Annotated in this window: 50 protein-coding genes and 1 pseudogene (1 of these 51 running past the window's edge); 26 read left to right on the forward strand and 25 right to left on the reverse strand. The window is 74.7% G+C overall.

What is annotated here, in order from left to right:
• Positions 1-145: 145 nt before the first annotated feature.
• Positions 146-1,180 carry a LacI family DNA-binding transcriptional regulator gene (locus ACIQCH_RS09045; RefSeq protein WP_402579540.1) on the reverse strand — a complete coding sequence of 345 codons (1,035 nt, stop codon included), beginning with the start codon at positions 1,178-1,180 and terminating at the stop codon, positions 146-148.
• Between the two features lie 233 nt (positions 1,181-1,413).
• On the opposite strand from ACIQCH_RS09045, the gene ACIQCH_RS09050 reads away from it, so the two are divergent.
• Both ACIQCH_RS09050 and ACIQCH_RS09055 read left to right on the forward strand, forming a co-directional pair.
• Positions 1,414-2,661, forward strand: coding sequence for an MFS transporter (locus ACIQCH_RS09050; RefSeq protein WP_402579542.1), 1,248 nt, complete (start codon positions 1,414-1,416; stop codon positions 2,659-2,661).
• A gap of 64 nt (positions 2,662-2,725) precedes the next feature.
• Positions 2,726-3,421, forward strand: coding sequence for an alpha/beta fold hydrolase (locus tag ACIQCH_RS09055; RefSeq protein ID WP_402579544.1), 696 nt, complete (start codon positions 2,726-2,728; stop codon positions 3,419-3,421).
• Positions 3,422-3,479: 58 nt separating this feature from the next.
• Here ACIQCH_RS09055 and ACIQCH_RS09060 read toward each other — a convergent pair whose 3' ends face one another.
• Complete coding sequence (locus ACIQCH_RS09060) at positions 3,480-4,181, reverse strand: hypothetical protein (RefSeq protein ID WP_402579546.1); 702 nt, start codon at positions 4,179-4,181, stop codon at positions 3,480-3,482.
• Between the two features lie 206 nt (positions 4,182-4,387).
• Between ACIQCH_RS09060 and ACIQCH_RS09065 the strand changes: the two genes are divergently transcribed.
• The 5 genes from ACIQCH_RS09065 (at position 4,388) to egtD (ending at position 9,534) form a co-directional block, all read left to right on the forward strand.
• Entirely contained in the window at positions 4,388-4,801 is a 414-nt protein-coding gene (locus ACIQCH_RS09065) for a type II toxin-antitoxin system PemK/MazF family toxin (RefSeq protein WP_402579548.1), read from the forward strand.
• Between the two features lie 393 nt (positions 4,802-5,194).
• Complete coding sequence (gene egtA / locus ACIQCH_RS09070; protein WP_402579550.1) at positions 5,195-6,511, forward strand: ergothioneine biosynthesis glutamate--cysteine ligase EgtA; 1,317 nt, start codon at positions 5,195-5,197, stop codon at positions 6,509-6,511.
• A gap of 1 nt (position 6,512) precedes the next feature.
• Positions 6,513-7,817: an ergothioneine biosynthesis protein EgtB gene (gene egtB, locus ACIQCH_RS09075; protein ID WP_402579552.1), complete on the forward strand. Its 1,305-nt coding sequence runs from the start codon at positions 6,513-6,515 to the stop codon at positions 7,815-7,817.
• A complete protein-coding gene (gene egtC / locus ACIQCH_RS09080; RefSeq protein WP_402579554.1) occupies positions 7,817-8,575 on the forward strand; it encodes an ergothioneine biosynthesis protein EgtC in 759 nt (252 codons plus the stop codon). The genes egtB and egtC overlap by 1 nt, the downstream gene beginning before the upstream one ends.
• The gene (gene egtD / locus ACIQCH_RS09085) at positions 8,572-9,534 is read left to right on the forward strand and encodes an L-histidine N(alpha)-methyltransferase (protein WP_402579556.1); all 963 of its coding nucleotides are present in this window, start codon (positions 8,572-8,574) and stop codon (positions 9,532-9,534) included. Before egtC ends, egtD begins: the two co-directional genes overlap by 4 nt.
• On the opposite strand, the gene ACIQCH_RS09090 is transcribed toward egtD, so the two are convergent.
• The 3 genes from ACIQCH_RS09090 to ACIQCH_RS09100 all read right to left on the reverse strand — a co-directional run bounded on the left by ACIQCH_RS09090 (position 9,429) and on the right by ACIQCH_RS09100 (position 12,652).
• Complete coding sequence (locus ACIQCH_RS09090; protein ID WP_402579558.1) at positions 9,429-10,400, reverse strand: lysophospholipid acyltransferase family protein; 972 nt, start codon at positions 10,398-10,400, stop codon at positions 9,429-9,431. The genes egtD and ACIQCH_RS09090 overlap by 106 nt on opposite strands.
• Positions 10,397-11,242 carry a GNAT family N-acetyltransferase gene (locus ACIQCH_RS09095; protein WP_402579560.1) on the reverse strand — a complete coding sequence of 282 codons (846 nt, stop codon included), beginning with the start codon at positions 11,240-11,242 and terminating at the stop codon, positions 10,397-10,399. The genes ACIQCH_RS09090 and ACIQCH_RS09095 overlap by 4 nt, the downstream gene beginning before the upstream one ends.
• Before the next feature lie 150 nt (positions 11,243-11,392).
• Complete coding sequence (locus ACIQCH_RS09100; protein WP_402579562.1) at positions 11,393-12,652, reverse strand: extracellular solute-binding protein; 1,260 nt, start codon at positions 12,650-12,652, stop codon at positions 11,393-11,395.
• Positions 12,653-12,947: 295 nt separating this feature from the next.
• On the opposite strand from ACIQCH_RS09100, the gene ACIQCH_RS09105 reads away from it, so the two are divergent.
• Positions 12,948-13,163, forward strand: a complete 216-nt coding sequence (locus tag ACIQCH_RS09105; RefSeq protein ID WP_030194405.1) for a dodecin — start codon at positions 12,948-12,950, stop codon at positions 13,161-13,163.
• 73 nt (positions 13,164-13,236) lie between these two features.
• Here ACIQCH_RS09105 and ACIQCH_RS09110 read toward each other — a convergent pair whose 3' ends face one another.
• Positions 13,237-13,740 carry a hypothetical protein gene (locus ACIQCH_RS09110; RefSeq protein WP_402579564.1) on the reverse strand — a complete coding sequence of 168 codons (504 nt, stop codon included), beginning with the start codon at positions 13,738-13,740 and terminating at the stop codon, positions 13,237-13,239.
• A 68-nt stretch (positions 13,741-13,808) separates the two neighbouring features.
• Between ACIQCH_RS09110 and ACIQCH_RS09115 the strand changes: the two genes are divergently transcribed.
• Entirely contained in the window at positions 13,809-14,879 is a 1,071-nt protein-coding gene (locus tag ACIQCH_RS09115) for an LLM class flavin-dependent oxidoreductase (protein WP_402579566.1), read from the forward strand.
• Here ACIQCH_RS09115 and ACIQCH_RS09120 read toward each other — a convergent pair.
• A complete protein-coding gene (locus ACIQCH_RS09120) occupies positions 14,827-15,735 on the reverse strand; it encodes a MerR family transcriptional regulator (protein WP_402579568.1) in 909 nt (302 codons plus the stop codon). The genes ACIQCH_RS09115 and ACIQCH_RS09120 overlap by 53 nt on opposite strands.
• A 108-nt stretch (positions 15,736-15,843) precedes the next feature.
• Here ACIQCH_RS09120 and ACIQCH_RS09125 point away from each other — a divergent pair, with 108 nt between their 5' ends.
• Positions 15,844-18,294 carry an ABC transporter gene (locus tag ACIQCH_RS09125; protein ID WP_402579570.1) on the forward strand — a complete coding sequence of 817 codons (2,451 nt, stop codon included), beginning with the start codon at positions 15,844-15,846 and terminating at the stop codon, positions 18,292-18,294.
• Positions 18,295-18,410: 116 nt separating this feature from the next.
• Positions 18,411-19,070, forward strand: coding sequence for a hypothetical protein (locus ACIQCH_RS09130; RefSeq protein ID WP_402579572.1), 660 nt, complete (start codon positions 18,411-18,413; stop codon positions 19,068-19,070).
• A 43-nt stretch (positions 19,071-19,113) separates the two neighbouring features.
• On the opposite strand, the gene ACIQCH_RS09135 is transcribed toward ACIQCH_RS09130, so the two are convergent.
• The 4 genes and pseudogenes from ACIQCH_RS09135 to ACIQCH_RS09150 all read right to left on the reverse strand — a co-directional run bounded on the left by ACIQCH_RS09135 (position 19,114) and on the right by ACIQCH_RS09150 (position 23,594).
• Complete coding sequence (locus ACIQCH_RS09135; protein WP_402579574.1) at positions 19,114-19,860, reverse strand: succinate dehydrogenase/fumarate reductase iron-sulfur subunit; 747 nt, start codon at positions 19,858-19,860, stop codon at positions 19,114-19,116.
• Positions 19,857-21,851 carry a fumarate reductase/succinate dehydrogenase flavoprotein subunit gene (locus tag ACIQCH_RS09140; RefSeq protein WP_402579576.1) on the reverse strand — a complete coding sequence of 665 codons (1,995 nt, stop codon included), beginning with the start codon at positions 21,849-21,851 and terminating at the stop codon, positions 19,857-19,859. The genes ACIQCH_RS09135 and ACIQCH_RS09140 overlap by 4 nt, the downstream gene beginning before the upstream one ends.
• Positions 21,852-21,853: 2 nt before the next feature.
• A complete protein-coding gene (locus ACIQCH_RS09145; protein ID WP_402579578.1) occupies positions 21,854-22,477 on the reverse strand; it encodes a succinate dehydrogenase cytochrome b subunit in 624 nt (207 codons plus the stop codon).
• Positions 22,429-23,594: pseudogene (locus tag ACIQCH_RS09150) on the reverse strand (hypothetical protein). The gene ACIQCH_RS09145 and the pseudogene ACIQCH_RS09150 overlap by 49 nt, the downstream one beginning before the upstream one ends.
• A gap of 2 nt (positions 23,595-23,596) precedes the next feature.
• Between ACIQCH_RS09150 and ACIQCH_RS09155 the strand changes: the two are divergent.
• The 5 genes from ACIQCH_RS09155 (at position 23,597) to ACIQCH_RS09175 (ending at position 27,802) form a co-directional block, all read left to right on the forward strand.
• Positions 23,597-24,460 (forward strand): hypothetical protein, encoded by an 864-nt coding sequence (locus tag ACIQCH_RS09155; protein ID WP_402579580.1) that lies wholly within the window; start codon positions 23,597-23,599, stop codon positions 24,458-24,460.
• Positions 24,444-25,673 carry a hypothetical protein gene (locus ACIQCH_RS09160; protein ID WP_402579582.1) on the forward strand — a complete coding sequence of 410 codons (1,230 nt, stop codon included), beginning with the start codon at positions 24,444-24,446 and terminating at the stop codon, positions 25,671-25,673. Before ACIQCH_RS09155 ends, ACIQCH_RS09160 begins: the two co-directional genes overlap by 17 nt.
• Before the next feature lie 111 nt (positions 25,674-25,784).
• Complete coding sequence (locus ACIQCH_RS09165) at positions 25,785-26,237, forward strand: spore-associated protein A (RefSeq protein WP_402579584.1); 453 nt, start codon at positions 25,785-25,787, stop codon at positions 26,235-26,237.
• Positions 26,238-26,342: 105 nt separating this feature from the next.
• Positions 26,343-26,786, forward strand: a complete 444-nt coding sequence (locus ACIQCH_RS09170; protein WP_402579586.1) for a spore-associated protein A — start codon at positions 26,343-26,345, stop codon at positions 26,784-26,786.
• A 119-nt stretch (positions 26,787-26,905) separates the two neighbouring features.
• The gene (locus ACIQCH_RS09175; protein WP_402579588.1) at positions 26,906-27,802 is read left to right on the forward strand and encodes a LysR family transcriptional regulator; all 897 of its coding nucleotides are present in this window, start codon (positions 26,906-26,908) and stop codon (positions 27,800-27,802) included.
• A 27-nt stretch (positions 27,803-27,829) separates the two neighbouring features.
• On the opposite strand, the gene ACIQCH_RS09180 is transcribed toward ACIQCH_RS09175, so the two are convergent.
• Positions 27,830-28,480: a TetR family transcriptional regulator gene (locus tag ACIQCH_RS09180; protein WP_402579590.1), complete on the reverse strand. Its 651-nt coding sequence runs from the start codon at positions 28,478-28,480 to the stop codon at positions 27,830-27,832.
• 170 nt (positions 28,481-28,650) lie between these two features.
• Here ACIQCH_RS09180 and ACIQCH_RS09185 point away from each other — a divergent pair, with 170 nt between their 5' ends.
• Positions 28,651-30,231: an FAD-dependent oxidoreductase gene (locus ACIQCH_RS09185; protein ID WP_402579592.1), complete on the forward strand. Its 1,581-nt coding sequence runs from the start codon at positions 28,651-28,653 to the stop codon at positions 30,229-30,231.
• Between the two features lie 28 nt (positions 30,232-30,259).
• Here the strand turns inward: ACIQCH_RS09185 and ACIQCH_RS09190 are convergent, their stop codons facing one another.
• Together ACIQCH_RS09190 and ACIQCH_RS09195 are read right to left on the reverse strand one after the other, a co-directional pair.
• Complete coding sequence (locus ACIQCH_RS09190) at positions 30,260-32,440, reverse strand: putative bifunctional diguanylate cyclase/phosphodiesterase (RefSeq protein WP_402579594.1); 2,181 nt, start codon at positions 32,438-32,440, stop codon at positions 30,260-30,262.
• Positions 32,437-33,249: an SAM-dependent methyltransferase gene (locus ACIQCH_RS09195; RefSeq protein WP_402579596.1), complete on the reverse strand. Its 813-nt coding sequence runs from the start codon at positions 33,247-33,249 to the stop codon at positions 32,437-32,439. Before ACIQCH_RS09195 ends, ACIQCH_RS09190 begins: the two co-directional genes overlap by 4 nt.
• Before the next feature lie 520 nt (positions 33,250-33,769).
• Between ACIQCH_RS09195 and ACIQCH_RS09200 the strand changes: the two genes are divergently transcribed.
• The 3 genes from ACIQCH_RS09200 (at position 33,770) to ACIQCH_RS09210 (ending at position 36,183) form a co-directional block, all read left to right on the forward strand.
• A complete protein-coding gene (locus ACIQCH_RS09200) occupies positions 33,770-34,492 on the forward strand; it encodes a hypothetical protein (protein WP_402579598.1) in 723 nt (240 codons plus the stop codon).
• A gap of 121 nt (positions 34,493-34,613) precedes the next feature.
• On the forward strand, positions 34,614-35,378 hold the full coding sequence (locus ACIQCH_RS09205; protein WP_402579600.1) for a hypothetical protein: 765 nt from the start codon (positions 34,614-34,616) through the stop codon (positions 35,376-35,378).
• Between the two features lie 259 nt (positions 35,379-35,637).
• On the forward strand, positions 35,638-36,183 hold the full coding sequence (locus tag ACIQCH_RS09210; RefSeq protein ID WP_402579602.1) for a hypothetical protein: 546 nt from the start codon (positions 35,638-35,640) through the stop codon (positions 36,181-36,183).
• 145 nt (positions 36,184-36,328) lie between these two features.
• Here ACIQCH_RS09210 and ACIQCH_RS09215 read toward each other — a convergent pair whose 3' ends face one another.
• A complete protein-coding gene (locus ACIQCH_RS09215; protein WP_402579604.1) occupies positions 36,329-36,829 on the reverse strand; it encodes a hypothetical protein in 501 nt (166 codons plus the stop codon).
• A 346-nt stretch (positions 36,830-37,175) separates the two neighbouring features.
• On the opposite strand from ACIQCH_RS09215, the gene ACIQCH_RS09220 reads away from it, so the two are divergent.
• A complete protein-coding gene (locus ACIQCH_RS09220) occupies positions 37,176-37,838 on the forward strand; it encodes a class F sortase (RefSeq protein ID WP_402579606.1) in 663 nt (220 codons plus the stop codon).
• 111 nt (positions 37,839-37,949) lie between these two features.
• Here ACIQCH_RS09220 and ACIQCH_RS09225 read toward each other — a convergent pair whose 3' ends face one another.
• The 3 genes from ACIQCH_RS09225 to ACIQCH_RS09235 form a co-directional block, all read right to left on the reverse strand.
• Positions 37,950-38,846: a polysaccharide deacetylase family protein gene (locus ACIQCH_RS09225; protein WP_402579608.1), complete on the reverse strand. Its 897-nt coding sequence runs from the start codon at positions 38,844-38,846 to the stop codon at positions 37,950-37,952.
• An 83-nt stretch (positions 38,847-38,929) separates the two neighbouring features.
• A complete protein-coding gene (lysX, locus tag ACIQCH_RS09230) occupies positions 38,930-42,229 on the reverse strand; it encodes a bifunctional lysylphosphatidylglycerol synthetase/lysine--tRNA ligase LysX (protein ID WP_402579610.1) in 3,300 nt (1,099 codons plus the stop codon).
• Positions 42,230-42,283: 54 nt separating this feature from the next.
• The gene (locus ACIQCH_RS09235; RefSeq protein ID WP_402579612.1) at positions 42,284-43,483 is read right to left on the reverse strand and encodes a CapA family protein; all 1,200 of its coding nucleotides are present in this window, start codon (positions 43,481-43,483) and stop codon (positions 42,284-42,286) included.
• A 292-nt stretch (positions 43,484-43,775) separates the two neighbouring features.
• Between ACIQCH_RS09235 and ACIQCH_RS09240 the strand changes: the two genes are divergently transcribed.
• Positions 43,776-44,309 (forward strand): sigma-70 family RNA polymerase sigma factor, encoded by a 534-nt coding sequence (locus tag ACIQCH_RS09240; protein WP_402579614.1) that lies wholly within the window; start codon positions 43,776-43,778, stop codon positions 44,307-44,309.
• A 181-nt stretch (positions 44,310-44,490) separates the two neighbouring features.
• On the forward strand, positions 44,491-45,012 hold the full coding sequence (locus tag ACIQCH_RS09245; protein WP_402579616.1) for a hypothetical protein: 522 nt from the start codon (positions 44,491-44,493) through the stop codon (positions 45,010-45,012).
• Positions 45,013-45,065: 53 nt separating this feature from the next.
• Here the strand turns inward: ACIQCH_RS09245 and ACIQCH_RS09250 are convergent, their stop codons facing one another.
• The 7 genes from ACIQCH_RS09250 to ACIQCH_RS09280 all read right to left on the reverse strand — a co-directional run bounded on the left by ACIQCH_RS09250 (position 45,066) and on the right by ACIQCH_RS09280 (position 53,910).
• Positions 45,066-46,292: a sensor histidine kinase gene (locus ACIQCH_RS09250; RefSeq protein ID WP_402579618.1), complete on the reverse strand. Its 1,227-nt coding sequence runs from the start codon at positions 46,290-46,292 to the stop codon at positions 45,066-45,068.
• Positions 46,289-48,178 carry a cation acetate symporter gene (locus ACIQCH_RS09255; protein ID WP_402579620.1) on the reverse strand — a complete coding sequence of 630 codons (1,890 nt, stop codon included), beginning with the start codon at positions 48,176-48,178 and terminating at the stop codon, positions 46,289-46,291. Before ACIQCH_RS09255 ends, ACIQCH_RS09250 begins: the two co-directional genes overlap by 4 nt.
• Positions 48,175-48,552, reverse strand: coding sequence for a hypothetical protein (locus tag ACIQCH_RS09260; RefSeq protein ID WP_402579842.1), 378 nt, complete (start codon positions 48,550-48,552; stop codon positions 48,175-48,177). The genes ACIQCH_RS09255 and ACIQCH_RS09260 overlap by 4 nt, the downstream gene beginning before the upstream one ends.
• Positions 48,553-48,636: 84 nt before the next feature.
• Entirely contained in the window at positions 48,637-49,455 is an 819-nt protein-coding gene (locus tag ACIQCH_RS09265; RefSeq protein WP_402579622.1) for a LytR/AlgR family response regulator transcription factor, read from the reverse strand.
• Between the two features lie 19 nt (positions 49,456-49,474).
• Positions 49,475-50,335 (reverse strand): Fpg/Nei family DNA glycosylase, encoded by an 861-nt coding sequence (locus ACIQCH_RS09270; RefSeq protein ID WP_402579624.1) that lies wholly within the window; start codon positions 50,333-50,335, stop codon positions 49,475-49,477.
• Between the two features lie 83 nt (positions 50,336-50,418).
• Entirely contained in the window at positions 50,419-52,464 is a 2,046-nt protein-coding gene (locus ACIQCH_RS09275; RefSeq protein ID WP_402579626.1) for a SpoIIE family protein phosphatase, read from the reverse strand.
• 39 nt (positions 52,465-52,503) lie between these two features.
• A complete protein-coding gene (locus ACIQCH_RS09280; protein WP_402579628.1) occupies positions 52,504-53,910 on the reverse strand; it encodes a DUF6777 domain-containing protein in 1,407 nt (468 codons plus the stop codon).
• Positions 53,911-54,087: 177 nt separating this feature from the next.
• Between ACIQCH_RS09280 and ACIQCH_RS09285 the strand changes: the two genes are divergently transcribed.
• The 3 genes from ACIQCH_RS09285 to ACIQCH_RS09295 all read left to right on the forward strand — a co-directional run.
• Positions 54,088-55,155, forward strand: coding sequence for a YndJ family protein (locus ACIQCH_RS09285; RefSeq protein WP_402579630.1), 1,068 nt, complete (start codon positions 54,088-54,090; stop codon positions 55,153-55,155).
• Positions 55,152-55,679 carry a DUF1990 family protein gene (locus ACIQCH_RS09290; protein WP_402579632.1) on the forward strand — a complete coding sequence of 176 codons (528 nt, stop codon included), beginning with the start codon at positions 55,152-55,154 and terminating at the stop codon, positions 55,677-55,679. The genes ACIQCH_RS09285 and ACIQCH_RS09290 overlap by 4 nt, the downstream gene beginning before the upstream one ends.
• A gap of 120 nt (positions 55,680-55,799) precedes the next feature.
• A protein-coding gene (locus ACIQCH_RS09295; RefSeq protein WP_402579634.1) for a lipase maturation factor family protein crosses the window boundary here: on the forward strand, positions 55,800-56,081 show its start. The gene runs 1,224 nt beyond the window's last position; 282 of the gene's 1,506 nt are visible here — the first part of the coding sequence; the start codon lies at positions 55,800-55,802; its stop codon lies beyond the right edge, outside the window.

Consider the following 56,081-nt stretch of genomic DNA (forward strand, 5'->3'; position numbering starts at 1 on the left):
TCGGGGCTTCGCCCTGGCCTTCGGCCACCTCCGGCCCGGGCCTGCCTTCGGACCAGCCTGCCATGGGCAGTCAAGCGCCTTCCCCACACACCACGGGACCCACCAGGCCTGCCAAGGATCCGGCGGCCTGGGTGGGGGCAAGCGGTCAGCTGGACTCGCGCTGGATCACCCGGGCCGCCATGAGGTCGTGCCGCTCCTGTGCCTCGCCCGGTTCCCGCACCACCCGGTCGACGAGGGAGGCGAGGGTGTCGCCGGTGGGCAGTTCGATCTGGACGGTGCTCAGGCGCGGCCGCAGCAGCCGGCCGATGAGCAGGTCGTCGGCGCCGACGACGGCCGTGTCCTCGGGGATGCGGACCCCGGCGTCCTGGAGGGCGCGCATCAGGAGCATGGCGTACTCGTCGTTGTACGCGTAGACGGCGTCGAGGCCGAGGTCGGGCCAGCGGGCTGCCAACCGCTCCGCCGAGATCTCGGTGTAGCTCATGGGCAGCGGCTCGACGTGCACGCCGGCCTCGGCCGCCGCGGTCCGGGCCCCGGCCAGGCGGGGCGCCGAGAACAGTCCGAGGCCCTCCTCCTCGGGAACGACCGCGCCGATGCGGCGCCGGCCCGTCGCGGCGAGGTGGGCGACGGCGCGGGCGCCGACCTCGGTCTGGTCCATGACGAGGGCGTGGGCGCCGGGAACGCTCTCGGGGCCCAGGGTGATCACGGCGCGGGCGCCGGCCCTCTTGAGGGTGGCGACGTTCCGCGGTGAGAGCGTGATCTCGCCGAGGGAGATCACGGCGACCGGCCGCAACTCGGCCCAGGCGCGGGCCGCCTGGTCGCCGCTGAGGCCGAGGCTGCCGTATTGCACGACGGTGTAGTCGAGCCGGCGCAGGGCCCATTGGAGCTCGTTGAGGAAGCGGCTGTAGAGCGGGCCGATCGGGACGTGCGGGGTGGGCAGCAGCACGATGCGGGTGTGCCCGGCGCGCAGGCTGCGGGCGGCGGCGTGCGGGACGTAGCCGAGTTCCTCCGCGGCCTCGCGCACCTTGCGGCGGGTGGGCTCGCTGATCCGGACGGCCTCGGCGTTGTTCAGCACGTACGAGACGGTCGCGCGGGAGACACCGGCCAGGCGGGCCACGTCGGCGCTGGTCGGTACGGCTGGGGCAGCGGGAGCGGGAGCCCCTGGCTTGGATGACTGTGACATTGCGCTGGCATCTTTCCAGACCGATCGGGTCCCAGGTCTAGCGGATGGCCGGAAACGAGTGCTACACAGTGGTTACACGATTCATTGACACGTGTAACCATGCGGTCGCCACGGTGTCGTCAGGGACCCCGCGGCAGCTCCACCGACGCGTCGTCCGCGCCCGGAGCGAACCGCCTCCTCCGGCGCCGCGCCGGCACGTCCCCCCATCCGCTCCCCCTGCCCTGGAGGGCACCGTGGCCCTTTCCTCCCCTGGCACCGGCACGTCCGAGGCCGCCCCCTCCCCGCGACCCGAGGCGGGCCGCGGGTTGCTGCCGCTGCTGCTGGTCGGCAACACGGCGATGTACGCCCTGTACGTCGGCGTCGCGGGCGTCCTGCTCGCGCTGCAGGTCGAGAAGATCGACCCAGCGGCGAAGGTCGCCAACTTCGGCCTGATCGGTGGGGTCTCCGCCCTCTTCGCGACGGTCTTCAACCCCGTCGCCGGGGCCCTGTCCGACCGCTCAGGCCGGCGCAATCCGTGGATCCTGGGCGGCGGCCTGCTGGCCCTGCCCGCGATGTTCCTGCTGGGGACCGTGCACACGATCCTGCTGATCACGATCGTGTGGTGCCTGGGCCAGGCGGTCATGAACGTCTACCAGGCCGCCATCACCTCCGTCGTGCCCGACCGGGTGCCGGTCGGCGCCCGCGGCAAGGCCTCCGCCGCGGTCGGGCTGGGCCTGCCGTTCGGCTCGGTGGCGGGCGCCCTGCTCGGCGCCGCGTTCTCCGACGACTACCGCACCGGGTACCTGGTGTTCGGGGCGATCGTGGCGGGGGCGGCGGTGCTGTTCACCGTGTCCACGCGGGAGGAGCGGCTGCCGGCCCGGCCGCCGGTGCCGGCGCGGCAGCAACTGGCCGCGTTCGCGGGCGCGCTGCGCGACCACGACTTCCGGTGGGCCTTCGTCGGGCGCGCCCTGCTGGTGCTCGGCTACTTCGCGGTGAGCGCGTACCAGCTCTACATCCTCCAGGACCACACCCGGCTGCCGGAGGGCATGAAGGCCGAGGAGGCGGTGGCGGTGCTGATGCCGCTGAACAGCGTGGCGATGGTGGTCTCCACCGTGGTCGGCGGCTACCTGTCCGACCGGTTCGACCGGCGCAAGCTGTTCGTCGGCGCCTCGGCCCTGCTCTCCGCGGTGGCCCTGCTGATCCCCGCGGCCTCGGCGAGCTGGCCGGCGATGCTGGCCTTCGCCGTGGTCAACGGGCTCGGTTTCGGCTGCTACATGGCGGTGGACACGGCGCTGGTGACGATGGTGCTGCCGACCGCCGAGGACGCCGCCCGCGACATGGGCGTCCTGAACGTCGCCAACGCCGGTCCGCAGATCATCGCGCCGTTCATCGCCTCGCTGGTCGTTTCCGTGAGCGGCGGCTACACCGCGCTCTTCCTCGTCGCGGCCCTCCTGTCGGTGGCCGGGGCCCTCGCCGTCCGGCCGATCCGCACCGTGCGCTGAGGCGCCCGGTCCGGCTCCGGCTCCCCCGTTTCCGCACCGCACCACCCCGAAGAAGGGCACCACCGTGCAGCTGCACACCCACACCTGGGGCGAGGGCGACCGCGTCGCCCTGCTCGTCCACGGCATCATGGCCGACCACCGCACCTGGCGCCGGGTCGGCCCGGCCCTCGCCGAGCGCGGCTACCGGGTGATCGCCGTCGACCTGCGCGGGCACGGCGCCAGCGGCCGCGGCCCGTACTCCCCCGCGCTCCTCGCCGACGACCTGGTCGAGACCCTGCCCGCCGGCGCCGAGTTGGCCATCGGCCACTCCCTCGGTGGACTGACCCTGTCCCTGGCGGTCGACCGGCTGCGGCCGGCGCGGGCGGTGTACTCCGACCCCGCCTGGCACCTGGCCGGCCCGGCCGAGGGCTTCGGGCCCGAGGTGTTCGCGGCGTTCAAGTCCGCCCCCCGGGAGCAGATCGCGGCGCTCAACCCGCGCTGGGAGGAGGCCGACGTGGACGTGGAACTGGAGACGCTGAAGGTCTGGGACGAGGGCACCGCACTGTCCCTGACCGCCCTGCTCGGCACCGACCTGCTGCCCGCCGGTCCGGTCGTGCCGTCGCTGGTCCAGCTCGCCGACCCGAGCTTCCTCGTCGACGGGGCGCGGGCGGCCCTGCTCGCCGAGCGCGGCTTCGAGGTCCGTACCGTCGCGGGGGCCGGACACACCGTCCACCGCGACGACTTCGACGGGTTCATGGCCTCGCTCGAAGGCTGGTTGTAGGACGTCCCCGGGGGCGGGGCCGCGGTCCCGCCCCGTCGGCCCCGGTTCCGCGGTCCGCTCAGCCCCGCGGCGCCGGCGACGTACCGGGACGGACGAGCTCCCGGACGGGCTCGCCGGCCAGCACCCGGACCGGGACCTCCCCGGCGAGGCGGCGGGCCTCCGCGGCGAAGGCGGTCGAGGCCGCGCCCTCCTTGCTGGTGGTCACCACCACGCCCGAGGCGTCGTGTTCGGGCGTACCGGTGTAGACCCGGAAACCGGCGACCTCGCCCGCGCCCATGACCTTCTCCAGGGCGGCGTCGAGCTGCCGCCTGCCGTACCGGGCCAGGTAGAGGTCCGCGCGGCCCGGGTCCACGGACGGATCGGCCTCCTTCGCGGCCGCCAGCAGCTTCCGTCCCTTGGCGAGGTCGGTGACGCACAGGAGCACCCGCCCCGGCGGGGAGTCCACCCGCATCTCGGCGTACACGTCCGCGAAGGCCCCCCGCCCCAGGTCGCCGACGGCCTGCGCGAGGGCCTCCGCCTCAGGGGTGTTGGCGGGGGTCCCGTCGACGGTGGTGGGGGGCGCGGCGGGCTCGTCCTGCGCCGGGTCGTCGGCCCACTGCGGACAGTCGGCCGCGGCGGCCACGAGGCTCGACCCCGACGTGTCCGGCCCCTCGTCGGTGCCGCAGCCGGTCAGTGCGGCCGCCAGCACGACCGCCGTGCAGAGCAGGGCCGTTCGGGGTCCCCCGCGCCCTGTGCCGGTACGGGTGGTGGTGATGCGCATACGTGCCCCCCATGTGGTGTCGTACGGCTGTCCGGTCCGGTCGCGTGCGGACCGGGGCTGTGACGGGGTCGACCGGCCGGCGGTTCCGCCCGACCGGTACGCGGGCGCGCCGGCCGCGGGCCGGGGCCGGGCGTCAATCGGCCGGCGGGCGCGTCCCCCGTCGGGACGCCGCCGCGGGCGGAACCGTCGCCACCGCTCGGCGTACCGTGTCCCGCGTGACTGCGACGACCGAAGTGGACCCGTACACGACCGGACCGGTGCGCACCGAGTACGCCCCGGCGCACGACGGCGACCCCGATCCCGGCGAGATCGTCTGGACCTGGGTGCCGTACGAGGAGAACGACGGGCGGGGCAAGGACCGGCCGGTCCTGGTCGTGGCCCGTGAGGTGTCCGGAACGGTTCTTGCGGTCCAGCTGTCGAGCAAGCGCCACGACGACGACCGCGAGTGGATCGCGCTCGGCGCCGGCCCGTGGGACCGCGAGGGCCGGCCGTCCTGGGTGGCCGTGGACCGGATCCTGCGCGTCACCGACGCCGGCATGCGGCGCGAGGCCTGCGCCCTCGATCGGACCCGCTTCGACCTGGTGATCACGCGCCTGCGTGAACGGTACGGCTGGGTCTGATCGACTCTCCCCGCCCTCAGGCCCCAGTAAACCCAGGAGACCCATCAAGTCCCCCGAAGCCGGCCCGGTACTTGCCCCCGGGCCGGCTTCGTCGTACGCGCCGCCGCGCCGTCGACCGGCCGCGCCACGGAGGGGCGTGTACGCACAGTGATCGGGGGAAGACGCTCGCCGAGCGCCCTTTTCGTTCACATATATCCTGGAAGGCGGATCGGCTTTCGTTCGGAAAGCGCATGCCGGGCTTGCCCACACCCGGGGCTGGAGGCAAGAGACACTTTTCGACAATCTGCCCACTTGCGGCTCGAATTCGCTCTTGAGGATTGCGCGAGAGATCGTCGAACCTCGGTGCGTAGCCTCGACCCGCGATCGTCAGAGTGTTGACAGGAGGATCAGGCAATGCCCCAGACGTCCCGTCCTGGGACCGCTCCCGCGGTCTCCGAGGCCGAGACCGAGGATCTGGTCCACGGCATCTGTTTCAAGACCGGGCCGCCCCGGTACGTCGGCGCCGAACTCGAATGGCTGATACACGACCGCGCCTCCCCCGGCGCCCCCGTCCCCGACGAGCGGCTGCACGCGGCCCACGCCGCCGCGAGCGCGCTCCCCCTGCACTCCCGCTTCACCGTCGAGCCGGGCGGCCAGCTCGAACTGAGCTCCCCGGCCGCCACCTCCCTCACCGGGTGCCTCGACGCCCTCCAGGCCGATCTGTCCGCCGTCCGGGCGACCCTGGACGACCTGGGGCTGTACCTCGTCGGCCGCGGCCAGGACTCCCGCCGCCCGCCCCACCGCATGCTGCACGCCCCGCGCTACGAGGCCATGGAGCGGTACTTCGACCGCTGCGGCCCGGCCGGCCGGCAGATGATGTGCGCCTCCGCCTCGGTGCAGGTGTGCGTCGACGCCGGGTACGAGGAACCCGGCCCCCTCGGTCACGGCCGGCGCTGGCTGCTCGCCCACCTGCTGGGCGCCGTCCTCGTCTCCGCCTTCGCCAACTCCCCCGCCGACAGCGGCCCCTACCGCGGCTGGCGGTCGTCCCGGCAGGGCATCTGGGCGGACCTCGACCCGCGCCGCAACCTCGCGCCGCCGCTGTACGAGGAGCCCCGGGCGGCGTGGACCCGGCACGCGCTGGACACCGAGGTGATGTGCGTGCAGTCCCCCGACGGCGCGCCCTGGGACGCCCCGCAGGGCCTGACCTTCCGCGACTGGGTGCGCCACGGCGGTCCGCGCCCGCCCACCCGCGAGGACCTCACCTACCACCTGACCACGCTGTTCCCCCCGGTGCGCCCGCGCGGCCACCTGGAACTGCGGATGATCGACGCGCAGCCCGGCGACGACGGCTGGCTCGTCCCGGTGGCCGTCACCACCGCGCTCTTCGACGATCCCGAGGCCGCCGAGACGGCGTACCGGGCGGTCAAGGCACTGTCCGACCGTGCCGGCCCGCACCCGGCCCCGCGCAACCCCCTGTGGCGGGAGGCCGCCCGCTCGGGTCCGGCCGACCCCGAGCTGCGCGCGGCCGCCGCCACCTGCTTCCGGGCCGCCCTGGACGCGCTGCCCCGGATGGGCGCCGGCGGGGCCGTCGTGGACGCCGTCGGGGAGTTCGCGGAGCGCTACGTCGCCCGCGGCCGCTGCCCCGCCGACGATCAGGCCGCCGCCGGTCCGCCCGCCGCCGGTCCGGCCTCCGCCGTCCGTCCGCACCGCCGTACCGGAAGGAACCGCTGACGTGAACGACGCTCCGCAGGACCTGCGCGAGCAGGCCCTGACCGCCCTCACCGCCGCGCGGCAGCGCACGGCGGGCCTCACCGACTGCGTGGACGCGGACGACCTCACCGCCCAGCACTCCCCCCTGATGTCGCCCCTGGTCTGGGACCTGGCGCACATCGGCAACATGGAGGAGCTGTGGCTGCTGCGCAACGTGGCCGGCCACGACCCCATGCACCCGGAGATCGACCCGCTGTACGACGCCTTCGAGCACCCTCGCGCCGAGCGGCCCACGCTGCCGCTGCTGCCCCCGGACGAGGCGCGCCGCTACACCGCGGAGGTCCGCGGCAAGGTCTTCGACGTGCTGGAGAAGACCCCCTTCGAGGGCAACGACCTGCTCGACGCCGGCTTCGCCTTCGGGATGATCGCCCAGCACGAGCAGCAGCACGACGAGACGATGCTGATCACCCATCAGCTGCGCAGGGGCGCGGCCGTGCTCACCGCCCCCGACCCGGACCCGCCGGCCGGCCCGCCCCCGGCCGCCGCCGAAGTCCTGGTGCCGGGCGGCCCGTTCATGATGGGGACCTCCGCAGAGCCGTGGTCGCTGGACAACGAGCGGCCCGCGCACGAGCGGGACGTTCCGGCGTTCTGGATCGACACCGCGCCGGTCACGAACGCCGACTACCAGCGGTTCGTCGCGGACGGCGGCTACACCACCCGCCGCTGGTGGGCTCCGGAGGGCTGGGAGCAGATCCGCCGGCACGGCATCGGGGCCCCGCTGTTCTGGTGGTCGGAGGGGGGCCAGTGGCTGCGCCGCCGGTTCGGGGTGACCGAGCCCGTCCCGGCCGCCGAGCCCGTCCTCCACGTGAGCTGGTACGAGGCCGACGCGTACGCCCGCTGGGCCGGGCGACGGCTGCCCACCGAGGCCGAGTGGGAGAAGGCCGCCCGGCACGACCCGGTCACCGGCCGCTCCCGGCGCTACCCGTGGGGCGACGAGGACCCCACCTCCGAGCACGCCAACCTCGGCCAGCGCCACCTGCGCCCCGCCCCGGCCGGCAGCTACGCCAGGGGCGCCTCGCCGCTCGGCGTGCGCCAGCTGATCGGCGACGTGTGGGAGTGGACCGCCAGCGACTTCACCGGCTACCCCGGCTTCCGGGCCTTCCCGTACCGGGAGTACTCGGAGGTGTTCTTCGGGCCGGCCCACAAGGTGCTGCGCGGCGGCTCGTTCGCGGTCGACGCGGTGGCCTGCCGCGGCACGTTCCGCAACTGGGACCTGCCCGTGCGCCGCCAGATCTTCTCCGGTTTCCGTACCGTGCGGGACGTCTGATGTGCCGTCACCTCGCCTACCTCGGGCCGGCGGTCTCCCTCGGGAAGCTGCTGACCGAGCCGGACCACAGCCTCTTCCGGCAGTCCTGGGAGCCGCGCCGGCAGGCCAGCGGGGTGGTCAACGCGGACGGCTTCGGGGTCGGCTGGTACGCCGAGTTCGACCCGCTGCCGGCCCGCTTCCGGCGGTTCGGTCCGATCTGGGCCGACCAGTCCTTCCTCGACCTCGCCCGGGTGGTGCGCAGCGGTGCGCTGCTGGCCGCCGTCCGGGACGCGACCGTGGGCGGGTCGGACGGGGAGGCGGCGGCCGCGCCGTTCGCCGACGGGCGGTGGTTGTTCAGCCACAACGGTGCGCTGCGCGACTGGCCGGACGCGGTGGCGGCGCTCGCGGCCGCGCTGCCGGCGGCGGAGCTGCTGTCGATGGAGTGCCGTACGGACTCCGCGTTCGTGTGGGCCCTGGTGGCGCACCGGCTGCGGCGCGGGGACGAGCCGGGTCGGGCGGTGTCCGAGGCGGTGCGGGAGCTGGCCGGGGCGGCGCCCGGGTCCCGGCTGAACCTGCTGCTCACCGACGGCGCCCGGATCCTGGCCACGGCCTGGGGCGACTCGCTCTGGTACCTCGCCGAGCCGGAGGCGCTGCGGACGGTCGTGGCCTCCGAACCGTACGACGACGATCCGCGCTGGCAGGAGGTGCCCGACCGGACGCTGCTGACCGCCACGCGCGACGAGATCAAGTTGACCCCCCTCAAGGAGCCGAACACGTGAGCCGATTCCTGCTGACCCGAACCCTCGACGAGCACGCGGCCGAGACCGCGCTGCGCGACGACGTGCTGCACGGGCTGACGACCGCGCCCAAGACGCTGCCGCCCAAATGGTTCTACGACGGCCGCGGCAGCGAGCTCTTCGAGGAGATCACGCGGCTGCCCGAGTACTACCCGACGCGCGCCGAGCGGGAGATCCTGGTGGCCCGGGCCGCCGAGATCGCTGCCGCGAGCGGCGCCCGCACCCTGGTGGAGCTGGGCTCGGGGTCGTCGGAGAAGACCCGGCACCTGATCGCGGCGATGCCCGCGCTGGACCTGTACGTGCCGGTGGACGTCAGCGAGAGCGCGTTGGCCGGGGCGGCGCGGACGCTGCAGGCGGAGCATCCGTCGCTGCGCGTGCACGCGCTGCTGGCGGACTTCACGAAGGCGCTCGCGCTGCCGGACTCCCCCGGGCCCCGGCTGGTGCTGTTCCTGGGCGGCACGATCGGCAACCTGCTGCCGGTGGAGCGCGCCGCGTTCCTGCGCGCGGTCCGGGCCATGCTCTCGCCCGGGGACGCGCTGCTGCTGGGCACGGACCTGGTCAAGGACGAGGGGACGCTCGTCGCCGCGTACGACGACGCGGCGGGGGTGACCGCGGAGTTCAACAAGAACGTGCTGGCGGTGATCAACCGGGAGCTGGACGCCGACTTCCACCCGGGCGACTTCGAGCACGTGGCCGTGTGGGACGCCGAGCAGGAATGGATCGAGATGCGGCTGCGGGCCCGGTCCGAACTGTCGGTCAAGATCCGTGCCCTGGACCTGGTCGTGCCGTTCGAGGCCGGTGAGGAGATGCGGACGGAGGTGTCGGCGAAGTTCCGTCAGGAGCGGGTCGCGGCGGAACTCGCCGCGGCGGGGCTGGAGCTCTCGCGGTGGTGGACGGACGCGGCGGGGCGGTTCGCGCTCTCGCTGGCCACCGCCGCCTGACGCGGCAGGGGCGGCGGGGCCGGTACGGACCGGGCGGGCGGCGCGTGGCGGACGTCGGGCGGCGGCAGCGGCACGGCGCCGGCCACCGCCTCCTGCACCGCGCGGGCCAGGGCCCCCCGGTCGCCGTACCGGTCGGCCGGGATCCGGGGCAGGAGCCGGAGCTCGGCCGTCACCCCGCGGGCCCGCACGACCCGCCAGAGGGAGGCACCCAGCGGGTCGTCCCCGACGAAGGCGGGGGCGGTCGCGAGGCCGCCGTCCGGGAGGCGGTAGTCGATGCGTACGGGCTGCACGGCCGCCCCCGCGTCGAGCGCGGCCTGGAACGCGGCCGGGCGGAACCGCCCCTGGGCCCGGCCGCACCACGTGCTGCCCTCGGGGAAGACCGTGACGTGCGCCCCGGCCCGCAGTGCCCCGGCGATCTCGGCGACCGTGCCGGGCAGGGCGCGGAGCCGGTCCCGGTCGATGAAGAGGGTGCCGGCGCCGGCGGCCAGGAACCCCAGGCCGGGGTAGCCGCGGACCTCGCTCTTGGCCAGCATCCGGCCGGGCAGGGCGGTGGCCACGAGCGGGACGTCGAGCCACGAGACGTGGTTGGGGGCGACCAGGTGGCCGACCACCGGCCGGGGCCATCCGTGGTGGCGGACGCGCACGCCGAACGCGCGCAGGAGGGTCCGGGCCCAGCACCGTACGGCGGCGTGCCGGGCGCGCGGGCCAAGGGGGCGGACCAGCAGGGCGCCGGGGACGCCCAGCAGGCCCACGGTGAAGCCGGCCACGAGCTGCAGCACCGCCAGGGGCACGGCCACCGGCCGGTCCGGCCGGTCGGCGCACCCTGCGGGGGTGCAGGGCGCGCCGGGCAGCCAGACGCTCGTCACGAGGGCACCAGCGACAGGAAGTGCTTCAGGTAGCGCGGGTTCGTGCGGCGCAGCGACAGCAGGACGTACAGGTCGGCGACGCCGAACTCCGCGTCGTGGGCGGGCTCCCCGCAGACCCAGGCGCCGAGCCGGATGTACCCGCGCAGCAGCGGCGGCAGCTCGACGCGCCCGGGGACGGGAACGCCCTCGGCGTTCCAGGGGCGGTGCGGGGTCACCCGGTACTCCTCGGGCGCGAGGTTGCGGGCGAGGACGGTCTCGCGGGTGGCGGCCGCCAGGGCCCCGCCGTCGGCGAGCGGTATCGAGCAGCAGCCGGCCAGCCAGTTGTGGCCGCTGCGCTCCATGTAGCGGGCCAGGCCGGCCCAGATGAGGGCGATCACGGCGCCGTTGCGGTGGGCGGGGTGCACGCAGGAGCGGCCGACCTCCACCAGGTCGGGCCGGATCGGGGCGAGCCGGCCGAGGTCGAACTCGCCCTCGGAGTAGAGCCGCCCGGCGACCGCGGCGCGCTCCGGCGGCAGCAGGCGGTAGGTGCCCACCACGTCGCCGGTCGCCTCGTCGAGGACGAGGAGGTGGTCGCAGTAGGCGTCGAAGGCGTCGGAGTCCAGGCCGGGCTCGGGGCCGTCGAGGCGGGCGCCCATCTCGCCGGCGAAGACCTGGTGCCGCAGCCGCTGGGCGGCGCGCACCTCGGCCTCGTCACGGGCGAGCCGGACGGTGTACCGGGCCTCCGGACCGCCGGCGGCGGGGGCCGCGAGCGGGGTGGGGGCGGGAGCGGGGACGGGGGCCGGGGCGGGCGCGGCCGGTGCGGCGGTGGGGGCGGGGACGGGGGAGAGCGGGGCGATGGTCATGGCGGCTCCTGGTCCGGGCAGGTCGCCAGGCCGGGTGGTGGGCCTGGCTCCTTACTTCTTCCGTGACCGGCTGGATTCGACATGACGGCGCAGGGGCCCGCGGATGTGCGGATGGCGAATGACGGGTTCGCGCGGGCCCCCGGGGGTGCGTCAGTGGTCGGCGCTGAGCACCCGGGTGATCGTCTCGTCGGCCGTGGCGGCGGCCCGCTCGGGGTCCTCGCCGTTCAGGACCGCGGTCATGTACGGCTTGATCGGGTTCTTCGCCTCGACCTCGGCCCAGCGGGCCGACTTGGGGGTGGCGCGGCCCTGGACGGCGCCCTTGGCCATGGCCGCGGCACCGTCGTTGTCGTCGATGACGTGCGCGAGGGTGGTCTTGTTGGGTACGTAGCTCATCTCCCGCGCCAGCTCGGTCTGCCACTTCTCGCTGACCAGCGCGGAGATCACCTCGACCGCGGCCCGCCGCTGCTCCGTGCCGGCGGGGATGATCAGGTCCGAGCCGCCGGTGAAGACCGCACCCGGCTTCTCGGCGGTCTTGCCCGGGACGGGGAAGTAGCCGAGCTTGCCGGCGAGCCCGGGGTTGGCCTGCTCGATCAGGGCCGCGCTGCCGGGCGGGGCGATGATCTGCGCCACCTTGCCGCGGGCGAACACCTCGGCCTGCGGGGGCGTCTCCTCGTCGGCGTTCTTCGGCCCGTCGCCGAGGGCCTGGAGCTGCTGGTAGAAGCGCATGCCGCGGAGGGCCTGCGGGCTGCCGAGGGCGCCGTTCCACTGCCCGTTGCCCTCGACCGCGAGGTCGCCGCCCTCGTCCCAGACGAAGCCGGCGAGCACGTACCAGTTCTGGCCCGGCAGGTAGATGCCCTGCTGCTCGCCCCGGTCCAGCTTCGCGGTGTCGCGGAGCCAGGCGGCGCGGGTCCTGGGCGGGGTGGTGATGCCGGCCGCCTCGAAGAGGTCCTTGTTGTAGATCACCACGCGGTTGGCCGCGTACCACGGGACGCCGTACTGCGCCCCGTCGACGCTGCCCGGGTCGGCGAGGCCCTTCAGCCAGTCCTTGCTGCCCCAGTCGCGCAGGCCCTCCAGGGTCAGCTCGGTGAGGTGGTCGGTCTCGGCGTACTGCGCGACCTGGGTGTTGCCGACCTCGATCACGTCGGCGGTGTCCTCGCCCCGGAGCACCTTGTGGACCTTCTCGCCGATGCCGGTCCACTCCTGGATCCGGATGTCCAGGTCGATGTCCTCGTGCGCGGCCTCGAACTCCTCCGTGAAGCGGTCGAGGAAGTCGTCCGAAGCGCTGCCCTTCATGAGCCAGACGGTGACCTTCCGCGCGCCGCCCGCGTCGGACCCGAGCACGCCGCAGGCGGACAGCGCCGTGACCGCCGCCACGGCGGTGCATACGGCAGAAAACATGCGCAACTTCACAGAAGCCACCTTCGGGTCGTTCGGGGATGGCTTGAAATTGGCATGGACCAATTGAACGGGTCAAGGGGATCAGGCCAGGTTTTCTTCACGGAAACCACACGCGCCATGACTCGACTCGCACCCAAACCGGAACCTTTGACGTGCTATCGGACACGGCGGCGGGAGCCCCGGACCCCGTCGCACGGGTCGGCGGCGCGGCCGACCGTCACCCGTCCGGCCCGGCGCGACGCCTCGCGGACCCGGGCCGGGTGGGGCACCGTGGAGTGAGCACCGCCACTTCGCACGGGAGCGTCCAATGTCGAACCACACCTACCGCGTGACCGAGATCGTCGGAACCTCCCCCGACGGCATCGACCAGGCCATCCGCAACGGCATCACCCGCGCGTCCCAGACCCTGCGCAACCTGGACTGGTTCGAGGTCACCCAGGTGCGCGGCCACATCGAGAACGGCGCGATCGCGCACTACCAGGTGGGCCTGAAGGTGGGCTTCCGACTGGACGGCGAGGACTGAGGACGGAGCCCCGGCCGGGGCGGTCCCCGGGGCGGTCGGGGCCCCGGCCGCCCCGGGGAGCCCGGCAGGGACCTCAGGTGCGGCCGGTCCGCTCCTGCGCGTCCTTGAGCTCCTCGGACGGCGCCGCCCAGTCGGCCCGCACCACCGCGAAACCGGCCCGCCGCGCCTCCTCGCACACCAGCTCGTCGTCGTCGACGAGCATCCGCACCGTCCGCCCCCGGGCGATCCGCCGGAGCACCTCCAGCTTCGTCGTCCGGGCCGGACGGCGGTCCTGGTCGCCCCGCATCCACAGCTTCCCGTCGGGCAGCCCCTGATCCGCGAGCCAGGCAAGCGTGTCCGCGCGGCACCGTTCCGGCCGCCCGGTCAGGTAGACCACCTCGCACTCCTCGGCGCTCTCCAGGGCCAGCGCCACCCCGCGTTCCAGCGGCGGGTCCTGCGGGGCCGCCGCGAAGAACCCGGCCCAGTCGCGCGGCCTGCGCTCCAGGAAGTGCTGCCGGTGCCCGGTGTCCGCCAGGGTGCCGTCGAGGTCGAAGACGGCCAGCGGCCGCCGCGTGCTGTCGCTTCTCGCATGCGTCATGCACGCCAGCCTAGGGACGGCCACCGACACCCCGGGAATCTCCCGGCCGCGGCGGTGTTGAACCCACCGTGAACCCGAACCGCCCCGCGCACCCCGCCCTCGCCGGGGTGCCCGTCTCCGTCCTCGACCGCTCGCGCGTCCGCGAGGGCCGGCCGCCCGCGGAGGCGCTGCGCGACACCGTCGACCTCGCCCGCCGGGCCGACCGGCTCGGCTACCACCGGTTCTGGGTCTCCGAGCACCACAGCGTCCCGGGGGTGGCCGGCTCCGCCCCCACCGTGCTGGCGGCCGCCGTCGCCGCCGCCACGTCGGCGATCCGGGTCGGCACCGGCGGGGTGATGCTGCCGAACCATCAGCCGCTCGTCGTGGCCGAGCAGTTCGGCGTGCTCGAGGCCCTCTTCCCGGGGCGGATCGACCTGGGCCTGGGCCGTTCGGTCGGCTTCACCGACGGCATCCGGCGGGCGCTCGGCCGCGGGGTGACCGACGCCGACGGGTTCGAGGATCAACTGGCGGAACTGCTCGGCTGGTTGGACGGCAGCCAGACCGCCCACCCCCAGGTGCACGCCCGCCCGGCCGAGGGCCTCGCCATCCCCCCGTACGTGCTGGCCACCGGCGAGGGCGCGGGCGTCGCGGCCCGGGCCGGGCTGCCCCTGGTCGTGGGCGACCTGCGGCGGCGCGACCGGCTGCTGGCCGCGGTCGACGCGTACCGCCGCGGGTTCCGCCCCTCGGCGTGGGCGGAGCGTCCGTACGTGGTGGTCTCCGGCACCGTGGCGGTCGCCGGGACGGAGGCGGCGGCCCGCCGACTGCTCGTGCCGGAGGCGTGGGCGCTGGCGTACTCGCGCACCCGCGGCAGCTTCCCCCCGCTGGCCCCGGCCGAGCAGGTCGAGGGGCTGGAGATGACGGCGAAGCAGCGCGGGTTCTACGAGGCCGCCCTGGCCGGCCACATCCACGGCACCGAGGAGCAGGTGGCCTCCGAGCTGGGCGGGGCGGTCGTCGAGAGCGGCGCCGACGAGGTGCTCGTCACCACCAGTACGTACGACCGCGCGGCCCTGCTGGACTCCTACGGGCGCCTGGCCCGGCTGGCCGGGCTCACCCCGCGGCCGGCGCCGGCGGACCCTCGACCGGCTCCTGGAGCTCCGTGACCCAGCCGCCGCGGTCTTCGGGGCACTCCAGGTAGAGCTCGCGGGCGTAGCCGCGGGAGCGGTGGCCGTTGGCGTCGATCCAGGCCGCCAGGGTCTGGGCGGTGGGCAGCACGTCGTCCATGGAGCCGCGGTGGACGATGGTGGCGGCCGCCTCGACGGCCGGCAGCTCGACGATCTCGAAACCGCCGGCCGCGGCTGCCGCAGCGGTGGCCGACGCGGGGACGGGCAGCGCGGCGTGCACGAGGACCGCCCCGCAGCCCGGTCCGTCGGCGTCGTCCGGGCCGGCCGCCGCGGCCCGGCCGGATCCGGACGCCGGGGGGTGGTCCTCGTACAGCGCGACGGCGGGGCCGGTCGGTTCGATGCCCGCCTGCGCCAGTCGCCGGCACAGCTCGTCGAACAGCGGGCCGACGACCGGCCCTACGGCCTCGGGCTCGAAGCCCTCGGCGACCGCGCTCAGCCGGGCCACGCGTACGGCCGGGATCCGCTTGACGACGACGTCGTGGGTGCTCATGCGCCCCTCGCTCTCGATCGACCGGAGCCTCGCCTCGACCTGGGCCAGCCGGGCCTCGGCCGCCGCCCGCGCCGCCGCCAGCTCGGCCCGGCGCAGCCGCAGCATGGCGCGCAGTTCCTCGGCCCCGACCCTGTCGTCGACGATCTCCCCCACCTGCTGGAGGGTGAAGCCGAGGTCCTTGAGGGCGATGATGCGGTTGAGCCGGGCGAGCTGGGCGGCCCCGTACGAGCGGTAGCCGGTGAACGGGTCCACGCGGGCGGGCCGCAGCAGGCCGAGGGCGTCGTAGTGCCGCAGCATACGGACCGATACGCGGCCGTGCCGGGCGAAGTCTCCGATGGTGAACATGACGTCCCCTACTGCACGGTCTCACACGGTGTCAGGGTCAAGTGTCGCCCGAGGCGCCCCGGCGCCCACGGGCGGGTCCCGGGCGGACCGCCGCCTAGAATCGGACAAATGCACAGCGTGGACGCACGACCCGCCGAAACCCCCGACCCCTACGTACGCGTCCGGGGAGCGCGCGAGCACAACCTGCGCGGGGTCGACGTCGACATCCCGCGCGGCACCCTGACGGTGTTCACCGGCGTCTCAGGATCCGGCAAGTCCTCGCTGGCCTTCGGCACGATCTACGCCGAGGCCCAGCGACGCTACTTCGAGTCGGTGGCCCCCTACGCGCGGCGGCTGATCCACCAGGTGGGAGCACCGAAGGTCGGGGAGATCACCGGGCTGCCGCCGGCGGTGTCGCTGGAGCAGCGCCGCTCGGCCGCGGGCTCGCGCTCGTCCGTCGGGACCGTGACCATGCTGTCGAACTCGCTGCGGATGCTCTTCTCGCGCGCGGGCACCTACCCGGCGGGGGCGGAACGGCTGGACTCCGACGCCTTCTCCCCCAACACCGCCGCCGGCGCGTGTCCGGACTGCCACGGCCTCGGCCGGATCCACCGCACCAGGGAGGAGCTGCTGGTCCCCGACCCGTCGCTGTCGATCCGCGACGGCGCCGTCGCGGCCTGGCCGGGGGCCTGGCAGGGCAAGAACCTGCGCGACGTGCTCGACGCGCTCGGCTACGACGTGGACCGGCCGTGGCGGGAGCTGGACCCGAAGGACCGGGAGTGGATCCTCTTCACGGACGAGCAGCCGGTGGTCACCGTGCACCCCGTGCGGGACGCGGATCGGATCCAACGCCCCTACCAGGGCACGTACATGAGTGCGCACCGCTACGTCATGCGCACCTTCTCCGACACCAAGAGCCACACGCTGCGGGCGCGGGCGGAGAAGTTCCTGACCTCCGTGGCGTGTCCGGGCTGCGGGGGCAGTCGGCTGCGGCCGGAGGCGCTGGCGGTGACGTTCGGGGGGCGGACGATCGCGGAGCTCGCCGCACTGCCGCTGACCGGTTTGGCGCGGGTACTGGCGGAGGGCGCCCGGGGCGCGGGGACGGCCCCGGGGGCGGCTCCGGGCGCGGGCGAGACCGCCCGGGTGCTCACCGAGGACCTGCTGGGACGGATCGCCACGGTCACCGAACTCGGCCTGGGCTACCTGTCCTTGGACCGGACCGCTCCGAGCCTTTCGGCGGGCGAGTTGCAACGGCTGCGGCTGGCCACGCAGTTGCGCTCGGGGCTGTTCGGTGTCGTGTACGTGCTGGACGAACCGTCGGCCGGGCTGCACCCCGCCGACACCGAGGCGCTGCTGGGCGTACTGGACCGGCTCAAGGCGGCCGGGAACACGGTGTTCGTGGTGGAGCACCACCTGGACGTGGTGCGGCACGCCGACTGGCTGGTCGACGTCGGACCGCGGGCCGGGGAGCACGGCGGGCGGGTCCTGCACTGCGGTCCGCCGGCCGGGCTCGCGGAGGTGACCGGGTCGGCGACGGGCCGGTTCCTGTTCGCCGACGACCCGGCTCCGGCGCGCGGGGTGCGCCGACCGGCCGGCCGGATCGCACTGTCGGGCGTGACCCGCAACAACCTGCGCGACCTCGACGTCGACTTCCCGCTCGGGGTGTTCACGGCGGTGACCGGCGTCTCGGGCTCGGGCAAGTCCACGCTGGTCGGCCGGGCCCTGGCGGAGACGGTGGCCGAGCGGCTGGCGGCCGGCGACGGGACCGCCGGGCCGGTGACGCGGCTGGTGGAGGTGGATCAGAAGCCGATCGGTCGGACGCCGCGGTCGAACCTGGCCACGTACACGGGCCTGTTCGACGTGGTGCGCAAGATCTTCACGGGGACCGCGGAGGCGAAGGCGCGCGGCTACAAGGCCGGGAGGTTCTCCTTCAACGTGCCGGGCGGGCGCTGCGAGACCTGCCAGGGCGAGGGCTTCGTCTCGGTGGAGCTGCTGTTCCTGCCCAGCACGTACGCGCCCTGCCCGGACTGCGCCGGCGCGCGCTACAACCCCGAGACGCTGGAGGTGCGGCACGAGGGCCTGAACATCGCCGAGGTGCTGGAGCTGACGGTGGAGTCCGCCGAGGGGTTCTTCGCCGGCGTCCCGGCCGCCGCGCGCAGCCTGCGCGCCCTGCGCGGGATCGGGCTCGGCTACCTCCGGCTGGGCCAGCCCGCCACGGAGCTGTCGGGCGGCGAGGCGCAGCGCATCAAGCTGGCGGCGGAGCTGCAGCGGGTGCGCCGCGACCACACGCTGTACCTGCTGGACGAGCCGACGACCGGGCTGCACCCGGCCGATGTGGAGGTGCTGCTGGCGCAGTTGCACGGGCTCGTGGACGCGGGGCACTCGGTGGTCGTGGTCGAGCACGACATGGACGTGGTCGCCGGGGCGGACTGGGTGATCGACCTCGGCCCGGGCGGTGGTGAGGCGGGCGGCCGGGTGGTGGCGGCGGGGCCGCCGGCGGCGGTCGCCGGGGCGGCCGGCAGTCGTACGGCGCCCTACCTGGCCCGGCGGCTGGCGCCCCGGGCCGCGTCGGGCGGCTGAGGGCGGCCCCGCCCGCGGGGCCGCGGGACGGCCCGGTGCGCCCGATCGGTGGACGGGGCGGCGGGCCCGTCGTGCCGCGGGCCGGTCCCGGGCGGGTGGTGGGTGACAGTGGGCGCATGCCCGAAGGACCCGACGGCTCCGGGGTGCGGCGCAGGAGCGTCCTGGCCGCCCTCGCACTCGCCGCACCCGTCGCGGCCGCGGCCGGATGTTCCGAGGCCGGGCCCGCCGCCCCCGAGCCGGGGCCGCCGCCCGGCCGGGACGCCCTGGTCATGGTGATCCGGCCGGCCGAGCGGCCGTACGCCGGGGCCACCGGCCAGGACGCCGACGGCGAGGAGGATCCCGGTTCGCTGGCCGCCCGCGGCTGGCGCCGGGCCGAAGCCCTGCCGCGGCTGTTCCCGCCGTCCCCGCACGCGCCGCTGCCCCGCCCCGGGGCGGTCTTCGCGGTGGCCGACGAGGGCCGGCGCGCGGGCGCCCACCGGGCCCGCCAGACCGTCGGCCCGCTCGCGGCGGCGCTGGAACTGACCGTACGGGCGGACCTCGGACCGGGTCAGGAGTCCCGGCTCGCGGCCGCCGCGCTGGCCGCCGGGGCGCCGGTGCTGATCTGCTGGGAGCACACCGGCGTCCCGGCCCTCGTCCGGGGGCTGGGCGCGGACGGGGTGCTGGGAGTGCCGGCGGGCTGGCCCGACCGGTACGACCTGGTGTGGGTCTTCTCGCGCCGGGCGGGCCGCTGGTCGTTCCGCGAGCTGCCGCAGCACCTGCTGCCGGGCGACGCGTAGCCCCGGCGACGGATCCCGCTGCGCTCCCGCCCGGGCGCGCGGGTCAGCGGCGGGCCCTGCGGGTGGCGCGCAGCCACTCGCGGTTCATCGCGGCGATGGACGGCAGCGGGATGCCCTTGGGGCAGGCGGTGGCGCACTCGCCGGTGAGGGTGCAGCCGCCGAAGCCCTCGTCGTCCATCGCGGCGACCATGTCGAGGACGCGGGTCTCGCGCTCGGGCGCGCCCTGCGGCAGCACGTTCAGGTGGTTGACCTTGGCCGAGGTGAAGAGCATCGCCGAGCCGTTGGGGCAGGCCGCCACGCACGCCCCGCAGCCGATGCACTCGGCGTGCTCGAAGGCGGAGTCGGCGTCGGCCTTGGGGACGGCGGTGGCGTGCGCCTCGGGGGCCGAGCCGGTCGGGGCCGTGATGTAGCCGCCGGCCTGGACGATCCGGTCGAAGGCGGTCCGGTCCACCACGAGGTCCTTGACGACCGGGAAGGCCGCGGCCCGCCACGGCTCGACGTCGATGGTGTCGCCGTCGGCGAAGGACCTCATGTGGAGCTGGCAGGTCGTGGTCCGCTCGGGTCCGTGCGCGTCGCCGTTGATGACGAGGCTGCACGCGCCGCAGATGCCCTCGCGGCAGTCGTGGTCGAAGGCCACCGGGTCCTCGCCCCGCAGCAGGAGGTCCTCGTTGAGGGTGTCGAGCATCTCCAGGAACGACATGTCGGCGGAGACGTTCTCGACCCGGTAGGTGACCATGGATCCGGGGGCGTCGGCGTTCTTCTGGCGCCAGACGCGCAGGTCGATCCTCATGCGTAGCTCCGCTGGGTGGGGTGGACGTACTCGAAGACGAGGTCCTCCTTGTGGAGGACGGGCGCGGGGGCGGCGCCGGAACCGTCGGGCGTGCCGTACTCCCAGGCGGCGACGTACGAGAACTCCTCGTCCCGGCGGGCCGCCTCCCCCTCGGGGGTCTGGGACTCCTCGCGGAAGTGTCCGCCGCAGGACTCGCTGCGGTGCAGGGCGTCGAGGCACATCAGCTCGGCGAGTTCGAGGTAGTCGACGATGCGGTTGGCCTTCTCCAGCGACTGGTTCAGCTCCTCGCCCGTACCGGGGACCTTCACCCGGCGCCAGAACTCCTCCCGGACGGCGGGGATGCGGTCGAGCGCCTTGCGCAGGCCCGCCTCGTCGCGGGCCATTCCGCAGTGCTCCCACATGAGTTCGCCGAGCTCGCGGTGGAAGGAGTCGGGGGTGCGGTCGCCGTCGACGGCCAGCAACCGCTCCAGCCGCTCGCGGGTCTCCCGTACGGCGGCGACGGCGGCCGGGTGGGTGTCGTCGACCGGGGCCGCGTCCACGGCGGGCCGGCGGGCCAGGTAGTCGTTGACGGTGGCCGGGAGCACGAAGTAGCCGTCGGCGAGGCCCTGCATGAGGGCGGAGGCGCCGAGCCGGTTCGCGCCGTGGTCGGAGAAGTTGGCCTCGCCGATGGCGAACAGTCCGGGGACGGTGGTCTGGAGGTCGTAGTCGACCCACAGGCCGCCCATCGTGTAGTGCACGGCCGGGTAGATCCGCATGGGGACCTCGTACGGGTCCTCCGCGGTGATCCGCTCGTACATCTCGAAGAGGTTGCCGTACTTCTCCGCCACCGCGTCCCGGCCCATGCGGCGGATGGCGTCGGCGAAGTCGAGGTAGACGCCCTGGCCGCCCGGTCCGACGCCGCGCCCCTCGTCGCAGACGTTCTTGGCGGCCCGGGAGGCGATGTCGCGGGGCACGAGGTTGCCGAAGGACGGGTAGATCCGCTCCAGGTAGTAGTCCCGCTCGTCCTCGGGTATCCGAGCCGCCGGACGGGTGTCGCCCTTGGCCCTGGGGACCCAGATCCGGCCGTCGTTGCGCAGCGACTCGCTCATCAGGGTCAGCTTGGACTGGTGGTCGCCGGTGCGCGGGATGCAGGTGGGGTGGATCTGGGTGAAGCAGGGGTTGGCGAAGTACGCGCCGCGCCGGTGGGCCCGCCAGACGGCGGTGGCGTTGGAGTTCATGGCGTTGGTGGAGAGGTAGAAGACGTTCCCGTAGCCGCCGGTGGCGAGGACGACGGCGTCCGCGAAGTGCGTGGTCACCGCGCCGGTGACGAGGTCGCGGGCGACGATGCCGCGGGCCCGGCCGTCGACGACGACCAGGTCGAGCATCTCGGTGCGGGCGTGCATCTCGACGTTGCCGGCGGCGATCTGCCGCGACAGCGCCTGGTAGGCGCCGAGCAGCAGCTGCTGGCCAGTCTGGCCGCGGGCGTAGAAGGTGCGGGAGACCTGGACGCCGCCGAAGGAGCGGGTGTCGAGGAGACCGCCGTACTCGCGGGCGAAGGGCACGCCCTGGGCCACGCACTGGTCGATGATCTCGACGGAGATCTGGGCGAGGCGGTGGACGTTGGACTCGCGGGCCCGGAAGTCGCCGCCCTTGACGGTGTCGTAGAAGAGGCGGTGGATCGAGTCGCCGTCGTTGCGGTAGTTCTTGGCGGCGTTGATGCCGCCCTGGGCGGCGATGGAGTGGGCGCGGCGCGGGGAGTCCTGGAAGCAGAACTGGACGACGTGGTAGCCCTGTTCGGCGAGGGTGGCGCCGGCCGACCCGCCGGCGAGCCCGGTGCCGACGACGATCACGGTGTGCTTGCGGCGGTTGGCGGGGTTGACGAGCTTCGCCTCGAAGCGGCGGCGGTCCCAGCGGTCGGCGACGGGGCCGGCGGGGGCCTTGGTGTCGACGAGGGGAGCGCCGGTGGTGTAGCGGGGGGTCCCGGCGGGGGACGCGTACGGGTTCGTGCTCATGGTCAGTGCACCACTCCGGTCATGACGGCGACGGGGACGGAGACGAAGCCCGCGGTCAGCACCAGCGCCAGCACGTCGGCCGCGGTCCTGAACAGGCGGTCGCGGGCGGCGCTGCCGGCGCCCAGGGTCTGCGCCGCGCTCCAGAAGCCGTGCCGGACGTGCAGGCCGAGCGCGAGCATCGCGATGATGTAGATCGTGTTGCCGTACCAGGTCGAGAAGGTCGCGAGCACGTTCTCGTACGGATGCCCCTGCCAGGCCCGCTCGTTCACGGTGAGCGTGGTCAGGTCGAGGACGTGCCACACGATGAACAGGCCGAGGATGATCCCGCCCCAACGCATGGTGCGGGTCGCGTAGCTCGCGCGGCGTCGGCGGTGGGCGTAGCGCACCGGGCGGGCCCTGATGTCGCGGCGGCTGAGCTGGTACGCGCTGACCGCGTGCGCGATCACCGCGGCGAGCAGCACGATCCGGGCGGCCCAGAGCCCCCAGTGACTGTGGAGGAAGGGTTCGCCCATGTGCCGCAGCCAGTGGGCGTAGCCGTTGAACTCCTCCGGGCCGAAGAAGATCTTGAGGTTGCCCATCATGTGGACGACCAGGTACGCGAGCATGACCAGCCCGGAGACGGCCATGACGGTCTTCTTGCCGAGCGTGGAGTTCCAGAGGAGGCGCGGGAGGGACGGCCTGCGGCCGGGGGTCGGGGGGCGGTCCGTGCGCGTTGCCAGAGCAGCCATGCCGAAAAGGCTAGGGACGGAGGTCCCGAAAGGTCCAAGACATGGAGCGGCTGATATCGATAGGTCTGGCCTATGGAGCCTGGGCGGTGGGGCAGGTGTCGCCTTGGGGACGTCGGGGACGTGGTCGTGCCACTGGGCCGGGGTGAGGGGGCCCCGGTAGCGGCCGCCAGGGCGTGGGACGTCAGCGGGAGGGCGCCCGCCTGTTCCGCGGTCTCGTCGAGGAGGGCCTCGGTCAGGGTCCGTTCGACGACCAGGCCGCGGGCCGCGGCGGGGCGGGTGACGGCCTGGCGGAGCTCGTCGGGCGTCATCCGTCCCAGGGGCAGGCTGGCGTCCCGCATCACCGCGGCGAGCCCGGGGGTTCCAGGCAGCGGGCGTAGAAGTCGGCGCGGACGCCGAGGACGACGCGCAGGCGCCCGCCCGGCACGGCCGCCGCGAGGAGGGCGTCGACGAAGCGGGCGCGCTCCGCCGGGTCGTGGCAGAGGGTGAAGGCCTCCTCGAACTGGTCGACGACGAGCCAGGTGTCGCCCGGCCCCGCCGCGGGCGACAGCGCCGGCGCGTGCGTGTCCAGCGGGTGCTCCCCGGGGGTGAGCAGGCGGATGGCGGCCGGCGTGCCCAGCTCCGGCCCGCCCGCCCGGAGCCGGGGCACGAGGCCGGCGCGCAGCAGGGACGACTTGCCGCTCCCCGAGGCGCCGAAGACGGTGACGACCCGGTGTCCGCGGACCACAAGACGGTTTTCGGTGGGCGGAGGGACGGATCGCGCCGGACGCCTTCGTGGCCCCGGAATTGTTTCGGGCAGGTGGGAGGGCCGCGCAACAACGCCCGGAGGGCCAAGTCTTGGTCCCGCCGGGGGTCGCCGCGGCCCGGGCCCCTCGTCGAGCGGGCCGGGCCGCGGCGGTGACGTACGCCGCGAACGGCCTGCGGTGACGTACGCCCAACCGCGTGCGGCGAGGGCCGTTCGCCCCTCCGGCCGCGGGTCCACCGGCTCCCGCGTACCTACGACCACAGGGGAACACATCCATGGGAATGTCCGTGCACACCGGCTCGGCGGCGGTCCTGGCCGCCCTTCTGCTCGGCGGCCTCGCCGCGCCGCACTCCGCCTCGGCGGCCGACGCCGGCGGGGCCCCGCGGCTCGCGGCCGGCGTCGCCGGGGCGGGCGCGCCGACCGCGGGCGGCGCCGCGCCCGCCCTGTCCGGCCGGGCGCTCGGTGCGGCCAAGGCGGCCGCCGACCGGCCGGGCGACCGCTCGAAGGACGGCTGGGGCTCCTGGAAGGCGAGCCCCGCCGAGATCAAGCGGAAGAGCACGTTCCTGGCGTCCGCCGGGCAGCGCCCGCGGCGGGACGGCTTCGCGTACCCGACGACGTACATGCTGCCCAACACCCACCAGGGCCAGTGGTACAACAACTACTGCGGCCCGGCCACGCTGGTCACCGCGCTGGGCATGCGCGGCAACTGGCTGCACGACCAGGGGTACTACGCGAGCCGGATCGGCATATCCCCGAACAACGGCGGCACCGGGGTGGACGCCATGACCCGGCTGCTGACCGAGCAGTCCGGGGACTTCGAGTACGTCCGCAAGGACCTGCCCTACACGCCCAGCAGCAGCGACGTGGCGACCTTCAAGTCGCGGCTCATGGGCAACATCTACGGCTACCGCACCCCGGTGGTCGGGAACTCGATGGAGGTGCACAACGGCCCGCACCTCGTCGGCCACCCCAACAGCACCACCACGCTGTACCACTGGTTCACCTTCCAGGGGTACGACGGCGACTGGGCGGCCTACCTGGACTCCGCGAACACCGTGTGGTCCTCCGTGCCGACGCGCTCCGGGATGCCCATCAGCACCCTGGTGACGATCATGGGCGGACGTGGCTACGAGTGGTAGGAGACTGCTGACCGCGGTCCTCGGCGCGGCGCTGGCGAGCATCCTCGGGTGTTCGCCGGCGCCCCACCGGCCGGACGCGGCAGCAGCCCCTCCTCACTCCGTCACACCGCCCGGCACGCCGCCCACCGCCCCCGCCGGCACACCGGTTCCGGGCGGTACGGAGGGCGGCGGACCGGGGACCTCCGACGCCTTCTGCCGGGCCGACCCGCCGGACGGCTGGCGCAGGGCCCAGGGTGCCGGCGCCCTGGCGGCGGCCGCCGACGAGCGGCTGGACCCGGTCGCGGTCGCCCCGGACGGGTCCTCGGTGTTCGCGGTCAGCCGCCGCGCGTCCGGTGCGCCCGCGCTGGTCTGGCTGCGGGACCGCGGCGCCCGGCGCACCACCGTCCACACGGCCGCCCACGCCGACAAGGGCGGCTTCGGCCTCGCCGACTTCGACGGCCGCTGGCTGGTGTTCAGCGTGCTGCACGCCAACGACCTCGCCGCCGCCTGGGACCTGTACGCCTGGGACGCCTCCCTCGGCGGCCCGCCCCGCGCGATCGGGCACAGCGCCACCGCGCCGGGCGGCGCCGTGGTGCCCGGCCCGTTCCTCTACCCGTGGGTGCACCGCGGCCGGGCCACCTGGGTGCAGGCGGTCGGCGACGGCGGCGAGCAGCAGAAGCTCGCGGACGTCCGACGTCAGGTGCACCTGTACGACCTGGCTGCCGGCACCGACCGGATCGTGCGCACCGGCCACATGGCGCCCTCGTTCTTCGCCGGGGACACGGTGGTCTGGCCCGAGGCCTTCGCCGTGGACACCCCGACGAAGCTGACGGGGACGGACCTCGACGGCCGGCCGGTGCGGCTGCCCGCCGCCCTGTCCGCGGCCGACGGCTCCCCCGCCGCGGCGGGGAACGGCACGACCTGGGCCTGGACCGCCCGGGACCGGCGGACCCTGTACGCCTGGCGGGCCGGCTGGCCGGCCCCGGCCGTGGTGGTGCGGGGCGAGGGCATCGACTGGGTGCACGTCGCGGGCGACGTGGTCACCTGGACCGACCCGGTCGCGACCTGGGGGGCGGACCTGCGGACCCGCGCGTACACGCGGCTCACCCCGCGCTACGGCGGCAGCAGCAGCCACGGCCGGGCCCTGGTCGTGTCGTACCCGACGGACGACAGCCGGTCCGGCAGCTACGTGCTCTCCGGCGCGGACCTGCCGCGGCTGGCCTGCGGGACCTGACGGGCCGCCACCGGAACCCCGTACGAAGCCCGGACGAGGACCCCGACCCGGACCCGTCCACGCACACACGTACCTGTCCCCGTACCCGTACCCGTAACCGAGGAGTCCCCGATGAGACGAGCACGACGCGGCGCGGTGATCACGGCCGCCCTCACCACCCTGGCGTCGGCGGCGCTGCTGGCCTCGGCCGGCCCCGCCTCCGCCGCCGACGGCTACAACGGGGCCTGCGGCTCCGGCTACGCCTTCGTCGACGCGATCGACCTCTACCTGCCGTACGACCACAGCTTCGTGGGAACCACGTACCTCACCTACAACAGGTCCAACGGGTACAACTGCGCGGTCGTGCAGTTGGAGCCCTCCCCCACGGTGCGCTGGTCCAGGGTGGTCCTCTCCCGCGGCGACGGCTCCGGCCGCGACCGGGACATGGGCTACTACCGGTCCTACGCGGGCCCGGTCTACACGTACGCCCGGCGGACCTGCATCGACTGGTCCGCGTTCGTCGGCGAGACCGACAACGACCTCGGCGCCGCCCGGGTCGACCTCGACGACGTCCGCTGCGGCTGAAGGGGCGGGGGAACGGCGATGACGACGACGACGACGGCGACGGCACGGACTCGACGGGGCGGGCGCGGAGCGCGTGGGCTGCGGAGGGTACGGGGGCTGCGCGGAGTGCGGGGGGCACGGCGGTCCCGCGCGGGCACGGCGGGCGCCCTCGCGCTCGCCACCCTGGGCCTGACCGTGGCGGGGTACGCGGCGGCCCCGGCGGCGGTGGCGGCGGGCACCTACAACGGGCCCTGCGGACCCGGCTACAAGGTGGTGGACGCCCTTCCGCTGGGGGACGCCACCACGGTGTTCCTGACCTGGAACGGGTCCACCGGCAAGAACTGCGTGGTCCACCAGATCGTCACCGACAACGGCGGCTGGCCCTGGATGGTCGGCGTCTGGATCCAGCGCACCGCGGACGGCACCATGGCCCGCGACTACGGCGCGTACACGCGCTACGCGGGCCCCCGGTACGTCAACGGCCGCGGCACCTGCATCAGCTGGGGCGGCTGGCTCGGCAGCGACCCCTCCGAGCACGCCGTCGCCCGGTACGACAGCCACTGCGGCTGACGTCCACCGCGCCCCCTCTCGCGCCCCGCTCCCGCCCCCTCTCCCGCGCCGTGGAGGGGGCGGGAGGGCGGCGGAGCCTTCCCGGGGCCCTACGGGTCCGTACGCCTAGGGTGAAGGTCATGCAGTTCCAGCAGCTGGTGTACTTCGTGGCCGTGGCCGAGACCCGGCACTTCACCCGGGCCGCCGAGCGGGTCCACGTGGCCCAGCCCTCGCTCTCGCAGCAGATCAAGGCGCTCGAACGGGAGCTGGGCGCCGAGCTGTTCAGCCGTGCCCGCGGGAACGTCGCGCTGACCGAGGCGGGCGAGGCCCTGCTACCGCTGGCCCGGCGGATCCTGGCCGATGCCGACACCGCGCGGCTGGAGGTGCAGGAGCTGGTGCAGCTGCGGCGCGGCCGGATCCGGCTGGGCGCGACCCCGAGCCTGTGCACCGGTCTGCTGCCCGACGTGCTGCGGGCCTTCCACGACGCACACCCGGGGATCCGGCTGCTGATCGAGGAGAGCGGCTCGCACGACCTCGTACGGGAACTGGCCCGCGGCGCCCTCGACCTGGCCCTCATCGCGCTGCCGCTGCCTCCCGCGGCACCCGCGCTGACGACGGTGGAGCTGCTCACCGAGGACCTGGTGGTGGTCACGGCCTCGGAGTCGGATCCGCCGGGCGGTGGCGGCCCCCTGGCGGTGGCGGACCTGCGCGACGAGCCGATGGTGATGTTCCGGCACGGCTACGACCTGCGGGAGCTGACGGTGGCGGCCTGCCGGGCGGCGGGGTTCGAGCCCGCGTTCACGGTGGAGGGCGGGGAGATGGACGCCGTGCTGGGCTTCGTACGGGCCGGGCTCGGGCTCGCCGTGGTCCCCGCGATGGTGGCGGACCGCGCCGGCCCGGGGCTGCGCACCACGCCGCTCGCCGGATCGCCGCTGCGGCGCACCATCGCACTGGCGCACCGGACGGACGTGGCTCCGCCGCGGGCGGCCCGGGAGCTGCGCAGGGTGCTGCTGGCGGGGCGACAGGGGCCGTCGTGACCGTCCGCCCGCGGGGGACGGCCGGCTTCAGGACCGCGTGACGTCGGCGGTCCGCGTTGCGTCGAGGCCGGTGGCCAGCATGGCGAAGGCGCGGTCGGCGTCGGCCAGGGCCTGCGGGTAGAGCGCGTCGGCGGTGCGGCCGTCGGCGATCCGGCTCCAGTTCTCACGGCCGAGCTCGCCGCGGACGGTCACGAGGTGGAGGGCGGCCAGCCGCGCCTCCAGCGGCGAGCCGTACTCCGGCAGGAGCTCCTCGGTGAGCAACTCCACCTCGCGGGCGGTGTAGTGCTGGAGGCGGTCGGCGAGGTCCGGGGTGGTGTAGAGGAGGCGCTGGAAGGCCACCACGTCCGGGTGGTCGCACAGGCCGGTGATCGGGTCCCGCTCGGCGAGGGCGGTGCGGAAGTGCTCGTGCAGCGCCCGGACGGGAGTGAGGTCCGCGGGGCGGGCGCGCACGACGCGGGCGGCCTCGTCCTGATGGTCCGCGAAGCGGTCCAGGACCAGGTCCTCCTTGCTCGGGAAGTAGCGGAACAGCGTGGGCTTCGAGACCTCGGCGGCCGCCGCGATCTCGGCCACCGACACCTCCCCGAAGCCGCGCTCGAGGAACATCTCCAGCGCCGTGTCCGCCAGGTGGCGGCGGGTGCGCAGCTTCTTCGTCTCCCGCAGGCCGGGCGAGGTCTCCATGCCCGGCACTCTACCAGAGCAGGCGCAACCAAGTTAATTTTGTTACCCGGTTGCATTTTCGTGGTCGATGCGGTTTTCTGGATGCACGGAACGGTCACGCAGCGTGACCGTTGCGCAGAACCGCGCCGTGCGGCCGTCCGGCCGTGCGGCGGACCAGGAGGGGGATCGTGATGTCCGACATGACGACGCAGGGTGTGACCGGTACGCAGGGTGCGGGCGGTACGACGGGTGCGAGCGGCTCGGCGGGCGCGGCAGGTACGGCGGGCGGTGCGGACGTGCTGATCGTGGGTGCCGGCCCGACGGGCCTGACGCTCGCCTGCGACCTGAGCCGCCGCGGCGTGGCCGTGCGCGTGCTGGAGCGGGCGGCGCGGCCGCACCGCGAATCGCGGGGCAAGACCCTGCATCCGCGCTCGCTGGACGTGCTCGCCGCCCTCGGAGCGGGCGAGGGCATCACGGCGACCGGCACCGCGCACCAGGTGTTCCGCAAGTACTTCGACGGGGAGCACATCAGCGACACCGACCCGTTCGCCCCGGCCGACTCCGGCGCGACCGCCGCCCGCTTCGACAGTGCCGTGTTCCTCGCCCAGTGGCAGACCGAGGCCTTCCTGCGGGAGCGGTTCGATGAGCTCGGCGGGCGCGTCGAGTTCGGCGCCGAGGTGACCGCCCTGACCCAGGACGCCGACGGCGTGCGGGCGACCCTGGCCGACGGCAGCGTGGTGACGGCGGCCTACGCCGTCGGGTGCGACGGCGGCCGCAGCACGGTCCGCAAGCTGCTCGGCGTGGCCTTCGAGGGGCACGGTGGGGGTGGGGCCGAGGAGTCGATGGTCGTCGGGGACGTCGAGGCGCCGGGGCTGAGCCGGGACGTGTGGCACCAGTGGTTCACCGACGGGGGCGCGGTGCTCATGTGGCCCGTCCCGGGGACGGAGAGCTTCCAGTTCCAGGCCGGAATCGAGCGGGACGCGGAGGGCGCCGCGGTGCCTCCGTCGCTGGAGGTCTTCCAGCGGGCCTTCGACCAGCACGCCAAGGCACCCGGGATACGGCTGCGCGAGGCGACGTGGCTGTCCACGTGGCGGGTCAACGTCCGCATGGCCCGCAGCTACCGACAGGGCCGGGTGTTCCTCGCCGGGGACGCCGCGCACGTCCACCCCATCGCGGGCGGACTGGGGATGAACACGGGTGTCCAGGACGCGTTCAACCTGGGCTGGAAGCTGGCCGAGACCCTCGCCGGCCGCGGCGGTCCGGAGCTGCTCGACACGTACGAGGAGGAGCGGCTGCCGATAGCCGCCTGGACGCTCAAGATCACGGACGATCGCATGCGGCACGTGGTCTCCGCGGTCCGGACGCCCGGCACCGGCATCGAGGAGGCGCTGACCGACGAGGTGCCCACCGGGTACCGGTGGAGCTCACTGGCCGGAGCGCCGGGGACGGCGGTGCTCGCGCCGGGCGACGTGGCGCCCGACGTGCGGCTGGTCGGCGGCGGGCGGCTGTACGACGTCCTGGCCGGGCCGGAGTTCACCCTGCTCGGCATCGGAGCGGGCGCCGGGACCGCGCTGCGCGAGGTGGCCGACGGCTGGTCCGGACCGCTGCGGACCCATCGGGTGGCGCCGGCCGACGAGGCGGCCGTACGCGAGGCGTTCGGTGTCCCGGGCGAGGCCCTGGTGCTCATACGCCCCGACCACCACCTGGCGCTGCTCGTGCCCGGTGCCGACCCGGAGCCCGTGGCGGCGTGGCTCGGGGGACGGGCTCGCTGAGGGGTGCGGCGGGGGCGGCACCGGAGGGTCAGGGGGTGACGGCGTCCGAGAGCGACAGGGCGTGGATGCGGTCCGGGGCACCGGGGCGGGCGTAGTACCAGCCCTGGGCCGTGTCGCAGCCCAGCTCGCGCAGCTGGCGGGCCTGGGCTCCGGTCTCCACGCCCTCGACCGTCACGGCCAGTTCGAGGCTGTGCGCCAGGGCGACGATGCCTTCGACGATCTTCACGTCCACCGGATCCGCGGGCTGCTGCTGCATGCCGCGGGTGAAGGAGCGGTCCAGCTTGAGGACGCTGACCGGGAGCCGGCGGAGGTTGGCCAGGTTCGAGTAGCCGGTGCCGAAGTCGTCGAGGGCGATGTCCACACCCATCGCGGCGAGCCTGCGCAGGGGCTCGAGCAGCTCGTCGTCGGCGCCGATGAGGGCGGACTCGGTGACCTCCAGGCACAGGGCGCCCGGCTCGAGTCCGGAACTCTCCAGCACCTGGAGGGTGTCGGCGACCAGTCCGGGGTGGTGGAGCTGGGTGGGCGAGAGGTTGACGTTGACCCGCAGGGGTCCGCCGGCAGCCCGGCCGCCGTGCTGGCGCTGCCACTCCCGGGCCTGCCGGACCGATTCTTCAAGGACCCAGCGGCCGAGCGGCACGATGAGCCCGGTGCGTTCGGCGAGGGGGATGAAGCGGTCCGGGCCGAGCACCCCGTACTGCGGGTGCGACCAGCGCACGAGGGCCTCCGCGCCGTGCACGCTGCCGTCGTGCAGGTGCACCAGCGGCTGGTACTCGATGAAGAACTCGCCGCGCTCGAGGGCGGCGGGCAGCGCGTTGGTCAGGCCGTGGCGGGTGATGGCGCGGGCGTCGGCCTCGGCGTCGGCGATCTCGAAGCGGTTGCCGCCCGCGCCCTTGGCCCTGTACATCGTGATGTCCGCGCTGCGCAGCACCTCGGCGGGGGTCCGCTCACCGGCCGGCCCCTCGACGATGCCGATGCTGCCGCGCACGGTGAGCTCGCGGCCCTCGAGGCGGATGGGCGTGGACAGGGCGCTGAGGATGCGCACGGCGAGCTCGGTGACCTCCTCCTCGGTGTTCGGGCCCGTGGTCAGGGCCACGAACTCGTCGCCACCGAGCCGGGCCACCATCTCGCCGGCCGCGGTGGCGCACGCCTGGAGGCGGTCGGCGACCTCGACGAGGAGCCGGTCGCCGGCCGAGTGCCCGAGGCTGTCGTTGACGGCCTTGAAGCCGTCGAGGTCGAGGTAGCAGAGTCCGAAGCGGCTGCCGTCCTTGGCGGAGAGGGCCTTCTCCAGGCGCTCGAAGAACAGGGTGCGGTTGGGCAGGCCGGTCAGCGCGTCGTGGGTGGCCTCGTAGCGCAGCCGGAGGTTGAGCAGCCGCCGTTCGGTGGTGTCCTCCATCAGCGCGAGCTGGTACTGGGGCTTGCCGTCGGCGTCACGCAGGAGGGAGACGGTCAGGTTGGTCCACAGCACGGTCCCGTCGTGCCGGTAGTAGGGCTTCTCGACGCGGTAGTGGTCGCGTTCGCCGCGGACCAGCTCCCCGTACATCTTCCAGACGTTCGGGGCGTCCTCGGGGTGGCCCCACTCGGCCACGTTGCGGCTGCGGACGTGGCCGTCCATGCCGCCGAACATGCGCAGCAGGGCCTCGTTCACCTCCAGGACGTTGCCGTCGAGGTCGGCGATGCCGATGCCGACGGCGGCGCCCTCGAAGACCGCGCGGAAGCGCTCCTCGCTGGCGTGCAGGGCCACCTGCGCATCGGTGCGGGCCGTGAGGGCGGAGCGGGCGATCGCCTCCTGCTCGCTCAGGGTGCGCTCGCGCAGCGCGCGGGCGAATCCGGCGGCCAGGCCGTGCTGGAGCCGCGCGCAGCGGGCCCGGTACTCCTCGGCGCTCTCGGTGCCGCCGTCGGAGCAGTACAGCACCAGGTACGCCTCGATGACCCCGAGGGTGCCGGACAGGGCCTCGGGGTCGGTGCAGTGGGTGTCGACCAGGTGGGCGCCGACCCGTTGGGCGGGCGAGGCGTCGAACGGCCGGGCGTGGAGGGCCTCGGAGAGGATCCGGGCCTGGGGCAGCAGGCGGTCCTCGAGTTCCTGACGGGTGAGGGAGGTGGCGGTGGCGGGGAAGATGGCCCGGCTCCAGATCCTGGCGAACCGGACGACGCGGTCCTCCGCACCATCCGACCGCGTCGCGGAGCCCTCCGCCTGGGCGGGAAGTCTCACGCCTTGCGTCCCACGCCGGCGAAGCCCGAGAAGGCGTACGCGTCCTCCTGGCCCTCGGGGGTGTCCGGGCGCCAGCGGGGCATCGGCACCAGGCCGGGCGCGACGAGCTCGAAGCCTTCGAAGAAACCGGCGACCTCGTCGCGGCTGCGCATGACCAGGGGGTTGCGGGCGTCGCGGTAGACCTGGACCGTGCCGCTGGCCACCTCCTCCGGCAGTGGGATGCCCTCGTACGAGGCGTGCGTGAGGACGAGCAGGCTGCCGGGGGCGAGGGCGTCGCGCAGCTCGGCCACGTGCGCGTACGGGTCGTCGCCGTCCTCCAGGAAGTGCAGGACCGCGACGAGGAGCAGGGCCACGGGCCGGTCGAAGTCGAGGAGGTCGGCCACCTGGGGGCTGTTCAGGATGTCCTGCGGCTTGCGCAGGTCGGCGGGGACGATGTCGGTGCGCTCGTCGCCGGCGAGGACGGCCCGGCTGTGCGCCACGGCGACGGGGTCGTGGTCGACGTAGACCACGCGGGCCCGGTCGCTGGCGGCCTGGGCGACCTCGTGGACGTTGCCGAAGGTGGGGATGCCCGAGCCGATGTCGAGGAACTGGGTGATGCCCTCCGCCACGGCGTGGCGGACGGCGCGCCGCATGAACGCGCGGTTGGCCTGCATGATCTTGGGGAGGCCCGGCATGAATTCCATGGCCCGGCGGGCGGTCTGCCGGTCGACCTCGAAATTGTGCGACCCACCCAGGTAGTAGTCGTAGATGCGGGACACGCTGGGCACCGATATGTCGATGCCGGGCGGTGCCCAGTGCGGGCGGTCCATCGAAGTCTCCCCATGCCGAGTCGTCTGCTGCCGCAGGAGAATCTACTGATCATTGCTCATAGGGGCGAGTCAAAGCGGAAATTGGCGGTCCGTTCTTCGTCACACACCAAAGGCACGTGCCAGAGCGGGATCACCGGTTGACTGGAACCGACAAATCCCTTTTGGAACGCGAAGATGCACGCCCACCTCGCACCCATCTTACGTTCACCTTTGGCTCAAACCTGTAGGGTCAAAAGACCGCCCGTTCAGGGGAATCAATCGCCGCTCCCGCGTGCCGGCTCGCTCCCGGGCCCATGCTCCCGGCGTGACGAGACCCTCTGCCCCGCGGTTAGGACGTTCCTTCCGCGCCGCCCCGCACCGGCGACCGGTGCCCGGCGGCCCCCACCAGGAACACGTCGGGGACGCGGGTCCGGTGAACGGAGGGCGGGACTCCGCCCCATCGAACCCCCTCGTTTCCCCCCGGCGGCCGCGGGGACGCGGACCGTGGGCGGGCGGCAGCGCCCTGGGAGCCGTCGCACTGGTGCTGTGGCTGCTCCTCGGCAGCGCTCCCGCGGGTGCCGACAGCTGCGCGTACGCGAGCATCGGGCCCGACGGCATCACGGCCGTGGCCGTGGCCGTGGCGGGTGACGGCGGTGGTGAGGCGTTCGGCGGACGGCACTGCGGGTGCCGGCCCCACCAGGGCCCCGGCGACGACCGCGACGGTGACGAGGGTGCCGAAACGTTCGGGGGCCGGCATTGCGGCTGCCGGCCGCACGACGACCGCGGGCGCGGACACGACCACCACGGGCGGGGCCGCGGACGGGGGCACCACTGCGAGCCGAAGCCGACGCACTCCCCCACCCCGAAGCCCACCCCCAAGCCCACCCAGAAACCGACGCACAAGCCGACGCACAAGCCGACGCCGAAGCCCACCCCGACCCCGAAGCCGACCCCGACCCCGCGGCCCACGCCCACCCCGAAGCCGCGGCCGTCCCACCCGCGGCCCACCCTCGAGCCCCGGCCCTCCCCACCCCTGCCGGTCCGGGCCGCCCCCGCACCGCGACCGCGGCCCGTGCGGACCGTGGCGGAGCCGCCGCGGCCGAGCCTGACCCCGCCGCCGAAGGCCCGCCCCCGTCCGGTGGCCCGGCCCGCCTACCGGGCCCCCGCGCGCAAGCCGCGCGAACACCACGTCTCGGTGCTCACCTTCACGCTGCTCGCCACCGCCCCCGCGGTGCTCGCCATCGTCGCCCTGCGTCCGCGCTGACCCCGCCCGGCACCACCCCGTGCCCGGGCCCGCGCGGCCGCAGCCGGCGGGGCCGCGCGCCGGCGGCCCTCGAACGCCCCCCGAACGACCGCCGGCAGACAGCCGACAGACAGGAGTGAACGTGTCGGAGTGGCTCGTCCTGACCATCGCGATGGCCGCGGCCTGCGCGGTGGTGCTCTCCATCGCCCTACTGAACAACCGCAGGATCAGCGAGGACGACGACCCCAACGAGACCCCCGACGTCATCGAGTACATGACGATGATGATCGGCGTGATCTACGCGATCGTCCTGGGGCTGGCGATCGCCGGGGTCTGGGAGGCCCGCGGCGCGGCCCAGGAGTACGTGCGCCAGGAGGCGCAGGCCCTGCACGAGGTGAGCGTGCGCTCCGAGGTCTACCCGCCCCAGGTGCGCGCCCGGATCCGGGCCGACGTGGACGCGTACGTGTCGTACGTCGTCACGACGGAGTGGCAGGTGATGGCGGACCAGGACCGGCTCACCGCCCGCGGCGACCGGCTGCTGGAGAAGGTGCGCCGCGACGTCACGGACTACGAGCCCCGCACCGACCACGAGGGGCAGGCCTACCAGCCCCTCGTCGACCAGGTGGGCGTGGCGGACGACGCCCGCAGCGGGCGCGCGTCGAGCGTGGGCGCGGTCATGCCGGGCGTGGTGTGGTTCGGCCTGATCGCGGGAGCGCTGGTGACGGTGGGGCTGGTCTTCACGCTGCAGATCCGCCGCTCGTTCCGCGAGCTGCTGCTCGCCGGCCTCTTCAGCGCCCTGATCGCCTTCCTGCTGTTCCTGGTCTGGGACTTCGACGCCCCGTTCAGCCGCGGCATCTCCGCCACGGCGGAGCCCTTCCTCCGGTTCTTCCCGTCCGCCCGCCCCTGACCGGGTTGCCCCGCCGGCGGTTCGTGGCGGACGCCGCGGCATCGGAGGCACCGGCGGGGCCGGTGGGGCTGATGGCGGATGCGGTGGGCCAGGGGGCGCGCCGCGGCCGTCCCCCGGGTGGCCGAGCAAGAACCCCCATTCGCCCGACTCTGATCGCGGGGGGAGACGGCCCGACCTAGCGTGGCGGACATCGAGGCGCACCACCCTTCACTTGTGGAAACGGTTCCGCAGATGCTCCTCGGGACCCGGAGGACTGACCATGTCCGCGATACGCACCGCGTCCGCCGCCCTGCTCGCCACCGGTGCCGTGGGAGCCGCCCTCGCGTTCGGCGCGCCGTCGACCGCGGCGGCCCCGGCGGCCGGACCGCAGCAGCCCGTCACCTCGTTCGGCTTCGCCATCACGCCGGCCACGGTCGCCCCGGGCGGCCAGGTCACGCTGTCGGTGAGCGGCTGCGACGCGTCCTTCGCCACGGCCTCCTCCGGCGTCTTCGACACCGTGAGCATTCCGCGCGGCCAGAGCGTGCGGGTCACCGTGGACCGGGACGCCCGCCGCGGCGCCGTCTACTCGGTGACGTTCACCTGCAACAACGAGAACGGCTCCGCCGACCTGACCATCGCCGGCGGCAGTACGAGCCGGCCCACCACCAGTTCCACCACCGTCTCGCGCGGCGTGCGCGGCGGTCTGGGCGGCAGCGTCGCCGGCTGGGACGCGGGGGAGATCGCGGCCGGCGCGGGGCTGTTCCTCGCGGCGGGCATCGGTACGGCGTACGTGGTCCGGCGGCGCGCGGCCGCCCGCCGCCACTGATCCGCGGACCCGCGCACCGGCGCGCCCGCACACCCGTGCACCGGCCGCGAAGGGCGGGGCGACGACGGACGCCCGTCGCCCCGAGTCCTGGCCGGGACTCGGAGCGACGGGCGGTTCCGCGGTCCGACCGGGGAGGTTCGGCCGGTCAGACGCGGACGCGGGTCGCACGCACGCGGCGGCGCATCAGGTGGATCCCCGCGCCCAGGGCCGCGCTGCCCACCAGGCCCGCGCCGATCGCGGTCTCGGTGGTGCTGGGGCCGAACGAGCCGCCCAGGCCGCCCTGCGCACCGCGGGCGGCGAGGACCTCGAACTCCCGGCTGCCCTCGCGCTCGCTGCCGTTGCAGCGGACGTGGACCTGGTGGCGGCCCGGGCGGGCGTGGTCGTGGATGCGGACGGTGGCGAAGCCGATGGACCCCGGCGACAGCCGCTCCGAGTCGAAGGTGTTGTCGCGCGAGAAGACCAGGCCGCCCTGGTTGCAGCCGGCGGCGCTGACCTGCATGGTCGAGCCCTGGTGGACCCGGAAGGGGCTGACGGTGATGTTGGTGGGCCCGTTGCCCCCCGGCGCGCCGCCCGCGGCGGCGATCGGTGTCGCGAGGCCGACCACGGCGAGCGCCGCGGCGGCTGTCAGTGCGTGTGCAGCACGCATGGTGGAACCTCCAGCGGGAAGCGCCCCGGAGCGGTGGCTCCGGGATGATCGACGAGAACGCATCCCATGACGAACCATCACCTTCCGCCGCAGACGACGCATTTCCGCAGTAGTCCGCCCGATGGAGGCGACACGCCGGGACCGCTCGGCGCGTCACCGGTGGATGCGCAGGTCACGACCCATCAGATGCTTATGTGATATTTACTCGGATGGGCGCATCCCATCCGGCTCTCCGCCACCCGTTCGCCCTTCCCTCCTCGCCTTCCCGGCCGCGCCGACTTAGCGTGCGTGGAGAAGGGGGGAAGAGAACGCGGGAATCCGGACCCCGCGTCGGGAAGGGAGAGCCATGACCGAGGACGAGCACGGGCAGCCGAGGAGACGCTCCCCCTGGGGGGCACTGGCCCTGGTCATGCTCACCGGCCTCGCCATGATGCGGAACGGAGCGGACGTCGACCCGGGCCCGCCCCAGCCCGCCGCGGCCGCCGCCGTCAGCACCTCCGGCACCGGTTCCGCCACGGCGGCCCCCGTACCGCCGACCGACCTCCAGGAGTTGGGGCACTCGACGGTGGAGCGCATCCGCATCCCGTCGATCAACGTCGACGCGCCCGTGATGTCCGTCGGCCTCGACGCGGAGGGATGGATCGACGCGCCCCCGCCCCAGGACTCCAACCTGGCCGGCTGGTACCTCAACGGCATCGCGCCCGGCCAGCGCGGCTCGGCGGTGATCGTGGGCCACGTCGACAACGACAAGGGTCCGGCGGTGTTCTACGGCCTCGGCGCGATCCGCAAGGGCGCGCACGTCGAGGTGAGCCGGTACGACGGCAAGACGGCGGTGTTCGAGGTGTACGGGGTGGAGGTGTTCTCCAAGAACGACTTCCCCGGCGCCCGGGTGTACGGGGACACGGGCCAGCCCGAGCTGCGCGTCATCACCTGCGGGGGCGGCTACTCGCGGGCCCGCGGCTACGACGGCAACGTCGTCGTCTTCGCGCGCATGGTCGACTCCCGCTGACGGAGACCGGGACGCGGGCCGGGACGGAGGCCGGGACGGGAGGCCGAGGACGGCAGCAGAGGGGCGGGGCTCCCGGACCACGGGCGCCCCGCCCCACCTCCGTCGCCGTCCTCAGCGGCGGGCCGGCAGCTGCGGCAGCGTCGTCCGGAAGCCGCGCTCCAGCAGCCGCGGCAGGTACGTGCGCAGTGCCGTGACGCTCTGCGAGCGGTTGCCGCCGGCGTCGTGCGACAGCACCACCACGCCCGGGGCGGCGCCCTTCAGCACGCGGCCGACGATGACCGAGGTGCCCGGCTCGGTCCAGTCGAGCGTGTCCACGGTCCAGGCCAGCGGCTCCATCCCGAGCTCGGCCCCGATCTCGAAGGCCGCGCGGTTCCAGGCCCCGTACGGCGCGCGGAACCAGACGGGCGGGTGGCCCACCGTCTTGTCCACGACGTCGCTGGTGTGCCCGATCTCCCAGGCCAGCTTCGACCGGCTGAGCTTGGGGATCAGCGGGTGGGTCCAGGTGTGGTTGCCGATGACGTGGCCCTCGTCGACCATGCGCCGCAGCAGGTCCGGGTTGTCCACGGCCATCTCGCCGCAGACGAAGAACACCGCGCGCGCGTCGTACCGGCGCAGGGTGTCGAGGATGCCCGGGGTGTAGCGCGGGTCGGGCCCGTCGTCGAAGGTGAGCACGATGTTGCCGCCCGCCGCCGGCATCTCCAGCAGCGGCCGGGTGCGTACGGGTGGCAGCGCCGGCCGGTGCCGGGGCGGGAGCTCGGCCGTCATGGGGCTGAGCCGGTACGTGGACGGCAACTGGGGCCGTACGGACTGCGGGGGGCCGGGTCGGGGCGGGGCACCGCCCGCGGCCCGGGGCGCGGCGGGGTGCGGTGCGGCGGCCGACCCCTTGGCGGGGGTACCGGGAGCGGCGATCTCTCCCCCGGTCAGCAGTCCGGCGGCGACGGCGGTTCCGAGGAACACGGCGGTGCGCAGCACACCCCGCCGCCCCGGAAGCTGGTCATCCGATTTCATTATCAATTGCTCGCACGCCAGACAGCGTCGGTCCTTCAACAACACTGGTCAAGAGGGAATGTGCACTCGACCGGAGCAGGCGTCTAGTTCTTTCGCACCAGCGGGAACGGCAGGGTCTCGCGGATCGTCAATCCCGTGATGAACATGACGAGGCGGTCCACTCCGATGCCCAGGCCGCCGGTCGGCGGCATCGCGTACTCCAGGGCGTCGAGGAAGTCGTCGTCGATCTCCATGGCCTCGGGGTCGCCGCCCGCGGCGAGCAGGGACTGGGCGGTGAGCCGGCGGCGCTGCTCCACCGGGTCGGTCAGCTCCGAGTACGCGGTGCCGAGCTCCGTGCCGAAGGCCACCAGGTCCCAGCGCTCGGCCAGCCGCGGGTCCTTGCGGTGCTGGCGGGTGAGCGGGGAGACGTCCGTGGGGAAGTCCTTGTAGAAGGTGGGGAGCTTCGTCTTCTCCTCCACCAGTCGCTCGTACATCTCCAGCACCACGTCCCCGCGGGTGTCGTCGGGGCCGTGCGGGACCCCGGCGGAGTCGCACAGGCGGCGCAGCAGGGACTCGTCGGTGTCCGCGTCGACCTCCTCGCCGAGGGCCTCGCTGATCGCGCCGTACACCGTCTTGACCGGCCACAGGCCGGAGATGTCGTGCTCGACGAGCCGGCCGTCGGGGCCGGCCTTGCGGGCGACGGGGGCGCCGTTGGCGGCGGTCGCGGATCCCTGGATCAGCTCGCGGGTCAGGTCGAGCATGACGTCGTAGTCGGCGAAGGCCTGGTAGGCCTCCAGCATCGTGAACTCGGGGTTGTGCTTGTAGGAGACGCCCTCGTTGCGGAAGGTGCGGCCCATCTCGAAGACCTTCTCCATACCGCCCACGCAGAGCCTCTTGAGGTACAGCTCGGGGGCGATGCGCAGGTAGAGGTCGAGGTCGTAGGCGTTGATGTGGGTGCGGAAGGGCCGGGCGTTGGCGCCGCCGTGGATCTGCTGGAGCATCGGGGTCTCGACCTCCAGGTAGCCGCGGTCCAGCAGGCCCTGGCGCAGCGCCTGGACGGCGACGGACCGGGCCCGGACCACGTCGCGGGCCTCGGGGCGGGCCACCAGGTCGAGGTACCGGCGGCGCACCCGGGCCTCGGGATCGGCCAGGCCCTTGCGCTTGTCGGGCAGCGGGCGCAGGCACTTGCCGGTGAGCTGCCAGGAGGCGACGAGCACGGAGAGTTCGCCGGTGCGGCTGCCGGCCACCTCGCCGGTGGCGGTGACGTGGTCGCCGAAGTCGACGGCGGCGGTGAAGGAGCCGAGGGCCTCCGGTCCGGAGCCGTCCCGGGTGAACATCAGCTGGAGGTCCCCCGACCAGTCCCGCAGCACCGCGAAGACCACGCCACCGAGGTCGCGCACGACCATCACCCGGCCGGCCACGGTCACCGCCTCCCCGGTCCGCGCCCCGGGCGCCGGCGCCGGGTGCGCGGCCCGCAGCTCCGCGACGGTGTGGGTGCGCTCGGGGATGCCGACCGGGTACGGGTCGGTCCCCGCCTCCCGCAGCCGCTCGAGCTTGCGGTGCCGGACCCGTACCTGCTCGGGCAGGGCCGCCCCGGCGCCCGCCCCGCCCTCCCCCTCCTCGACCAGGCCGAGGGAGTCGATCGAGGGCAGGCCGGCGGTGGTGGCGGGGGCGGAGACCGCGCCGCGCGGGTGGCTGCGGCCCCACAGCTTGCGCAGGCTCGGTACGGAGACGAAGCCCTCGGCGATGCCGGAGGCGAGGCTGATGCGGGCCAGCGAGCCGGCGTCGCCGTAGCAGAGGAACCGCGGGTACCACTCGGGCTGGTACTTGACGTTCGAGCGGTACAGCGCCTCCAGCTGCCACCACCGGGAGAAGAACAGCAGCAGCCGGCGCCACAGCCGCAGCACCGGGCCGGCACCGATCCGGCCGCCCTCCTCGAAGACGGAGCGGAAGACGGCGAAGTTGAGGGAGACCCGCCGCACGCCCACCTTCGGGGCGTGCGCGCACAGCTCGGCGACCATGAACTCCATGACCCCGTTCGGGGCCTTGCGGTCGCGGCGCATGAGGTCCAGGGAGATGCCGTCCCTGCCCCAGGGGACGAACGACAGCATGGCGACCAGCCGGCCCTCGGCGTCGAAGGCCTCCACCAGCAGGCAGTCGCCGTCCTCCGGGTCGCCGAGCCGGTCGAGTGCCATCGAGAAGCCGCGCTCGGTCTCGGTGTCGCGCCACCGGTCGGCGCTGTCGATGATCCGCCGCATCTCCTCGTCTGTGAGGGCGGAGTGGCGGCGGATCGCGGTGGTGCAGCCGGCCCGCCGGACGCGGTTGACGGCCTGGCGGGTCACGCGCATGTCGCGGCCGTCGAGGTCGAACTGGGCCACGTGCAGGATGGCCTCGTCACCCAGCTGGAGGGCGCCCAGCCCCGAGCGGGCGTAGGCGGTCGCGCCCTCCTCGGAGGCGCCCATGACGGCGGGCTGCCAGCCGTAGCGGCGGGCCACGGCCAGCCAGGCGTTGACGGCCGGGGTCCACGCGCCGGGGTCGCCGACCGGGTCGCCCGAGGCCAGGCACACCCCGGCCTCGACGCGGTAGGTCACGGCCGCCTTGCCGTTGGGTGCGAAGACGACGGCCTTGTCGCGGCGGGTGGCGAAGTAGCCGAGCGAGTCGTTGCGGCCGTACGCGCCGAGCAGCGCGCGGATCCGGGGCTCCTCGTCCCCGTGCAGGGAGGCCTCCATGCGCTGCGAGCGGAACAGCGTGGCGGCGGCGTTGAGCAGTGCGAGCGCACCGAAGAGACCGCACAGGAAGTAGACGGGCCGGGGCGGCCGGCCGTCGAACTGGCGGGCGGAGAAGAGGCCGCCGAAGACCTGCTTCGCGGCCCAGTCCAGCCACTGGGAGCTGGGCAGGGTGCCGGGCCAGACGGCGACGACGCCCCAGGCGAGGAAGACGGCGGCGAGCAGGCCGAGTCCGAGGACGAGCAGGGCCCGCCAGACCGCGCCGTGCCGCGAGTCGGCGTAGAACTCCCGGCGGGCCGCGACCAGCAGGGCCAGCGCGGCGATGCCGACGATCAGGGACGGGACGGAGTACCAGTACTCCTCTGCGGCCAGGAGCAGCAGGTCGGAGAGGATGAGCAGGCTCAGGTAGGCGACCACGATCCACCAGGCGATCTTCTTGCGGCTGCCGAGGGCGGCGGCGAGCAGCATGAGGAAGGCGGCGTAGGCGAGGTTCGCGCTGACGGGGACGACGATGTCGTCGAGGAAGCGGACGACGGGCCGGAGCAGCGCCCGCAGGCCCGCGAAGACCGCCAGCAGGGCGCACAGGAGTCCCAGCGCGCCGAAGAAGGCGCCGAACGCGTCGGGCACCCGGTTCAGGAAACGGTTCCGGGTCCCCTGGGTCTGCTCCGCGACGGTCATGGTTCGCACTGTAGGCAGCGCGGCGCAGGTCCGCGCGGCGGAGCGGGCGCGCGGTCAGCGGCCCATCGTCAGTCCGTCCGCGGCCGCGCCGCGGCTGAGGACCGCCCCGCGGATGTGGTCGAGCGCGTCCTCGTAGTCCTCGCGGTCGGGGTGGGCGGCCAGGGCCACGGGTAGGTCGACCACCCGGCCCGCGTCGGTGTCCATCATCTGCGGGACGAACTCGGCCTTGGTGACCCGCCAGCGCCCGCCGGCCGTCGTGGGCGGCTCGAACCGGAACCGTCCGATGGAGCCGTAGTTCCCGCGCGGGTCCGGCTGGTCCGCGTAGTTGACCATGCGCCCGGAGACCTGGTCGCCCATGCCGTAGACGACCCAGGTGCCGTTGACCTTCTCGTACGCCTGCGGGACGTGTGCGTGCGTGCCCAGGACCAGGTCGACGTCGGGGCGCCCGGCGGTGCGGGCGGCGGTCAGGTCGCGGGCGAGGGAGAGCTGCAGTTCGTCGGGCTCGGTCTGCCACTCGGTGCCCCAGTGCACGCTCACGAGCACCACGTCGGCACCGGCCGCCCGGGCCGTGCGGGCGTCCGTCAGGATCCGGTCCTTCTTGATGAGGTTGACGGCCCAGGGCTGCCCGTCGGGCATCGGATAGCCGTTGGTGTCGTAGGTGTACGCCAGATGGGCGACCTTGGCGGTGCCGGCGGCGTACGTGGTGAGTACCGCCGCCTCGGCCGCCGTGCGGGCGGTGCCGGCGTGCTTCAGGCCCGCCCGGTCGAAGCGCTCGAGGGTGCGCCGGATGCCGTCCGCCCCGTCGTCGAGGCTGTGGTTGGAGGCGGTGGAGCAGCCGTCGTAGCCGGCGTCCTTGAGGGCCTCGGCGAACTGCGGCGGGGACCTGAAGGCGGGGTAGCCCGTGAAGGGCCCCTCCTCCTCGCCGTAGACGGTCTCCATGTGGCACAGGGCCAGGTCGCTGGCCGACACCACCGGCTTGACCTGGGCGAACATGGGGCGGAAGTCGTAGCCCTCGCCGCCGGCGTCGGCCTGTCCGCGCTGGATGACCGAGGGGTGCGGCAGGACGTCGCCGCTGGCGACCAGCGTGAAGCCGCGGCCCGGCGCCGCGGGCGAGCCGGGGGCGGCTCCCGAGGGCCCGGGCCGGTGGCCGCCGGCCAGCCGGGCCGGCGCGGAGCCGGCGGCGCAGCCGGCGGCTCCGGCCGCGAGGAGGGCGGCGGTGAGGGTGGCCGCGGCGCGGCGTGTGCGCTTGCTCATCTGCCCTGCTCTCGATCCCGGGACCATTAATACGACTATCGGATCGGCTGGTGGTCCGACCTCGAATCCACAGCAGGACGGCCGTCACGTCAAGTGACGGCGCCGTGACAACCGGCGGTCGTGGTGCGCGCACCAGCCGTTCGGCGCACCGTTCGACCGTTCGTCGCGCGCAGCGGCCGTCGAACGACGGCGCCGCCCCTGTCGGCGCGCACCGTGCGCAGGACGGTTCCCGGAGCGCCACGCGCAGGTCAGGGTGGGTTCATCAGCCCGCTCGCCCCGGAAGGAGCCTCTTGTGAGCCCCGCCCCCACCCTCACGCGCCCTGGCGCGGCGCAGATCTCCGCACTGCAGCACGAGCACGGCCGGGCGCTGTTCGGATTCCTCCTCACCCTGACCCACGGCGACACCCAGCGCGCCGAAGACCTGGTCCAGGAGACGCTGGTGCGCGCCTGGCAGCACCCGGAGGCCTGGGACGACGAGCACGGCTCCATGCGGCCCTGGCTCTTCACCGTGGGCCGCCGGCTGGCGATCGACGCCCGCCGCGCCCGCCTCTCCCGCCCCCAGGAGGTGGAGGCGGAGGCCCTGGAGCAGCGCCCCGCCCCCGAGGACCACTTCGACACCACGGCGATCGCCATCGACGTGCGGCGCGCAGTGGGCTCCCTCGGGCCCGAACACCGCGAGGTGCTCGTCGAGGTCTACTTCCGCGACCGCTCCGTCGCAGAGGCCGCACAGGAGCTCGGCATCCCCACGGGTACCGTCAAGTCCCGTACGCACTACGCCCTGCGCGCCCTGCGGCAGGGGCTGCCGGGCTACGGCCTCGGGGCCTGACCCGCCCGGCGGGAGCCGTCCGTCCAGAATCCGCCCGCCCGGGCGAGCAGACTGTGCCCACGGCACGGCGATTTCGCCACCAGACCGTTCAACTTGGGTAAACGGCCCCCGCCCGTCCCGCCCCGGCGTGAAGGCTCGGGACTGACGACGGCAGCTCGATGCGCGGGAGTAGGTGGACACGGTGCGCCCCGAGGGTACGAACGGCACCGGCGGCGACGGGGCCGACAGGCTCGCGGTACCGATGGCTTGGTTGTACGCCGAGTACATCGCGGACGAGCTGTTGCGCACCGGGCGGCTGATCCCCGCCAGCAGCCTGGAGTTCCGGGCCGGACGCGACACGCTGGCGCTGACCATCTACCTGTCGGACGCGGCCGGGGAGCTCTCCGGCATCCGCGTCGTCTCCCAGCTCGACGAGTGGCTCTCGCTCACCGCGTACGGCCACCCCTGGCGCGACTGGGCGCAGACCCGCATCCTCCAGCTGGGCGAGGAGGCCCGCGAACGCGGCGGCGAGGACCCCGACCTGGAGCTGGCCCGGGCGGCCTGGCACTGGCTGGACCGTACCGAGCTGTACGCGACCAACCTCGACCAGGCGGCCCTCGACCGGCGCGAGGGCGAGCCGGGGCTCGACGAGAACGCCCGCGTCTGGACCCCGGCCTGGCAGCTCGGGCTGCCGCTCGGACACCTGGCGATGCACCTGTTCTGAAATCCCCGGCGCCGGGCACGCGCCGGCGCACCCGGCCGGGTGGCAGCGGCGGCTCAGCCGGCCGGGAGCGGCCCGGCCGCTGAAGGGTGCACGCCCACCCGGTACTTGGGGACCCGCACGGTGACCTTCATGCCCGCGCCCACGCCGGTCTCGATCACCAGGCCGTACGCGTCCCCGTACACCTGCCGCAGCCGCTCGTCGACGTTGCACAGCCCGATCCCGGAGGAGGCCGGCCCCTCACCCGCCAGCAGCGCCCGCAGCACGGCCGGCTCCATGCCCACGCCGTTGTCCTCGATGGTCACCACGGCCTCGGTGCCGGCGTCGCGGGCGGCGATGACGATGCGGCAGTCCCGCTCGGATGCCCCCAGCCCGTGCTTGACGGCGTTCTCGACCAGTGGCTGCAGGCACAGGAACGGCAGCGCCACCGGCAGCACCTCGGGCGCCACCTGGAGCGTGACGGTGAGCCGGTCGCCGAACCGGGCCCCGGCCAGGGCCAAGTACTGCTCGATGGACCGCAGTTCGTCGTCCAGCTGGGTGAACTCGCCGTGGCTGCGGAAGGAGTAGCGCGTGAAGTCGGCGAACTCCAGCAGCAGCTCCCGGGCCCGCTCGGGATCGGTGCGCACGAACGAGGCGATCGCCGCCAGCGAGTTGAAGATGAAGTGCGGGGAGATCTGGGCGCGCAGCGCCTTGATCTCGGCCTCGATCAGCCGCGTCCGCGAGCGGTCCAGTTCGGCCAGCTCCAGCTGGACGGACACCCAGCGGGCCACCTCGGTCGCAGCCCGCACCAGCACCGCCGACTCGCGCGATCCGTAGGCCACCAGCGCGCCGACCACCCCGTCCTCGCCGGTGAGCGGGGCGATCACCGCCCAGCGCAGCGGACAGCCGGGGTGCGCGCAGTCGGTCTCCACGCTCAGGCTCCGCCCGGAGGCGAGCGGCTGGGCCGCCTTGCCCATCACCACCCCGAGGTGGTGGCCGGCGCCCGGGCCGTCCCAGGCGAGGACCTCGTCGAGGTCGGTCAGGCACAGCGCCTCGGTGCCCAGCAGCGGCCGCAGCCGGCGGACGGCCTTGCGCGCGGTGTCCTCGGTCAGCCCGCCGCGCAGCGGTGGCGCCGCAAGCGAGGCGGTGTGGAGGGTGTGGAAGGTGGCCCGCTCGACGGGGGTGCCCAGGCCCGGACCGCTGCGCCGCACCCCGCGGGCGGCCCAGCAGCGGCCCAGCGCCACGCCGGTGGCCAGCAGGCCGGCCCCGGCCAGTGCCACGCCGAGCACGCTGTCCCCGCTCATGCCGCCCCCCGCTTCCGGAACCCGCTCCCCCGCGCGCCCGCACGACCGGACCGACCGCCCGCGCGTCCACCGTCCGTCCGACCGCCCACGCGCCCACCGTCCGCCCGACCGCCCACGCGCCCACCGTCCGCCCGACCGCCCACGCGCCCACCGTCCGTCCGACCGGACGCCGGACCGCCCGCGGCCAGCTCCTCCGGCAGGTGCAGCCGGGCCAGCACGGCGGCGGTCCCGGCCGGAACCCGGCCCGGAGTGGCGAGGGAGACGAGCACCATCGTGAGGAAGCCCAGCGGCACCGACCACACCGCCGGCCAGGCCACCAGGGTGTGCGTCCAGCCTCCGCCGGTCACCCCGGCGCGGGTGGCCAGCACGGCCGCCAGGGCCGCCCCGCCGCCCACCACCAGCCCGGCGGCCGCACCGGGTGCCGTCAGCCGGCGCCACCAGATGCCCAGCACCAGCAGCGGGCAGCAGGACGAGGCCGAGACGGCGAAGGCCCAGCCGACCGCGTCGGCGACCGGCACGTTGCTGACGAACGCGCTCAGCGTCAGCGGTACGCCCATGGCCGGCAGCGTGGCCAGCCGGAAGTGGCGCACGCCGCGGCCGGGCAGGGCCTCCTGGGTGAGCACCCCGGCCACCGCCATGGTCAGTCCGGAGGCGGTCGAGAGGAACGCGGCGAACGCCCCGCCCGCCAGCAGCGCGCCCAGCAGGTCCCCCGTCACGCCCCCGACCAGCCGCTCCGGGAGGACGAGCACCGCGGCGTCCGCGTTGCCCGAGAGCGCGAGCTCGGGGGCGTAGATCCGGCCGAGGGCCCCGTACACGGGCGGCAGCAGGTAGAACGCACCGACCAGGCCGAGCACGACGAGGGTGGTGCGGCGGGCGGCGGTGCCGTGCGGGCTGGTGTAGAAGCGGACCGCGACGTGCGGCAGGCCCATCGTCCCGAGGAAGGTCGCGAGGATCAGCCCGTACGTGGCGTACAGCGGGTGTTCCTCGCGACTGCCGGCCGCCGCCTGCGACCAGCGGGGGCCGTCGGTGCCGGCCGGGGCGGCGCGCTCGGGCACCGGGGCGCCGGCGGGGAAGCGCAGGGTGGTGCCGGCCTGCACGGTGTGGGCCCCGCGCGCGAGGTCCGCGGGCCGGCCGTCGTACGTCCGGCCGTCGATCCGGCCCGTCACGGTGACCCGCAGCGGCTCGGCGAACTCCAGCCGGACGGTGTCCGCGACGGTGACGGCGGCGTGCTCGCGGAAGGCGGGCGGCTCGGCGAACCGGGCGCGCGGCGCGCCGTCGCCGAGCCAGCCGGCGAGCAGGAAGAGGGCGGGCACCAGCAGCGCGGTGAGCTTGAGCCAGTACTGGAAGGCCTGCACGAAGGTGATGCTGCGCATGCCGCCCGCGGCCACGGCTCCGGTCACCACCAGGGCCACCACCAGGGCTCCGATCCAGTCGGGCGCGCCGGTCATGATGTGCAGGGTCAGGCCGGCGCCCTGGAGCTGCGGCAGCAGGTACAACCAGCCGGTGCCGACGACGAACAGCGCGGCCAGGCGGCGCACGGTGGCGGACTCCAGCCGGGCTTCGGCGAAGTCGGCGAGCGTGTAGGCGCCCGAGCGGCGCAGCGGGGCGGCGACCAGGAGCAGCAGGACGAGGTAGCCGGCGGTGTAGCCGACCGGGTACCAGAGCATCTCGGGGCCCTGCAGCAGGACGAGGCCCGCGATGCCGAGGAAGGAGGCGGCGGAGAGGTACTCGCCGCTGATGGCGGCCGCGTTGAGGCGCGGTCCGACGGTGCGGGAGGCCACGTAGAAGTCGGAGGTGGTGCGCGAGATGCGCAGGCCGCAGGCTCCGAGGAGGACGGTCGCGACGACCACGGCGGTGACGGCGGCGACGGCGTAGCCCTGGTTCACCAGCGGCCGCCCTCGCCGCGCTCGGCCGGATCGGCGACGAGTCCGGTGAAGTCGCGCTCGTTGCGCTCGGCGCGGCGCACGTACCAGCGGGCGACCAGCCAGAGCACGGGGTAGACGGCGCAGCCGAGCACGGCCCACACCAGGGGCGCGGGGGCCCCGCCGGAGGGGGTGTGCGGGAGCGCGAACAGCAGCGGGAGGCTGCCGACGAGCACCACCAGGACGGCCAGGGCCGCGAGGCCGGCGCGCAGCTGGCTGCGCATCAGGGCCCGTACGTACGTGGCGCCGAGGGAGGTCTGCTCGGTGATCTCGGAGCGGGCCGGGGTGGGTCGGCCGGGCGCACGGCGGCGGGCGGCGAGGGGTACGCCGGTGACCACCTCGCGGCGGGGGGCCGGGACGTCGGCTCCCGGGGTGGACCGCGGGGCGGGCTCCGGACGGGGCGTTTCGGCGGACACGCGCGGTCAGCCCCGGGCCCGGCGCAGCAGCAGGTCGCGCAGCTCGCGCGCGTGCCGGCGGCTGACGGACAGTTCGGCGCTGCCCACCCGCACGGTCACGGCCCCGGCGTCCATGCGCAGTTCGTCGATGCGGTCGAGGGAGACCAGGTGCCGGCGGTGGATCCGGACGAACCCCCGCGGGGCCCAGCGCTCCTCCAGCGTGGACAGCGGGATGCGGACCAGGTGGCTGCCGGTGGCGGTGTGGAGCCGGGCGTAGTCCCCCTGGGCCTCGGCGTACGCGATGTCGGCCACGGCCACGAAGCGGGTGACGCCGCCGAGTTCGACGGCTATCTGCTCGGGCGCGGCCGGCCGGGCGGGGACCAGGTACGGGCCCGCTCCGACGGCGCCCGGGGCTCCCGCCCCCGCTTCGGCCGCCCCGGCCGGGGTGGCCGTGCGGGCCGCCTGGTCGCAGACCCGCCGGACGGCTTCGGCCAGCCGTTCGCGGCGCACCGGCTTGAGGACGTAGTCCACCGCCTTGAGGTCGAAGGCCTGGACGGCGAAGCCCTCGTGGGCGGTGACGAACACCAGGTGCGGGGGCCGGGCGAAGCCGGACAGCAGGCGGGCGACGTCGAGTCCGGTCAGCCCGGCCATGTGGATGTCGAGGAACACGACGTCGATGGCGTCCTCGCCGTCGGGGCCGGCCTCCAGCGCGCGGCCGATCCGACGCAGCGCGCCCGTCGCGTCGTTGGCGCCCTCGGCGCTGCGCACCCTCGGGTCGGCCCGCAGGAGGTACAGGAGTTCCTCGAGGGCGGGTCTCTCGTCGTCGACGGCCAGTGCGCGCAGCATGACGCGCAGTGTAAACGGCCTATTTCAGCAGGCGGGAGAGGCGGCGGTCGGCCAGTGGCCTGCCACCGGTCTGGCAGGTGGGGCAGTACTGGAGGGAGGAGTCGGCGAAGGAGACCTCGCGGACGGTGTCCCCGCAGACCGGGCAGGGCTCGCCGGTGCGGCCGTGCACGCGCAGGCCGCTCTTCTTCTCGGCCTTGAGGCGGCCGGCGGCCACCCCTCTGGAGCGTTCCACGGCCTCCGCGAGGGTGGTCTCCAGCGCGGCGTACAGACGGCTCGTCTCCTCGGGGGTCAGCGAGGCCGCGAGTTTGAACGGGGAGGTCTTGGCGGCGTGCAGGATCTCGTCGCTGTAGGCGTTCCCGATGCCGGCGATGACGCTCTGGTCGCGCAGGACGCCCTTGATCTGCCGGCGCTCGCCCTCCAGGAGGGCGGCGAACGCGGCCTCGTCGAAGCCCTCCGCGAGCGGGTCCGGGCCGAGCCGGGCGATGCCGGGCACCTCGGCCGGGTCGTGGACGACGTAGACCGCGAGGCGCTTCTGCGTGCCCGCCTCGGTGAGGTCGAACCCGGCGCCGTCGTCGAGGGCGACGCGCAGCGCGAGGGGGCCCTTTCCGGGTTTCGGCGGGGCGGTCGGCAGGGTGTCCTGCCAGCGCAGCCAGCCGGCCCGGGCGAGGTGGGTGACCAGGTGGAGGTCGCCGACGGCGAGGGCGAGGAACTTTCCGTACCGGGCCGTGCGGCCGGCCGGCCGCCCTTCGAGGGCCGAGGGGGGCGGGTCGTAGGTCTTGAGCACGCTGATCGCCGCGGGCCAGACGTGGGTGACGACCCGCCCGGTGAGGTGCTCGTTCAGGAAGTCCTTGAGGGCTTCCACCTCGGGCAGTTCCGGCATGTTCCTCCGCCTCTCGGTCCTTCCGGCCCCTCCCCCGCTTCCCCGCTCTGCTCCCGGTCTCCTCCCGGTCCGCTCCGGTGCGGTCAGCTCACGACGAACTCGCACCACACGCACTTGCCGCTGCCCCGCGACTCCACGCCCCATACGTCGGCGATGCGGTCGACCAGCATCAGGCCCCGCCCCGACACCCCCGACTCGCCGGCCTCGCGGCGGCGGGGCAGCGCGCTGGAGGCGTCCTCGACCTCGACGCGCAGGCGGCGTTCGGGGCCGGTGAGCACGCGCAGCGTGACGATCGCCGGGCCGTCGGTGTGCATGAGGGCGTTCACCATCAGCTCGTCCGCCACGAGCTCGATCTCGTCGACGCGGTCCCGGGCGCCCCAGGCCCGGACGGCGGCGCCGATCATGTGGCGGGCGGAGGCGAGGGCCTCCGGGTCGCTCTGCGCCACGTGCTGCTGCAGCCGCCCGCCGCCGCGGGGGGCGTCCCCGGCCCGGCGGCGCAGCAGGAGCAGGGCCATGTCGTCGTCGCCGCCGCGCTCGTCGACGACCTCGCACAGCCGGTCGGCGAGCCGGTGCAGCTCACCGGGCCCGGTCCGGACGAGGGAGGTGAGCAGCTGCACCCCGTCGTCGAGGTCGGCACCGGGCTGCTCGACCAGCCCGTCGGTGCACATCAGGAGCGTTTCGCCGGGGTCGAGTTCGACGGTGGTGACGGGGTACTCGAGGCGGCCGAACTCGGCGGACAGCCCGAGCGGCATGCCGCCCTCGACGGGCAGCCGTCGGCAGTCCCCGTTGGGGGCCCGCAGCAGGGGGTCGATGTGCCCGGCGCGCACGATCTGCAGCACGCCGGTGGTCAGGTCGGCCTCGGCGTAGGTGCAGGTGGCGAAGCGGTCCGTGTCGAGCTCGTGCAGGAAGACGGAGGCGCGGGCCATGACGGTCGCGGGCGTGTGGCCCTCGGCGGCGTACGCGCGCAGCACGATGCGCAGCTGGCCCATGACCGCGGCGGCGTGGGTGTCGTGCCCCTGCACGTCGCCGATGACGGCGCCGACCCGGCCGCCGGGCAGTGGGATGACGTCGTACCAGTCGCCGCCGATGTCCCGGCCCATGCGGGCGGAGCGGTAGCGGACGGCGATCTGGGCGCCGGGGACGGCGGGGATCCGGCGCGGCAGCATGGCTTGCTGGAGCCCCTCGGCGAGGTCGTGCTCCTGTTCCAGCAGCATGGCGCGCTGGAGGCTCTGGGCGATGCTGCTGCCGAGCGCGACGAGCAGGTTGCGCTCCTCCTGGGTGAAGCCGTCCTTGTCCTGGTAGAGCAGGCCTATCGCGCCGATCGGGCGGGCCTGGGCGATCAGCGGCAGGTAGGCGGCCGCCGAGATCTCCATGTGCTCGATCCGGTTCCACAGGATGGGGTAGCCGGTGGCGAACTCCCGGGCGGACTCGATGAACCGCGGCTGGAGCGAGCGGACGACCTCGCTCATGGGGTAGCCCTCTTCGATGCGGGTCCAGCGGGTGCCCGGGACGTAGCTGCCGTCGGGCCCCTCGGCCACGAGGTGGATGCGGCCGGACTCGACCAGGCCCATCACCATGCCCATGGTGCCCAGGCGGTCCAGGCCCCGGCTGTCGCCGAGGGCGTCGATGACGTCCTGCACGGTGCGGGCGTGCGCGAGGGCGGCGGTGGTCCCCTCGACGACCGAGGTCTGGCGGCGGCGCTCCTCGTCGAGTCCGAGGCGCTCCGCGGAGTGGCTGAGCTCCTCGGTGGCGTCCCGGACGATGCCGATGATGCGGTACGGCCGGCCCTCGGCGTCCCGCAGGACGCGGCCCTGGGTGTGGGTCCAGCGCAGCCGGCCGTCGCGGCAGCGGATGCGGAAGTAGGCGCCGTAGCTCTCCGTGCCGCTCTTGAGGGCGCTGGAGACCAGCGCGTCGAGGCGGGTCGCCTCGGCGGGCGGCACGCGCGGGGCGAGGGACTCGGGCCGTCCGTCGTACTCGTCCGGCCGGACGTCGAACACCTCGTGCCCGGCCTCGTCCAGGTACATCTGCCCGGTCGCGAGGTCCCAGTCGAAGCTGCCCATGCGGTTCAGGGCGAGGCTCTGGTCCGGGTGTGCGGGCCAGTCGTCCGGCAGCGATACCGTGGTCGGCACCGATCCACCATGACACTGTTTGTCCGTTTCCACGACCGCTCAGGCCGTCTCCAGGGAGGCGCTCGGGTCGGTGCCGTAGGGGGCCTGGGGTGCGCCGTTCGGGTCGGGTGGCGTGTACGGGTCGGCGGGGTCGGAGGGGGCGTAGGGGTCAGCGGGCTGGTACGGGTCCGTGGGCTGGTACGGGTCCGTGGGCTGGTACGGGTCCGTGGGTGCGTACGGGTCCGTGGGTGCGTACGGGTCCGTGGGTGCGTACGGGTCGGCCTGGGCGTACGGGTCCGCCGGTGCGTACGGGTCGGTGGGCGCGAACGGGTCACCGGGGGCGAACGGGTCGTACGGGTCGGTGCCGAGCGGGTCCCCCGGCGCGGTGTACCCGGGTGCGTCGCCCGGGGCGGCGGGCGGGACCGCGGACGGCGCGTCCGGGCGGCCGGGGTCGGGGGCGGCGGGGACCGGGGGCCGCTCGCCGGCGGTACCGGCGGACGGGTCGCCGGCGCCGGTGCCCGCGTCGGGGACCGGGTTCACCGAGGGCAGCGGGGCCGGGGTGTCGACGGGTGCGGGGGCGTCGGCGGGGATCGGGCCGCCGGGGTCGTTCTCGGGCGGCACGTCGGGGGCGCGGTCCTGGGCGCCGTCGTCGCCGGCCTTGCGCTCGATCCAGGTGTTGTTGCCGACGTTGACGATCACGAAGGAGCTGATCAGCTGGGTGGTCGGCTGCACGACGACGACCTGGTCGGGCTGGAAGCCGGGCCACGGCCGGCCCTGGTGCGCGGTCTTGTCCTGGTCCGCGGCGGGCGGCAGGAGCGGGTTGCCGGCGGCGCAGCGCACCCGCGGCAGGCCGTGCTCGTCGACGAGCACGGCGGTACCGGCCTGGAGCACGGCCTGGAAGGACGTGGGGCGGCCGTCCCGGAAGCCGTGGCTGGTGACCCGGGCGTCGGCGCGCAGCACGACCGGGGTGAGGCCGCGCAGGAAGCCGGGGAGCTCGGCCTGGGCGATGCCGGCGGCCTGGGAGAAGGCTTTGGCCTTGTCGGCGTCGGCGCTCAGGTACTCCGCCTGGCGCTCGGTGTCGCAGCTGCCGCGCCGCTCCGTGCCGCCGTAGAGGCCGGGGACGGCGCCGCTGACGCTGCGCAGGGCGGTCCCGGAGCGCTTCGCCTTCGGCGCGGGGGCCCGGTCGGGGGCGCCGGGGGCCTTGCGGGGCGGGGCCGCCCCCGGGGCCGCGGCGGCGTTCGGCGGGGCCGCCTGGCCCCCGCCCGGGACGGAGGGCAGCACCGCGGTGCTGGTGGCGGAGGACGGGGTGAAGGGGTCGGGCCCGGCGGCGGCGACCGACTGGAGGAGGACCTCCTGGGTCGTCTCGGCGCCGGGCTCCCCCGACTCGCCCTCCGAGCAGGCGGCGGCGAGGAGTCCCACCGCCACCGCACATGCGGCGAGGGCCTTGCGACGTACCGGTGCGTGCACGCGAACTCCTCTGCGCCGTTCTCCCTTTCCCACCTTTTGTGCCGGGGCGGGCCGCCGGCCGCAATCAGGAGGGGTCCGAGTGGGGGCACGGGCCCCCCGACCGAGGGTGTTGAACACGTTCAAGAAAGCGCGTAGGCTCGCCGCTGCGAGGAATTGAACACGTTCAAGGGGGATGTCATGTCGGCGCTCGCGTACCTGGTCGACCCTGTGGTGGCCCTGGGCATGCTGGTCGTCGTGCCGGTCGGCCTGCGGCTCGTCGAACCGGCGGGCCCCGAGGGGCCGGCGGTCACGCCGGGGGCGCCGGCGACCGCCGGCGCGTCGGGGCGGACGGCCGCGCTGCGGACCGTCGCCCGCTGGTGGCCGCTCGTCGCGGTGCCCGGGGCCGCGGCCCCGTGGCTGCCGCGCGGCGCCCCGGCCACCGCCCTGGCCGCGGTGTACGCCCTCGGCACGCTCGTCCTGGTGGCGCTCGCCGCCGGCCGGGCAGTCCGGCTGGTGCACACCCGGTCCCTCGGGCCGGCCGAGACCGCGGTGCTGACCGCGCTGGTCTCGCCCGCCGTGGCGGGCACCGCGCTGGTGGCCGAGCGGGCCGGGTACCGGCTGTGGGGCTTCGACCTCGACATCCTGGCGCTGACCGTGCCGCACTTCCACTTCGCCGGCTTCACCGCGGCCCTGGTCGCGGGCCTGGTCTGCCGGACCGTCGCTCCGGGGCCACGGGCGCGCTTCGCCGCGTACAGCGTGCCCGTCGGGACCCTGATCGTCCTCGCGGGCTACTTCACGGGCGACTGGCTGGAGCTGGTGGGGGCGCTCGTCCTCACCGCGGGCATGTGGACGGTCGCGCTGCTGACCTGGCGAGAGCTGCGCGGCACCGGGCCGGACCGGTTCACCCGGGCCCTGCTCGGGGTCTCGGCCGCGGTCCTGCCGGTCACGATGGTGCTGGCGCTCAGCTGGGCGCTCGGCGAGGCCACCGGCCTGCCGCACCTCAGCCTGACGTGGACGGCCGCCACGCACGGCCTGGGCAACGCCCTCGGCTTCGCCCTCTGCTCGGTCCTGGCCTGGCACCGGCTGCGCCGGGACCACGCCCCGCACGCGGACCGGGCCCCGGCACCGGACGCCCGCCCCGGCGACCGGGCCCTGCCCCGACGTCCCGAGGACACGGTCGGCTCCGGGCGGGCCGGCCACCCCGCGCCCACCGCACGGCCGGCGCACGCTCCGCACACCGAACGGACCCAGGAGACCACGGCATGAACCAGGCGTACGAGGCCGACACCCTCAGCTACCCCGAGCGCGGCGCCACCCTGCGCACCCCGCTCCCGGCCGGCTACCACCACCTGCGCCACCGCGCCCGGGTCGGCACCGGCCGGGCCGCGTTCGAGGCGGCCGGCACCGCCGTCACCACCTTCGCCATGCACCGCGCCGCCGGGCTGCGGGTGCGGGCGGACCGCGAGCACGCCGAGCCGGGCGTCCGGCTCGCCAACGCCCTGGGCATCGGGCCGCTGGCCTTCGCGGTGCCGTGCGAGGTGGTCTGGGCGGCGTACGAGCGGGACCTCATGGGGTTCGCGTACGGGACCCGGCCGGGTCACCCGGAGCGGGGCGAGGAGTCCTTCGTCGTCGAGCTGGACGCGGACGGAGCGGTGTGGTTCACGGTGACCGCCTTCAGCCGCCCCGCGACCTGGTACACCCGGCTCGCCGGCCCGGTCGTCCCCTTCCTCCAGATGCGCTTCGCCCGACTGTGCGCGCGGCGGCTGCGCCGGATCGCCGGGGCGGCCTGACGCCCACCCGCCCGCCCGGCGCGCGGGCGCACCGGCTCCTACGGGGGTGGGACCGGGGCGCGCGCGGGCCGGGCGGGCGGCGGGGCGCCCGAGACGGTCTCCGGACGGATACTGGAGACGATGGACTGGTTCTCGGCACCCGGCTACTGGCTGAGCCGACTGGTCTTCCAGCGGGCCCTGGCCGGGCTGTACCTCGTCGCGTTCACCGCCGCCGCCCTCCAGTTCCGGGCGCTGCTCGGCGAGCGCGGCATGCTGCCGATCCCCCGCTACACGGCGTACGTGCGGTTCCGGCACGCCCCGAGCCTGTTCCAACTGCGCTACTCGGACCGGCTCTTCGCCGGCTGCGCCTGGACCGGTGCGGCGCTGGCCGCGGCCGTGGCGGCCGGCGCGGCCGACGCGGTG

The organism is Streptomyces sp. NPDC093225 (assembly GCF_044753805.1).
GTDB lineage: Bacteria > Actinomycetota > Actinomycetes > Streptomycetales > Streptomycetaceae > Streptomyces.

What these genes read in the sequence shown, in the direction of transcription:
- ACIQCH_RS09210 (WP_402579602.1), top strand. Translation starts at nt 35,638, where the DNA reads ATGTCCGCGATACGCACCGCGTCCGCCGCCCTGCTCGCCACCGGTGCC.
- ACIQCH_RS09285 (WP_402579630.1), top strand. Translation starts at nt 54,088, where the DNA reads ATGTCGGCGCTCGCGTACCTGGTCGACCCTGTGGTGGCCCTGGGCATG.
- ACIQCH_RS09250 (WP_402579618.1), bottom strand. Translation starts at nt 46,292, where the DNA reads ATGAGCGGGGACAGCGTGCTCGGCGTGGCACTGGCCGGGGCCGGCCTG.
- ACIQCH_RS09095 (WP_402579560.1), bottom strand. Translation starts at nt 11,242, where the DNA reads ATGACCATCGCCCCGCTCTCCCCCGTCCCCGCCCCCACCGCCGCACCG.
- ACIQCH_RS09225 (WP_402579608.1), bottom strand. Translation starts at nt 38,846, where the DNA reads ATGAAATCGGATGACCAGCTTCCGGGGCGGCGGGGTGTGCTGCGCACC.
- ACIQCH_RS09165 (WP_402579584.1), top strand. Translation starts at nt 25,785, where the DNA reads ATGAGACGAGCACGACGCGGCGCGGTGATCACGGCCGCCCTCACCACC.
- ACIQCH_RS09235 (WP_402579612.1), bottom strand. Translation starts at nt 43,483, where the DNA reads ATGAGCAAGCGCACACGCCGCGCCGCGGCCACCCTCACCGCCGCCCTC.
- ACIQCH_RS09265 (WP_402579622.1), bottom strand. Translation starts at nt 49,455, where the DNA reads ATGCTGCGCGCACTGGCCGTCGACGACGAGAGACCCGCCCTCGAGGAA.
- ACIQCH_RS09120 (WP_402579568.1), bottom strand. Translation starts at nt 15,735, where the DNA reads ATGTTCACCATCGGAGACTTCGCCCGGCACGGCCGCGTATCGGTCCGT.
- ACIQCH_RS09125 (WP_402579570.1), top strand. Translation starts at nt 15,844, where the DNA reads ATGCACAGCGTGGACGCACGACCCGCCGAAACCCCCGACCCCTACGTA.
- ACIQCH_RS09135 (WP_402579574.1), bottom strand. Translation starts at nt 19,860, where the DNA reads ATGAGGATCGACCTGCGCGTCTGGCGCCAGAAGAACGCCGACGCCCCC.
- lysX (WP_402579610.1), bottom strand. Translation starts at nt 42,229, where the DNA reads ATGACCGTCGCGGAGCAGACCCAGGGGACCCGGAACCGTTTCCTGAAC.
- egtA (WP_402579550.1), top strand. Translation starts at nt 5,195, where the DNA reads ATGCCCCAGACGTCCCGTCCTGGGACCGCTCCCGCGGTCTCCGAGGCC.
- ACIQCH_RS09220 (WP_402579606.1), top strand. Translation starts at nt 37,176, where the DNA reads ATGACCGAGGACGAGCACGGGCAGCCGAGGAGACGCTCCCCCTGGGGG.
- ACIQCH_RS09185 (WP_402579592.1), top strand. Translation starts at nt 28,651, where the DNA reads ATGTCCGACATGACGACGCAGGGTGTGACCGGTACGCAGGGTGCGGGC.
- ACIQCH_RS09105 (WP_030194405.1), top strand. Translation starts at nt 12,948, where the DNA reads ATGTCGAACCACACCTACCGCGTGACCGAGATCGTCGGAACCTCCCCC.
- ACIQCH_RS09195 (WP_402579596.1), bottom strand. Translation starts at nt 33,249, where the DNA reads ATGGACCGCCCGCACTGGGCACCGCCCGGCATCGACATATCGGTGCCC.
- ACIQCH_RS09045 (WP_402579540.1), bottom strand. Translation starts at nt 1,180, where the DNA reads ATGTCACAGTCATCCAAGCCAGGGGCTCCCGCTCCCGCTGCCCCAGCC.
- ACIQCH_RS09140 (WP_402579576.1), bottom strand. Translation starts at nt 21,851, where the DNA reads ATGAGCACGAACCCGTACGCGTCCCCCGCCGGGACCCCCCGCTACACC.
- egtC (WP_402579554.1), top strand. Translation starts at nt 7,817, where the DNA reads ATGTGCCGTCACCTCGCCTACCTCGGGCCGGCGGTCTCCCTCGGGAAG.
- ACIQCH_RS09215 (WP_402579604.1), bottom strand. Translation starts at nt 36,829, where the DNA reads ATGCGTGCTGCACACGCACTGACAGCCGCCGCGGCGCTCGCCGTGGTC.
- ACIQCH_RS09060 (WP_402579546.1), bottom strand. Translation starts at nt 4,181, where the DNA reads ATGCGCATCACCACCACCCGTACCGGCACAGGGCGCGGGGGACCCCGA.
- ACIQCH_RS09175 (WP_402579588.1), top strand. Translation starts at nt 26,906, where the DNA reads ATGCAGTTCCAGCAGCTGGTGTACTTCGTGGCCGTGGCCGAGACCCGG.
- ACIQCH_RS09270 (WP_402579624.1), bottom strand. Translation starts at nt 50,335, where the DNA reads ATGCCGGAACTGCCCGAGGTGGAAGCCCTCAAGGACTTCCTGAACGAG.
- ACIQCH_RS09155 (WP_402579580.1), top strand. Translation starts at nt 23,597, where the DNA reads ATGGGAATGTCCGTGCACACCGGCTCGGCGGCGGTCCTGGCCGCCCTT.
- ACIQCH_RS09290 (WP_402579632.1), top strand. Translation starts at nt 55,152, where the DNA reads ATGAACCAGGCGTACGAGGCCGACACCCTCAGCTACCCCGAGCGCGGC.
- ACIQCH_RS09180 (WP_402579590.1), bottom strand. Translation starts at nt 28,480, where the DNA reads ATGGAGACCTCGCCCGGCCTGCGGGAGACGAAGAAGCTGCGCACCCGC.
- ACIQCH_RS09110 (WP_402579564.1), bottom strand. Translation starts at nt 13,740, where the DNA reads ATGACGCATGCGAGAAGCGACAGCACGCGGCGGCCGCTGGCCGTCTTC.
- ACIQCH_RS09145 (WP_402579578.1), bottom strand. Translation starts at nt 22,477, where the DNA reads ATGGCCGTCTCCGGGCTGGTCATGCTCGCGTACCTGGTCGTCCACATG.
- ACIQCH_RS09130 (WP_402579572.1), top strand. Translation starts at nt 18,411, where the DNA reads ATGCCCGAAGGACCCGACGGCTCCGGGGTGCGGCGCAGGAGCGTCCTG.